Source organism: Dethiosulfatarculus sandiegensis, assembly GCF_000931935.2.
Lineage (GTDB): Bacteria > Desulfobacterota > Desulfarculia > Desulfarculales > Desulfarculaceae > Dethiosulfatarculus > Dethiosulfatarculus sandiegensis.
This window is the reverse complement of record NZ_AZAC01000020.1, coordinates 1-57,671: the sequence shown is the minus strand read 5'-3', so window position 1 is coordinate 57,671 and position 57,671 is coordinate 1. Positions and strand designations below refer to the sequence as shown.

General features: G+C 51.2%; 41 protein-coding genes and 4 riboswitches (1 of these 45 running past the window's edge). Of the genes, 15 read left to right on the top strand and 26 right to left on the bottom strand.

The genetic code is table 11. The features are described 5' to 3' along the window. The 7 genes from X474_RS14670 to X474_RS14640 all read right to left on the bottom strand — a co-directional run. Window positions 1-885 carry the 5' portion of a 4Fe-4S binding protein gene (locus X474_RS14670; RefSeq protein ID WP_044349945.1) on the bottom strand. Its footprint begins 687 nt before the window's first position, so the window shows 885 of its 1,572 coding nt (coding positions 1-885); its start codon is at window positions 883-885; its stop codon lies beyond the left edge, outside the window. A 4-nt stretch (window positions 886-889) separates the two neighbouring features. Then, window positions 890-1,810: a DUF362 domain-containing protein gene (locus tag X474_RS14665; protein ID WP_044349944.1), complete on the bottom strand. Its 921-nt coding sequence runs from the start codon at window positions 1,808-1,810 to the stop codon at window positions 890-892. 36 nt (window positions 1,811-1,846) lie between these two features. Further along, window positions 1,847-2,674 (bottom strand): DUF6599 family protein, encoded by an 828-nt coding sequence (locus X474_RS14660; RefSeq protein ID WP_044349943.1) that lies wholly within the window; start codon window positions 2,672-2,674, stop codon window positions 1,847-1,849. A gap of 195 nt (window positions 2,675-2,869) precedes the next feature. Next, window positions 2,870-3,217, bottom strand: coding sequence for a DUF362 domain-containing protein (locus X474_RS14655; RefSeq protein ID WP_044349942.1), 348 nt, complete (start codon window positions 3,215-3,217; stop codon window positions 2,870-2,872). Between the two features lie 33 nt (window positions 3,218-3,250). After that, window positions 3,251-3,466 (bottom strand): hypothetical protein, encoded by a 216-nt coding sequence (locus X474_RS14650; RefSeq protein WP_044349941.1) that lies wholly within the window; start codon window positions 3,464-3,466, stop codon window positions 3,251-3,253. Window positions 3,467-3,738: 272 nt separating this feature from the next. Next, window positions 3,739-4,584 carry a DUF169 domain-containing protein gene (locus X474_RS14645; RefSeq protein ID WP_044349940.1) on the bottom strand — a complete coding sequence of 282 codons (846 nt, stop codon included), beginning with the start codon at window positions 4,582-4,584 and terminating at the stop codon, window positions 3,739-3,741. Between the two features lie 445 nt (window positions 4,585-5,029). Next, window positions 5,030-5,488: a MarR family winged helix-turn-helix transcriptional regulator gene (locus tag X474_RS14640; RefSeq protein WP_044349939.1), complete on the bottom strand. Its 459-nt coding sequence runs from the start codon at window positions 5,486-5,488 to the stop codon at window positions 5,030-5,032. A gap of 191 nt (window positions 5,489-5,679) precedes the next feature. Here X474_RS14640 and X474_RS26850 point away from each other — a divergent pair, with 191 nt between their 5' ends. Next, on the top strand, window positions 5,680-5,859 hold the full coding sequence (locus X474_RS26850; protein WP_044349938.1) for a hypothetical protein: 180 nt from the start codon (window positions 5,680-5,682) through the stop codon (window positions 5,857-5,859). Window positions 5,860-5,966: 107 nt separating this feature from the next. After that, complete coding sequence (locus tag X474_RS14630; protein WP_044349937.1) at window positions 5,967-6,458, top strand: PPC domain-containing DNA-binding protein; 492 nt, start codon at window positions 5,967-5,969, stop codon at window positions 6,456-6,458. A 383-nt stretch (window positions 6,459-6,841) separates the two neighbouring features. Here the strand turns inward: X474_RS14630 and X474_RS26200 are convergent, their stop codons facing one another. From X474_RS26200 to X474_RS14575, 10 genes are all read right to left on the bottom strand, one after another. Next, a complete protein-coding gene (locus tag X474_RS26200) occupies window positions 6,842-7,033 on the bottom strand; it encodes a hypothetical protein (RefSeq protein WP_197282122.1) in 192 nt (63 codons plus the stop codon). Window positions 7,034-7,107: 74 nt separating this feature from the next. Then, complete coding sequence (locus X474_RS14620) at window positions 7,108-8,358, bottom strand: trimethylamine methyltransferase family protein (RefSeq protein ID WP_044349935.1); 1,251 nt, start codon at window positions 8,356-8,358, stop codon at window positions 7,108-7,110. Between the two features lie 17 nt (window positions 8,359-8,375). Next, window positions 8,376-9,977 carry a BCCT family transporter gene (locus X474_RS14615; RefSeq protein WP_197282121.1) on the bottom strand — a complete coding sequence of 534 codons (1,602 nt, stop codon included), beginning with the start codon at window positions 9,975-9,977 and terminating at the stop codon, window positions 8,376-8,378. A 53-nt stretch (window positions 9,978-10,030) separates the two neighbouring features. Next, on the bottom strand, window positions 10,031-10,960 hold the full coding sequence (locus tag X474_RS14610) for an NAD(P)/FAD-dependent oxidoreductase (protein ID WP_044349934.1): 930 nt from the start codon (window positions 10,958-10,960) through the stop codon (window positions 10,031-10,033). A 26-nt stretch (window positions 10,961-10,986) separates the two neighbouring features. Next, window positions 10,987-11,298 carry a thioredoxin family protein gene (locus tag X474_RS14605; RefSeq protein WP_044349933.1) on the bottom strand — a complete coding sequence of 104 codons (312 nt, stop codon included), beginning with the start codon at window positions 11,296-11,298 and terminating at the stop codon, window positions 10,987-10,989. Between the two features lie 84 nt (window positions 11,299-11,382). After that, complete coding sequence (locus X474_RS14600; protein ID WP_044349932.1) at window positions 11,383-12,948, bottom strand: sulfatase; 1,566 nt, start codon at window positions 12,946-12,948, stop codon at window positions 11,383-11,385. A gap of 365 nt (window positions 12,949-13,313) precedes the next feature. Then, window positions 13,314-14,681, bottom strand: a complete 1,368-nt coding sequence (locus tag X474_RS14595; protein WP_052515240.1) for a sigma-54 interaction domain-containing protein — start codon at window positions 14,679-14,681, stop codon at window positions 13,314-13,316. 521 nt (window positions 14,682-15,202) lie between these two features. Beyond that, window positions 15,203-15,862, bottom strand: coding sequence for an ANTAR domain-containing response regulator (locus tag X474_RS26845; protein ID WP_044349930.1), 660 nt, complete (start codon window positions 15,860-15,862; stop codon window positions 15,203-15,205). 22 nt (window positions 15,863-15,884) lie between these two features. After that, window positions 15,885-18,359, bottom strand: coding sequence for a PAS domain S-box protein (locus tag X474_RS14580; RefSeq protein WP_044349929.1), 2,475 nt, complete (start codon window positions 18,357-18,359; stop codon window positions 15,885-15,887). A gap of 620 nt (window positions 18,360-18,979) precedes the next feature. Continuing rightward, window positions 18,980-21,784 carry a PASTA domain-containing protein gene (locus X474_RS14575; protein ID WP_197282120.1) on the bottom strand — a complete coding sequence of 935 codons (2,805 nt, stop codon included), beginning with the start codon at window positions 21,782-21,784 and terminating at the stop codon, window positions 18,980-18,982. A gap of 883 nt (window positions 21,785-22,667) precedes the next feature. Between X474_RS14575 and X474_RS14570 the strand changes: the two genes are divergently transcribed. Next, entirely contained in the window at window positions 22,668-23,147 is a 480-nt protein-coding gene (locus X474_RS14570; RefSeq protein WP_044349927.1) for a hypothetical protein, read from the top strand. Between the two features lie 400 nt (window positions 23,148-23,547). Here the strand turns inward: X474_RS14570 and X474_RS14565 are convergent, their stop codons facing one another. After that, on the bottom strand, window positions 23,548-23,838 hold the full coding sequence (locus X474_RS14565; protein ID WP_044349926.1) for a hypothetical protein: 291 nt from the start codon (window positions 23,836-23,838) through the stop codon (window positions 23,548-23,550). A gap of 694 nt (window positions 23,839-24,532) precedes the next feature. On the opposite strand from X474_RS14565, the gene X474_RS14555 reads away from it, so the two are divergent. From X474_RS14555 to X474_RS14530, 6 genes are all read left to right on the top strand, one after another. Further along, window positions 24,533-27,577 (top strand): PAS domain S-box protein, encoded by a 3,045-nt coding sequence (locus X474_RS14555; RefSeq protein WP_156360777.1) that lies wholly within the window; start codon window positions 24,533-24,535, stop codon window positions 27,575-27,577. Continuing rightward, window positions 27,567-27,776 (top strand): hypothetical protein, encoded by a 210-nt coding sequence (locus X474_RS14550; RefSeq protein WP_044349924.1) that lies wholly within the window; start codon window positions 27,567-27,569, stop codon window positions 27,774-27,776. The genes X474_RS14555 and X474_RS14550 overlap by 11 nt, the downstream gene beginning before the upstream one ends. A 173-nt stretch (window positions 27,777-27,949) precedes the next feature. Then, a riboswitch (cobalamin riboswitch) is annotated at window positions 27,950-28,150 on the top strand. 160 nt (window positions 28,151-28,310) lie between these two features. Further along, on the top strand, window positions 28,311-32,033 hold the full coding sequence (cobN, locus tag X474_RS14545; RefSeq protein WP_044349923.1) for a cobaltochelatase subunit CobN: 3,723 nt from the start codon (window positions 28,311-28,313) through the stop codon (window positions 32,031-32,033). Window positions 32,034-32,081: 48 nt separating this feature from the next. Further along, a riboswitch (cobalamin riboswitch) is annotated at window positions 32,082-32,308 on the top strand. 291 nt (window positions 32,309-32,599) lie between these two features. Continuing rightward, complete coding sequence (locus X474_RS14540) at window positions 32,600-34,537, top strand: TonB-dependent receptor plug domain-containing protein (protein ID WP_044349922.1); 1,938 nt, start codon at window positions 32,600-32,602, stop codon at window positions 34,535-34,537. 186 nt (window positions 34,538-34,723) lie between these two features. Continuing rightward, entirely contained in the window at window positions 34,724-36,490 is a 1,767-nt protein-coding gene (locus X474_RS14535) for an ABC transporter ATP-binding protein (protein WP_082464384.1), read from the top strand. Continuing rightward, complete coding sequence (locus X474_RS14530; RefSeq protein WP_044349920.1) at window positions 36,490-38,628, top strand: ABC transporter ATP-binding protein; 2,139 nt, start codon at window positions 36,490-36,492, stop codon at window positions 38,626-38,628. The genes X474_RS14535 and X474_RS14530 overlap by 1 nt, the downstream gene beginning before the upstream one ends. An 86-nt stretch (window positions 38,629-38,714) precedes the next feature. Here the strand turns inward: X474_RS14530 and X474_RS14525 are convergent, their stop codons facing one another. The 5 genes from X474_RS14525 to X474_RS14500 all read right to left on the bottom strand — a co-directional run bounded on the left by X474_RS14525 (window position 38,715) and on the right by X474_RS14500 (window position 44,631). After that, window positions 38,715-39,488, bottom strand: coding sequence for an ABC transporter ATP-binding protein (locus tag X474_RS14525; protein ID WP_044349919.1), 774 nt, complete (start codon window positions 39,486-39,488; stop codon window positions 38,715-38,717). Continuing rightward, window positions 39,485-40,552 (bottom strand): FecCD family ABC transporter permease, encoded by a 1,068-nt coding sequence (locus X474_RS14520; protein ID WP_044349918.1) that lies wholly within the window; start codon window positions 40,550-40,552, stop codon window positions 39,485-39,487. Before X474_RS14520 ends, X474_RS14525 begins: the two co-directional genes overlap by 4 nt. Further along, a complete protein-coding gene (locus X474_RS14515; protein WP_197282119.1) occupies window positions 40,549-41,619 on the bottom strand; it encodes an ABC transporter substrate-binding protein in 1,071 nt (356 codons plus the stop codon). Before X474_RS14515 ends, X474_RS14520 begins: the two co-directional genes overlap by 4 nt. Window positions 41,620-41,761: 142 nt before the next feature. Continuing rightward, window positions 41,762-41,950, bottom strand: a riboswitch (cobalamin riboswitch). Window positions 41,951-42,022: 72 nt separating this feature from the next. Then, window positions 42,023-44,167, bottom strand: a complete 2,145-nt coding sequence (locus tag X474_RS14505) for a xanthine dehydrogenase family protein molybdopterin-binding subunit (protein WP_044349915.1) — start codon at window positions 44,165-44,167, stop codon at window positions 42,023-42,025. Further along, window positions 44,164-44,631 (bottom strand): (2Fe-2S)-binding protein, encoded by a 468-nt coding sequence (locus X474_RS14500; protein ID WP_044349914.1) that lies wholly within the window; start codon window positions 44,629-44,631, stop codon window positions 44,164-44,166. The genes X474_RS14505 and X474_RS14500 overlap by 4 nt, the downstream gene beginning before the upstream one ends. Window positions 44,632-45,277: 646 nt before the next feature. On the opposite strand from X474_RS14500, the gene X474_RS14495 reads away from it, so the two are divergent. Beyond that, window positions 45,278-47,332: a DUF4412 domain-containing protein gene (locus tag X474_RS14495; RefSeq protein WP_044349913.1), complete on the top strand. Its 2,055-nt coding sequence runs from the start codon at window positions 45,278-45,280 to the stop codon at window positions 47,330-47,332. Window positions 47,333-47,578: 246 nt separating this feature from the next. Here X474_RS14495 and X474_RS14490 read toward each other — a convergent pair whose 3' ends face one another. Continuing rightward, a complete protein-coding gene (locus X474_RS14490) occupies window positions 47,579-48,676 on the bottom strand; it encodes a flavin monoamine oxidase family protein (protein WP_044349912.1) in 1,098 nt (365 codons plus the stop codon). Between the two features lie 169 nt (window positions 48,677-48,845). Then, a complete protein-coding gene (locus X474_RS14485; RefSeq protein WP_044349911.1) occupies window positions 48,846-49,637 on the bottom strand; it encodes a hypothetical protein in 792 nt (263 codons plus the stop codon). A gap of 775 nt (window positions 49,638-50,412) precedes the next feature. Here X474_RS14485 and X474_RS14475 point away from each other — a divergent pair. Continuing rightward, on the top strand, window positions 50,413-50,763 hold the full coding sequence (locus tag X474_RS14475) for a DsrE family protein (protein ID WP_044349909.1): 351 nt from the start codon (window positions 50,413-50,415) through the stop codon (window positions 50,761-50,763). A gap of 151 nt (window positions 50,764-50,914) precedes the next feature. Here the strand turns inward: X474_RS14475 and X474_RS14470 are convergent, their stop codons facing one another. Then, window positions 50,915-51,700, bottom strand: coding sequence for a hypothetical protein (locus X474_RS14470; protein WP_197282118.1), 786 nt, complete (start codon window positions 51,698-51,700; stop codon window positions 50,915-50,917). 293 nt (window positions 51,701-51,993) lie between these two features. Continuing rightward, a riboswitch (cobalamin riboswitch) is annotated at window positions 51,994-52,181 on the top strand. 505 nt (window positions 52,182-52,686) lie between these two features. Here X474_RS14470 and X474_RS14465 point away from each other — a divergent pair. From X474_RS14465 to X474_RS14450, 4 genes are all read left to right on the top strand, one after another. After that, a complete protein-coding gene (locus X474_RS14465) occupies window positions 52,687-54,810 on the top strand; it encodes a TonB-dependent receptor (RefSeq protein ID WP_044349908.1) in 2,124 nt (707 codons plus the stop codon). Window positions 54,811-54,844: 34 nt separating this feature from the next. Beyond that, window positions 54,845-56,464, top strand: a complete 1,620-nt coding sequence (locus X474_RS14460; RefSeq protein WP_044349907.1) for an SAM-dependent methyltransferase — start codon at window positions 54,845-54,847, stop codon at window positions 56,462-56,464. A 63-nt stretch (window positions 56,465-56,527) separates the two neighbouring features. After that, window positions 56,528-57,373 (top strand): DUF4198 domain-containing protein, encoded by an 846-nt coding sequence (locus X474_RS14455; RefSeq protein ID WP_044349906.1) that lies wholly within the window; start codon window positions 56,528-56,530, stop codon window positions 57,371-57,373. 28 nt (window positions 57,374-57,401) lie between these two features. Continuing rightward, on the top strand, window positions 57,402-57,671 hold a 270-nt coding region (locus X474_RS14450; protein ID WP_044349905.1), incomplete at its 3' end, for an amino acid permease.

The following is a 57,671-nucleotide window of genomic DNA, read 5'->3' as shown; positions in this document are numbered from 1 at the left end:
ATAGTCCGGAAGTGGGGCGGGCTCTTTTTTTTGCCAGACCTTTTCAAAATGCAATCCGTTCATTTTGCATACTGTAAGGCAGTTAAAGCAGGAAACACAACGGCTTGCGTCTATGGTCTTATTTTCGACGTCAATACAGCCCGCCTTGCACACACCCGCACACAACTTGCATCCCTTGCAGGTATCGTGATTAATATCTAAGCGCAAAAGCGCCGTTTTGGAGACAAGGCCCAGCAGGGCTCCCACCGGACACAGGGTGTTGCAGTAAAGGCGGCCGTGCCGGGCGGCCAGCCAGATCAGGAGGATCAGGGTCGCCAAGGCGATCCCCAGTGATAAAGGCGCTATCGCTCCCCCCTGCACCAGGTGGAGGCTGTGGACCCCCATGGGCTCCAGGGCGGAGGTTGCCGTGTTGTTAAGCCCAATGGCAAGGGGGCGGAACAGATTGGTGAAGATGCGCCCAAAGCTGCTAAAGGGATCGAGCAGGTTCAGCAAAAGGCCGCTTCCTGTGATCAAAAGCGCCGCTGTCAGCCCCAGAATGGAATACCTCAGCCTATTGTGCGGCTTGGTTAGCTTGAAGCCGGGGCGTTTGCGCCATTTTCGGGCCACATGGCCGATCACATCCTGCAGTATCCCCAAGGGGCACAGGACCGAACAGTAGACCCGGCCAAAGAAAGCGGTGAGAAAAAGAATCACCATGAACCCTGCCGCGCCAATAGCCGCCGCATCAAGGAAATTCAGGAATGAGGGAACAAACTGAAGATACAAAACGCCTTGGGCCGTGGAAGGCGAAACGCTGCTCCACAGGTCCAAAAACAAAAAACCGATCAGAGCCAGATAGATAAGCGATACAGCCACACGCAGAGGCTTCAGGTGGTGAAGTTTCATCTCGTTACATCTTGATGCGGTTTATGGATAGTTTTTTCAGATCCATTTGGCCCAGATTCATCTCCGCGGCCAACTGAATGTGGCGGATGTCAGAGGGCCGCGTCCCAAAGATCATGGCCGCGGCCGCGTCTGCGGCCACAAAGTCCGTGGAGAGGATCTGGGTTTTCAAAGGCGCGACATCGCCCAAAGACACTCCGCGCGGCCCGTTCTGTTTCATGACCTTGTAGGCATCCACCACGGTGAGCGCAGGTTTTTTGTAGGATGCGAAATCGGCGATGCACTGGTGCAGATCATTGCGGTGCCAATACCAGCGGTCCCACACCACGCCCATGAGGTTTTTCATGCCGATGGTGAGCATGGTGGAGCTGTGGTGTTTCAAGATCGGGACATTGATGTAGGCGTCGGCATCCAAGAGAAGCTCGTGAACCTTGGCCTCGGTGAGGCGTTTGCCCTTTGGGACGGAAACGGTCTGATAATAGCCCTCACTGTCGCCTGAGACGATTCTGCCGCCCGCGTTTGTGACGGCTGTTTCAATGCCGCTGTTTTTGTAGCTGCGTGACCAGTTGTCGCAGGTGTGATCAAATACCGAGACCTCCTTGGCCCCGGCCTTGAGGCAATGTTCGATAATGCGGGCCACCAGCTTGGGATTGGTGTTGCCCGCCCGCTCCGGAGGCACGTCCCAGCCGATATTGGGCTTGACCAGGATTTTGCCGCCCTTGGGTATGAATTTTTCCATACCGCCCATGGAGGCTATGGCCTTGTCGAACATTGCCTCCGGCTCACCCCCCTTTACCGCCACCAGGTCGTAGGCCGACGGCGGGGTTTGGGTCTGTGCCAGCAGATTCGAGAAGGCGCCCGAGGCCATGGTGCACCCGGCCGCAATGCCGGTTCCGACGGCCTTTTTCAGGAATTCACGGCGATCCATGGAACGCTCCTTTATTACCTTTGTAATTCAAGCCGGTTATGCTGAGCCTTTGCTTACTGGCCGACTTTTACCCAGCTTCTCGGCCAAGCTGTCCCGGGTGGATTTTACCTTTCCCCGGTCCTGCCCGACTAAAACGGCGATATAGCTGCCAAGTTGGTTGATCAGGATCAGGTTGTCATCCCGATCCACCATGGCTGCCTGGTTTTCCCGTATATCCTGTCCGCTGAAGCGGTTATTGGTTTTGAGCCCGGCGGCGGCCTTCTGGTATGTGGTCAGGCTTTCAGCCTCGTCCCGGTATTTAAAAACCAGCACCTTGCAATCTTTGATTTCCCCAACCATGCCCTGGCGGACCTGGAAAATATTTTTGGTGTCAAAGATGTAGCTGCTCATCAGCCCCAGCGGGCCGCGCACATACCTGGCATTGGAAAGAGTTGTGGGCTCACTCAACACAAGTTCGGCCAATTCGGGTCTCGCCCCTGTCCGGGTAATCCGCTTATCAACCGCTTTTGCCTGTGCGGTGAGGCCCTCCATGGTCTGTTTATCCGAGTCCATCCCAACCAGGGTGACCAAGAGGTTGCCTTTCCAGAAGTTCAGGTAATACTCCTGCATAAGTGAGGCCCGGCCGATCTTGAGCGCCTTGCCGCCTTTACCGGCCTTGAAGGTGTACATTCCGTATGCGGCGGCCGGGGTTTGCATTTCATAGCTTTCCAGCTTGATTGTCCTGTCTTTTGGCCCGAAATACTCACCTCGCACCACCTGCTTGAAACCGTACTCGTGATATATGTCGGCCCCGCCGTTTATCATGCGAAAAAGGTTTTCGCCCTGATACTTCACCGGCTCACCCTCCAGGCTCCAGCCGTTCACCTCGCCGTTTGCGGGCAGGTAGTCCGAAAAATCAGCCGCAATGCCGACATTGCCCTAGAGCAGAAACAGGAGCGCCATAAAGCTGATGCCATGTTTGATCTTTACTCTCATAGCGACACCTCTTGAATCCGCAGCTTTTTAAGGTCCATCTCTCCCGGGCCGTGCTCATGCGCCAATTGTATGATTCGAACATCCTCACTTTTTACGCCGAGCAGGTTTGCGCCATGAACATCCATTGCAACCCGCTCCACTCCGGCAAATACGGCTTGCGGCTTGACCAGGGGAGAGAAACTCGATATCGTCGTAATACCCGCTTGCCCCGGTGGAAAAGTGAAAGAAATGGGTGGTGCTGCTGGCAAGCGATCCCATCATGTTTTTCATAGCGCCGGTGAAAAGCACTCCGTCGTGGTGCTTGGCGATGGGGATATCAATTAACACATCCCAATCCAACAAGGCTTTGGCAACCTCGGCTTCCTTTAATGATATGCCATGCTTAAGCGGCACAGATGTTAAATCTTCACTGTAGTCCCGCTGCCCTTCCACGTGGTTTTTAAATTCCTTGGCGGCGACTGTGTCCTAGAGCTGGAAAGTGGCTGTGCGTCCCTTGGAAGTGACCTTTATTTTTATATCCGATAATATAAGTCTGTTTTTTTCTTTTGGCACAGGTTTTTCATTGGCCGCCATAGCGGTTTTTGCTTGCAAGGCAATAGCCCCTGCCATGACGCAACTTATTAATCCAACGATAAAAAATGATATAATGGGTTTCTCGAAATTTCTCCCGGCAAAAATCATGGCTTAGACGCCTTTGTCTCCCACCAGTGCGAAAACCGTGCGGGTTTGCCTCCCAACACCACGAAAGGCTGATGACGTTACGGATTTCAGGGCAGGGCGCTTGGTCCTATGCTTAAGGGCAAAAAGCCGAAAACATGAAAAACAGGCTTAACGCCCCGCTTTTTTTGATTTAGCCGCCGTTAATCTGGTTCCGATAAACAGAGCCTCAAAGTTGAAAAGAGGTTGGCCTGAATAAGCCAACCTCTTTACTCCTTGGATTAAAAGGACTGTGTTTACTTGTCTTCTCCCCAGGTTTTGGCGCTGCGGGCCACCTTTTTGCTTACTTCCTTCCAGGCTCCGTCTACATTGAACATGGATTCCGGCAGGGCGGCCAACATTTTTTTATACATGGACCAGGGCGCCGTGAAGGTCAATTCATCGGTTTTCATGAATTTTCTGGCCGAAGGGTCAAAGCCGCCAAGCACCGCCTTTTCTATCCCTTTTTCCTTATAGTAAAGCGGCCAGGAGATCATGTTGGTGCATCCCGCTCCAAAGGGAGAGGCCACGCAATCCACATCGCCTGTGGTGAAAGCCGCGTGGGTTAAGAGGCCGCATAACACCTCGGGCCGTGCGAAAAAGATGACAAATTCCGGTCGCTCGTCTTCTGTAAACAATGACAAAGGCTTGAATATACAGTATTTTCCTGGGGCCTTACGAGGATTGACCTGATCCAGGAATTTTCTCATGGCCTCGGGAGAAGGTAAATACCGTTCACCATGTATGGGGGTGCCCTCAAAGCCCGTGGTTACATAGTGCTCAATGAACCTAAGGTTTGGCTTCATCATGGAACAGTAAAAAGCGCCTCCGACGCACCCATACTCTTCCGGGGAAATAAAGGCGGCGCGGTGTTTCTTCCTGGCCAGCCATACGTTGCCCATAACGCACGAAAACCGCTTGAAGACCTCCTGTATATCAACCTTGCCCTGTTCTTCCAGCTTTCGCGAGATGGGGGGGCCGGGTTTGGGGCCGAAAGCGTTATCCGGTTTAGTGTCATCGTAATGCACTCCGAACGGTTCTTCGCTCAAGCCCAGGTGCTCCAGAAATATTTTGGTTTCTTCAAGAACTGATTGCACTGACATGGCTTAACCTTCCTGATTTTTAGTTGCTTGTTTCGCAGGCAGATCCTATGCGGCAAAGGCTGCATTGGAGCGGGTCCGCAGCACGGTGCGGATCAAGACGCTCGTAATGCCTGGGAAAAAATAAATTGTTGTGTCATGGTTTTAAATTGCCTTTCCCCTTATTTTCTATTTCAATCCGGCATAACAGGGCGGAATATGGCCATCTGCCGATTTCCGGGATGCAAAATCCAGGATCATCCGGGCATGGTGCAGTGGAGTTTGATTCAAACGCGCCCGAAAGCTCCGGCATTTGGTAGTGGATGGAATCCGAAAGGCTGACCCGTTGGCGCTTCGTCCCCTGTGGAGTTGAAATATTGGGCCAATCACCCTGACTTCAAGCATTTGTCCGCCTCCAATGGTCATGCCCGGATTCTTGGGCATCCATCTCTTGGCGCGATCTGCTGCATCACGCCTTCAACGATTCCAGGTTGCCTGTTATGTGTCTGAGGATTCTTATGGATTCGGTAATTTCTTCGCGGGTTAACCCTATAAAGGCTCTTTCCAGGAAACCTGTAACAATGGGCACCAGTGTCCCCCTTATTTCCTTGCCGCTGTCGGTTAGGTAGACATTTAAGCGCCGTTTGTCTTCATTGGTTGGGACTCTTTTGATAAAGCCTTTTTTTTCCAGAAGATTCAGCATTCTGGTGATGGTGTGCCTGTCTTTGCCTATTTTCACCGCGATAGCGCTTTGATGAATTCCTTCTTTTTCCCAAAGGCAACTTAGAATAGCCCATTGTTCCGCTGTGATGTTTATCCCTTCAGCCTGGAAGGCCTTGTGAAGCCCCAACTTCAGGAGTAGATCCAGGTGGTGCATTATGAAGCCCGGAGAATTTTCAATGGGAAATACTTTGAAATTATTCGACATTTGTCAGGTTCCTTTTTAATTTTATTAATTGTTGTCATAACAACGTTGTTTTGTCAACATTTTTGTTTGAATTTTTACCTGACGGTGTTCGCATAGCGAAACCCACGGCAGCTCCAGAGGAGATCCCCGGCTGGGCAAAGCGAATTGGTTTTTTAAGTTCGCTTGTGATGAGCTTTTTGTGCGGATCAATCATGGAAAAAATTTTCGAGAAACAAGGTAATATTGAAAAGGGTGCCGATGCCTCGGAAACGGGTGACGGTTTTTTGGGGGGGGCGGATCTCTCTATTGAAAGCGATGTCAAACTCACCCTTTATCGGTTTGCTCGAATTGATGTTCCAGTAAACAGTGCTGGTGTCGTTGCAAATGTTTGACGTTAACGGCGGTCAAGAGCTCCTCGGTGTCAGCCGATCAGTCGGAGGACTACTAATGCCGCGTGGAACCAGTCAAATATTCTTTTTGAATTGAAGGGAGATCAATAATGGAAATTCCGGGAGTTAAATGCCATTTCGCCATGGGGCGTCCGGGGAGGCTGGTGGCCGCCCGTCTGTTGCCAGATCAAGATGTCTACCAAGGTGTTGTCGCACTGATCAAGGAATCCGGATTCAAGTCCGGTGAGGTGACTGCCATCGGCTCCCTTAAATCAGCCTCTGTCATGTGGGCCAAGACCGAGGAATTTACCGGGGACTTTGAAAATGAGGCCGTACTTTATGAGATGAAAGGGCCGGTGGAGCTGGGGGTGGCCAAGGGTTACTTTGGGGTTGATGAAAACGGGGAGTTGTTCATGCACCTTCATGGCCTGATCCTGGACAAGGAAGGCCAAATGCGTTGCGGCAATCTTCAGCCGGGTTCAGCTCCGGTTCTGGCCACTGTGGAACTGACCATCACCGAGTTTGCCGGCCTGGACATGAACTACACAATAGATCCCGTGTGGAATCATAAGTTCCCTCGTCCTGTGCCTTTGGATGAGTAATTTTTGAAAAATATTGACTTTAAGTCCATACATGGAATTTGTGGTGTTCTCCAGAGCTTGGCTCGTCTGCGTCCTTGATTAGGGCTGCCTGGAGCCCAAAATCCTTCTCTTGGATTTTGTCATATGCCGGTTGGCACAAACGTGGTTTTGCCAACCGGTCGAAATTTTTACCTTAGGAAAGCCTCTCGATTGGGCGGATTGTCGTTTGGGGCTCCGGAAAAATACGTTTTTGGGTGTGTTTTCATAGCCCCCTTTGTCTCTGAAATGAATTGTTATTGGCTTTACACGACAGAAATCCCAGCGTATTTCTGTTCCCTAAGCTCTCTTTTGGTATGGCCAACCGCCTTTGACATGCCTGTCTTTCAATCAACCCTTAATCAGTGTTATCCCTCTAAAAGCTCAGACAAGAGCTCGATCAATTGGGATGTTTCTATGGGGCGGGAGTGTTGCACGATTTTGCCGTCAACTAAAAGAACCGGCGTCTTGTCCAACAGCCCCTGACGGGTGATGGCCAGGTTGTCGGCGACCATGTTTATTCCGGCTCGAAGGTTTAAACGCCGGACAGCTGATTTCACTTTGCTCTCAGCTATCATCAGCCGTCCGGCATCCAGGTCCAATACCCTTATTTCGTGAATAAAAGGCATTGGTTTTAGTGGTTAAAGGATTTGCCGATGTTTTTGAGGGTGTGATCAAGCACCCTGAAATCCTGCCGGGCCAGGCCTTCTAAAATGGCCTCCAGACCCTGTTCGTCATACTTGGCCGGCTCCGGGATCTCAACCGGCGCCGGATTTTCCTCGATCTTACGGTACAACTCGATCTGTTTTTCCATATTGTCTATGCTGAAATCATTGATTTGGGCTGAAAATCCGAACATATGGCGCATGATGAAATAGTCGTACTGATTGACCAGACTGTAGATCTTGGAGCATTGTGCCATGGCCTCGTCATCCAATTGATCCCTGTGATGGCCGCAGGAGCTTTGACAACAGGGGATGCCCAGATGGAGGTTTAACTCGGCCAGCAGAATATTGACCATGGTGTTGGATACGCTGCCGAACATCATGGGCATATCTTTTTTGGTCATGTTGGCGATGGTGGGCATGGCTGAATTCAAGCACTTGATCCCCGGACAAATAAGCTGCCCCAAAACCATGCCGAAAAGCGCCTCGGCATGGGCCAGGGTTGCCAGGGAGCTCATGGTGTAGGGACCAGTCAAACCACCGATGGGCATTGAGTTCATGATAAACGGCAGGCCCCTGGTGGTGGTTTTTATAAACGGGTCCACCATTTCGTCACTTACGGTCATATAGGTGGCAATGATGCTCAAGGCCGCACCGGCCGGCCGTCCGGCCTCGTTGTGGCTCTTAAGCCGGTCATAGCCTTGATCTGTGTAAATGGTGGGCAAGATCAGTTTGCCGCCGGCGGCTAGAACCATGTGATCAATGGCCTGGCATTCCAGCTTGGCCCGTCCCTCGGTGTCCTTTCTTTTGAGTGTGTTTAAAACGTTGAAAGAGCTTTGCAGGCTGGTCAGAATATCAGTTTGGCCGTAAATATCGGCCAGCCGGTTCATATCTTCCAGCACCGGTGTTCTGGGGCCATCCTGATCCACAATATAGGCCGCCATGCCGCCGGTGCCGAATCCTTTGGGAAAGAAGTCCATACCCTGTTTTATAAGCTTAATTGAGGATTCGATTACATCCTGGGAAATGTAAATTCTCCCCAGTTCTTCACTGTAATTTATTTTTTCAAGCTGCCCAGGGGCCATGGCCTCCAAAAGTTTTTGGCTGGCTTGGGGGGAGACGGAAAACCCGTATGACTCTATGAGCATCATTGCGTCCTGGTGGATCTGCTCATACAGTTCCGGATTGCCGAATTTTTGCTTGGCTGTTTGAGTGGTCACTCTATTATTCCTTGTTGTTACTTACTTGGTTTTTTTTTGTTTGGTTGGATGACGGGATGTTCGGCTTTATAGGATCGCTTCAGCATTTTTATGAGCGATGCCGCCATCATAAAGGTCACAATGGCAAACGGCGTTCCTGCGATAATGGATACCTTTTGCAAGGCCTTTAATCCGCCGCTGGCCAGCAGCACAAAGGCCAGGGAGCCGATGAAAATGCCCCATATCAGTTTCATGGGCGTGCTGGGCTCGGTTTTGCCGCCGGACATCTGCATGGCAACAAAAAAGGAAGCCGAGTCCGCAGAGGTGATCAAGAATATGACCAGATTCAAGAAAACGATCGCCCCAACAAAATCACCCCAAGGGAAGGTTGATAATAGTACATAGATTCCGGAGCCCATGTCTGCCTTTAACGCTGCGGCAATGTCTGCTATGTGTGCGATCTGCACACTCTGGGCGGCTCCACCGACAATGGAAAACCATACAAGCGCCACCAGGGTGGGAACTACGCAGACTCCCAGGATGAATTCCCTGATGGTTCTGCCCTTGGAGATGCGGGCCACAAAGCCGCCGCAGAATGGTCCCCATGAAATCCACCAGATCCAGTAAAAAACAGTCCACCAGTCAAGCCACTGCCCCTTGACGTTGTTGGCATCGGTCCAAAAGGTGGCAAATACAAAGTTGTTGATGTAACTGCCTATGGTCTGCACCATCAGCTCCAGCAGTTCGCGGGTGGGTCCGGAAAAAAGGATAAAGGCGCCCCAGCAGAACGCGATGCCCACATTTATGGTAGAGAGGTTTTTGATGCCTTTTTTGATGCCGGAGACTGCGGAGAGAACATACAAGGCGATCAGGATCGCCAGGAAGGTCAATTGCCCAAAGGTGCCCAGTGGTTTTCCGTAAAGGTGTTCTATCCCCGCGTTGGTGCTTATAATACCCAGCCCCAGGGCCGTGCTGACCCCTGCGATGGTGGCAAAGGCCGCCAGGATTTCGATCACCTTGCCCAGGGCGTTTTGGGAAATCTTGTCGCCAAATAAGCCGTACAGCGATATGGATACATTCATGGGTTTTCCCAACCTATAGGCGGGGAAAGCGATGGCGAGTCCGACCAGGGCGAATATACCCCAGGCGTGAATTCCCCAGTGCATCACCCCGATCTGGATGGCAATGGGTCTGGCCGCCGGGGTGGCGGACTCGGCCAGATAAGGCGTGTTCATATAGTGCATGATGGGCTCGCCCACAGCCCAGAATGCGTAACCCACACCGACGCCGCATGAAAACAGCATGGCTATCCATGCGAAATAGCTGAATTCAGGTTTATCGGTTTCCTTACCGAGTTTCATGTTCCCGTATTTGCTAAATGCGATGTAGATAACCACACCCAGATAAATTGCGACGGAGATTATGAAGAACCAGCTGAATCTGGAAGTAATCCAAGATTGTATGGCAGACAGTAGGCCGTCAAAGTTAACAGGATCGACTATCCCGTAGATAACGGCCAGCAAAGTGACGGCCGCAGTTATGAAAAAGATGGTGGGATCGTATTTCCCGATTATTTTGCTTAGACCCGGGCCGTCGGCCTGGGCGGATGCATCCATGGTTTTGGTTTGTGCGTCAGACATCGTATGCTTAGCCATTTCTGAAAGGGTTTTTGTCTTGGCTTCCGGCATTCGTTTCAGATCTTGTGCTGTATTTTTCGGATGTAGTCTGCGGAGCTTAGGGCGGCGATTGTGCCGTCGTGCATGGCTGTGGTGATCTGGCGGTATTTTTTATGGACAATATCCCCGGCGGCAAACACTCCCGGGATATTAGTCTCCATATGTGCTCCGGCGTTTATGTATCCCTGTGGAGTCAGGGACACGGCTTCGCTGAAGAGCCCGTTCTGCGGGTCATGACCCATATATATAAAAATACCATCTATATTGAGTTTGGTAACAGTGTCTGTTTCGGTATTCTTTAGTTGAACTTGGGTCAGTTTGCCGTCTTTGGTCAGAATTGCCTCGACAAGGGTGTTAAGGTGTACATCCACCTTGTTGCCGTGACTCCTTAACTCTGCTTGGGACTGTTTGGAGGCAAAAAGCCGCCCCATCTGTTCAATGAGCGTTATATGGGCGACACCTGAGGAAAGAAGGTATTGGGACTCCTCCACCCCGCTGTTGCCGCCCCCCACCACCAGTACACGCTTGCCCTTGTAAGCGGAGCCGTCGCAAATGGCACAGTAATGGATCTGCTCACATTCCGCACCAATCGGTAAGGCCTTGGGCTTTCTACCTGTTGCCAGTATCATCACTGGCGCCGAGAAATTCCCTTCATCGGTTTGGGCGACCTTGAGGTCTCCTTTAAGTGAAATACTGTCCACCTCAATCACCTCGCGGATATCAACTCCCAGCGCCTCAACCTGGTCCCGGACCTGCTCCATCAGCTCCTGTCCACTGATCTCCGTTTTGGAAGGGAAATTGGTGACTTTAAAGGTTGTATTGACCAGGCCGCCACAGATGCTTTTTTCCAGAATCACGGTTTTCAAGTTGGCTTGGGCCGTGTAAATAGCCGCGGTCATGGAGGCTATTCCCCCCCCCAGAATTATTACGTCGTATTGATTGTCCATGGGACTCTCCAAGTGACGCCAAGAGGTTATGAAACCATTTTCTCCAGCTGTCGATAGGTGACATCACCGGTCTTCTCAGCGATTTTTTCGTTGTCTCTAAAAATGAACAGCGAGGGAATTCGGCTCACGCCTAACTCTTTCACGGTTTCCGGACAGGATTCACGGTTGAGCTGGAAATATTTGATCTGCTTGCCCTGGGCTGCGGGCATGCCAGCGAATTTGGTCAATATTTTTTTCATGGCATTACAGTAAGGACATTTATCCTTGTAAAACAATGCGATAACTAAACCGCCCTTTATACTTGCCTCGAATTCACGGTCTGTAATTTCGGTTATCATGATCAGTCCTCATTGATTTGATTGGGACTCACCGGTGCTGGATGGTCAACACCGGTTTGCCCCGAGAAATAGTCACATCTGACACTAAATGTCTGAATAAACAGATTCGGCCTTTAACTCCAGCATGTACTCACGCAGCTTGTCGTAGAGTTCCCTGGCGACCTCAGGATTTTTTTCAATTACGTTTTTGAGCTGGAAGGGATCATTGCTGCGACTGTATAAGCCGTCTTTTTCAGGCACTTCAGTGAGAGAACCGGGTACACAGGTCCACTGATTTTCCTGTTGTTTCCTGATGCGGTCGAACATGGTTTGGGTGTCCGCGACACCCTCGGAGACCTCTCCCTCCTGTATATCGAAGACCTCGAACATGGTTTTCCCGCCGGCTTCGGAGTTCTCCAGAGCCACCGGGTTCAGCCAGTGGATATAAGACCAGTCCTTGGTGATAAGGGACCATGACTGTCCAAAGAAACCGGTGATAAGGAAATCCCTGATATCCTCGACCTCACCCTTTAAAAGAGGCCAGAGGCTTTTGCCCTGCATATCCGCCCATGCCTCTTGGGGAATATTCATCCATTCCATCATGGTGGGGGTGATGTCGATGTTCTGCACCAGGGCGGATTTCCGGGTCCCGGCTTCCAGTCCCTCGGCCTTTACGATCATGGGGACGTGGACCAGCTCCTCATAGGGCCAGGGGCGGCATTTTCTTACAATGCCGTGGCCGTGCTCTTCGTTGCCCAGGGGCTCGCCATGGTCTGACATCAAAACCACCATGGTGTCCCGCTCCAGGCCCAAATCCCGGATTCTGTCCAGGACCTTGCCGAGCCATTTGTCCACGTTGGTGATTTTCTCCGCATAAAGGGCGCGGATATGCTCCATTTCCCGGTCGGTGTAAACATTGTCCGCATAGGTGGATACGGGGTTCCAGATCTCTTTGCCGTCGTAATCGGGATCATAGGGGCATTTCAGATCCGGATCATAGACAGAGGGAGCATCCCAGGGCTCGTGAGGATCAAAGCTGTCAATCCAGAGGAAAAAGGGTTTGTTGCGGTCGGCCTCCTCCAAAAAACGGATGGACTGTTTGGCGATTTGGGCCACGTTCTGGTCGGCGTCTGTCTTCCAGTACTGACGCTGGGCCAGGTAACCCTTCATCTCGTCTTTGGAAAATACAGACCACATTTCCTCCACCTTCTCACCGTTTTCATCTGTCCGATAAGAGGGCTTGTGGTAGTCCTCCATTTTCAGGTGATACAGGGGATCGTCGGCATAATAGTGGTTGTCATCGTCATGCCCCCGCAGGTTGAAAACGTAATCAAACCCCCGCTGATAGCCGTATTTGGGCAGGTGCATGACGGAAGTGTCGGTAATCAGGGCTGAATAGGTGCTGTAGCGCCAAAGGATGTCGGCAATGGTGGTGTCGTCCAGCTCAAGCGGTGACCATCCCCTGTAAGGCAGGGTGTAACGGCCGGTGAAAAGCGCGCGGCGAACGGGAATGGTGGGAAGCCCTTCTGAGTAAACGTTATCCAAGACAACACCTTCTCGGGCGAGTCGATCAAAGTTGGGGGTTTTGATCTTTCCTCCATAGCAGCCCAGATAGTGCCACTGCATACTGTCGCACATGATCATGACCACGTTTTTATTTCGCTTCTGCATTTAGGTTTCTCCTTTATTTATCCCCCATGTGTGAGTCCCGGAATTGTGGGAATCAGTCGTGGGTTGTGATCCGGATCATTAGTTGCCCGCACCACGATGCGTTGCCGTTATTTTTTTCACAAATACAGCGCAATAAATATGCCAGGCGAAGCCGTAAGTAGATTTTTTCATCTAAGTCTTTGATAATATAAGTAAATACTATTTGAGTCAGGCTTTTGGGCGAATGCTGGGGCATGGATTGAGATGCGACAAATGTGTCGTGTTGGTCGGGTGATAAACGGGAAAGTGTTTTGGTATGGAAAAGTTAGGCGGTAGGCGACAATTATGTAGAAAAAAACGACATTACTGTCGCCTAAATTATGTGGCTAGTGGATTTTGTATTTTTTTATCTTCCGTTGAAGCGTCCTCATGGTGATGCCCAATAACGAGGCTGTATCTCCTTTTCTCCAGTGACATTGCTCCAGAGCGGAGCGTATCAGCTTGCTTTCAAAGTTTTCAACGTTTTGGGCTAGTTCCAGGTTTTGCTGGGTCTCCGGGACGGAATCGGCATTGAAATTTTTGATGGGCATCACCTCCTCCAATTGGAGGCTGCCCAGGGTAAGGTAGCGGTCTATAACGTTTTTAAGTTGCCTGACGTTTCCCGGCCAGGAATAGGTTTCCATTCTCAGCCGCAAGGTGGTGGGCATATCCTTGATGGAAGTGGTTTTGTCCCGGCTTTCCTGCAAAAAATGGTCGATTAGTAAAGGGATGTCTCCAATTCGCTTTCTGAGAGGCGGCATTTTAACCGGCACCACATTGATGCGGTAGTAAAAATCTTCCCGCATTTTGCCCTGGCGAACTAATTGTTTTAAGTCCCGGTTGGTAGCGCAGATCAAACGGAAATCGGATTTTAAAAGTTTTTTCCCCCCAATGGGGGTGTAGCCGATGCCGTCCAGCCCCCTGAGAAGCTTGATCTGGAAATCCAATGAAATCTCTCCCACCTCGTCTAAAAACAGGGTTCCTTCATTGGCCAGTTGGAAGTAACCGGGAGTATCCGCAGTAGCACCGGAAAACGAGCCCTTGCAATGCCCGAAAAATTCCCTTTCCAGCAGGTTCTCTGGTATTGCACCGCAGTTTACCGGAATAAACGACTTTTGGCTCCGCTTGCTCAAGGAGTGGATGGCATGGGCTGCCAGCTCTTTTCCGGTGCCCGATTCCCCGGTGATTACAACAGACGATCCCTTTTCCGCCAGCTTAAGGATAAGGTCGTACAGATTCTGCATTTGTTCCGATTTCCCGATCAGTTGCTCAAGCTGGTAACGCTGCCCCAAGGATGACTTCAGACGGATGTTTTCCTGCTGTAGTTCAAGCTCTATAATTTTGTGATCTGTGATATCGGTAATCAGGCCTTCGACGTACTTCATCTCGCCGCTTTTGGAGAAAAGCGCGACGCCTTCTTCGCAGACCCATTTATTGCGACCATCTGCGGTTTTAACCCGATAGATCAGTCGGTATTTTGGAGACTGTATGGAAAGACGGTTAAGAACTTTGGAATTTCGGGCGAGGTCGTCTTTATGAACCATTTTCCGAAACGCCTTGGTTTCGATCAGCTCATGCGGTTCGTAGCCCAGAATCTCAACAGACCCTTTACTGGCATACTGAATGGTCAGTTCCTTATCATTAAGACACCGAAACGCCATTCCCGGCAGGTGATCTATAAGGGAATCCAGGTCAATACCTAAAGGGCTATGCATGATAATTCCAATATCCGTGAAAACTAAAATTTATCGATATTTACTTTTTAAAAATTTACCAGATTTATTCACGTAAGCCCGCTTTTCCCTCTACCGGTCATCCCCGGAAACTTAACCTACGTTAAGTTTTTGGATGAAAAGTATTTTGGGCCGGGGATCATGAGGAGGGGTCCGAGAAAGATCTTTGGCGAGGAAAGGAAAATTTGCTCCTGCTTTTAAAATACCCGTCATTAGTCGCAAAATAACCCATAGCAACCTGATCTGGCTAAAAAGGAGCGCTTGATTATAAGAGGGGTAAAACTGCTTTCCGGCCGATTGGGCAAGGTAGTTGGTTTGGCTCATTCCCATATTTGTTTTAATTTACATGTGGATAAATAATATATGGTCCGCTGATTGAAACGTGGCTGAATATTAAGGCGTCATTCATCTTTAAGGGCCAAACTTAAAACAGCAGGTTTTACATGGTTCGCCCGGATCACCAGGCAACCAGGATTTTAATTAGTGACAACTAAATTGATACATCAGCTCAGCTCTTCGTCTTTATCTAGCACCTCGTCTGCCATATCCGGATACAGTTCCTTTATGCATTCGGGGCATAAGCCGTGGCTGAATTCGGCCTGCGAATGTTCACTGATATAGGCTTCGATCTGGTTCCAATAACCTTTGTCATCCCTTATTTTTTTGCAATTGGCGCATATTGGCAATATCCCCCGCAGGGTCTTGATTTCAACAAGGGCCTGTTCAAGTTCCTTATTTCGCTGCTCCAGATTGTTGTACAGGTTGCGGCAAATCATGAGGTCGGCATGGCGGGCCATGGCGATGGTAATGGCTCGTTCGATCTCCGCAGGCTGGGGAGGTTTGGTCAGGTAGGCGCCCACTCCCATATCGCCGGCTTGTTGGACGGTTTCCAGGGATTCATAAGCGGTTAGGACCACCACCGGTGTGGGGCACTTTTCCTGGATGATATTCGAGGCCTTGAGCCCATCCATAACGGGCATTTGAATATCCATCAGGATCACATCCGGCTTGAGTTTACAGGCCATCTTTACAGCCTGCTCGCCGTTGGCGACCTCGGCTACCACCTGGTGGCCTATACCTTTCAACGACCTGGCGATATCCTTGCCAACCAAATAATCATCTTCAGCCACCAGGACTCGGATTATTTCTTTGGGAGCAAACATGTAATCCTCTTAATAAGAGTTGTCAGGGTTTGTTGACAAAGGTTATGGATGCCTGAGCCCCGCCGTTATTGGCAAAGGTTATATTTCCGCCAAGGCTTTTGGTGGTTATTCCCTTTATCAGTTCGAATCCGACACTATCAACCTCAGATGTCTGCCTGAAGATATGGTCCGGATAGCCGGGCCCGTCGTCTTTAAAGACCAACCTTAAGTTTTGTTCCTGTTGCTCAATAGCAATTTCAATGGCCGCTTCCCTGCGCTCCTTTAACGCGTATTTAATAGTGTTGGTGGTTAGCTCGTTTATGATCATGGTCAGGTGGTGCGCCTGATTGCTGTTGATCTTGATTTCGCTGGGGGTGATTTTCACCTTTACCTGCTTGTCGGTGGGAATCCCCTTGGAAGCGGCATTCACCACCTGGCGGCATAGCTCCGTCACCTTGAGCGGACGCCAGCCCGATGCGGAAAGTAAACTGTGTATGGTCAGCAGGCCATTAATACGTCCTTCTAATTCGGAAAGCACATGCTGAAAACCATTGTGGCCTTTCACCTCTTGAGAATCTTCTTTCATGTGCAGCATGCTGATAATCGCCGTAAGGTTGTTTTTAACCCGATGGTTGACTTCCCGGACCAAAACCTTCTGGGTTTGGGCATACTCCCTTAACTCTTCCTCCACTCGTCTGCGTTCGTTGATTTCTTTTTTCAACTGCGCATTGGCCTTCTGTAATTCGGATGTTCGCTCCTGCACCAGCTCTTCCAGATGCTCACGGTGGCGGCGAAGCTCTTCTTCCGCTTTTTTTTGCTCGGTAATGTCCCGGAGAAACTCCACCACGCCGGTGATGGCTCCGGATTCGGGATCGTGGATGGGATAACTAAAGAGTTCAATCCATTCCACAGGCGATCCTTCAGGCCCCGGCACCACATCGGATTCCTTTTGCCCGGATTTAAGGGCGCGCAGCGAGGGACAAGGTTTGAAAGGTTCAGTGGCGGATCTATAACAGATATGACACTTTTTCCCCTGCAAAGGCATCATATGGGCATACCATTGTTCCATGATAGGATTGGCCTTTATTATGGTCAACCCATGATCAAGAACGCTGACTCCGTCTTGAATGCTTGAAATAGTCGCGGAGAGAAATGATTCCGATTTTTTCAGGGCCTTTTCGGCCAGCTTGCGCTCTGTAATATCTCTTGCAATGGACTTGGCAGAGGCCATGTAGCCGTTTTCGTCAAACCGGAAGTTAATACTCCAAAGCATGTCTTTAACTTTACCGGATTGGCTTATTTGACGGTTTTCAAATGTGACATGTTTTTTCTTGTGCTTTAACCAGCCTCCGAACTGGGCCATGGTTTCTTCCCGGTCATCCGGGTGAATGAAATCAAACGCCAAACGGCCGATACACTCTTGCGGGCTCAGGCCGAACACATAACGGGAGGCTTCATTAACAAAAGTCAGCCTACCTTTCCTGTCGACTTCCGTTACCAGGTTCTTGGTTCCTTCTATGATTTCCCGATATCGCTCCTCGCTCATTTTTAAGGCTTCTTCTTGTTGCTTGCGCTCGGTAATATCCGTAACCATGCCTACAGCACCGTCGAAATTTCCCTTGTCATCCAAAAAGGGGCTTGCATTAACCTGGACCCAGACCGACTGACCGTCTTTACGCAGATAACGGCGTTCAAAGCTCCCACTTTTCCCCTGTCTGCGCATGAGCATGCTGTTTTCAAAATTGTCCAAATCTTCCGGAAGAATGAAATCGTAAAGGTTTTTTCCTATGAGTTCATCCGGCTCATAGCCTAAAAGCCGAGCTAGTTTCCGGTTGGCAAAGATGGTTGTCAGCGATTGGTCAACCTCCCACACACCTTCATTGGCCGTGTCCACAATACGGCGGTATCTTTCCTGGCTTTCCCGGAAGAGTTGTTCCGCTTTTACCTTGGACTCATTGTCTGAGATCAAAAAGCAAAGAAAGACCGTTGCCAAGGGGTAAATGAGCATGACCGGTATCGAGATGTTTTTCAGGGCTTTTTGGGCCACCGGCCAGGGAAGGGAAAGCATGCAGAGCAGCATGACCAGATGAACCAAAACACCGAAAAGGTAGAATTGAAGGGCCCTGTTTTTTACTTTTCTCTGCTTGCGATAATAATAAAAAAATACTCCTATACCAGCTGAGCAGAATACGACCAAGACACCGGTTAATGCGCCCACCCCTCCTAAGAACACTCTGAAGGCGTTTGCAATGAGAACCGAGATAACCGCCACGATTGGGCCGCCGAAAAAACCGCCTACACTTATCACCACGGACCGGGTGTCAAAAACAAGGCCGGGCAGCAGGTGAAACGGGCTCATCATGACACCAATGGATACGACCCCGAATAAACACCCTTTAAGTATTTGTCCGATAAGGATTTTGTTTTGCCAGCGCCTGACTATTTGGATGTATAGCAAACTCAAAACCAGAAGCAACGCCGCGTTGCTGGTCAATTGTTGCAGGACTTTTGGGTTCATCTGGCCTCTGTTTCTTTAAAAGCGGGCTTTTCATTTACTGTACCCTGGATAAAAGCTATAGAAATGACGCTTCGTTAAAGGTGTCGCCGGCTTAGCATTTTGGGGGGGGATCAGGGCATCTGGATTAAGAGAAGCGTAACTGTGAAAAAACCTGTTCTAGGGCGGGTGAAACTGATCTGCTCCCAATGTCACGAAAAAACATTGCGGAAGTAAAAACTTTAACCGGAGATATAATTTATCTCCCGTAAGCATCATCCGGGCAGGTCTTTGCGCCTGGCTTCATGCCCCATATAAATGGCACTTCCAATTAGGAATTATTGCTTGTAAAGAGGCGGCTTTTCCTCCCGGCCTTATTTTCTTCTACCATACTGGACATGGGGTGTGTCAACCATTGCAGACCGCTTGATTCCGTGCCGGAGCCGACTTTTTACCGGCATATTTTTTTTGTTGAGTTATGAGCCTTTAATATTCTTTAAGGAGAACACCCCGCTGTCGTTTGACTTATGTTGACCAAAGAAAATTTGCATAATTTATTCGGCAGTTTACTCCTCAAGGTGAAAGAGACCGAAAGTGGTCTCGGCTTGACGATATTCGAGAATTTCACCTTGCTTTAACGGTTTTTATTTACCCCCCAGATTGCCCCCCTTGGGCATTTGGGGAATGTTAACCTTTGGTACGTTTTTAACCTTCCAGGAGTCCTTATCAAATGCGCCGCCTTTGAAGATATTCCCTAAATTACCGTTTTTGGTTTGGTTTATTTTTAAATTCACCTGGGATTGGGCTTGGGCAACCCAGGCGCAACCGTTGATTTGTCCCTGGGTCAAGATCCCTTGGACAACATTTACCGAGTGCTGGTTGTTCGAATTCACATATCCAAATGCCTGGTCAAACTTTCTGGCCAAATCAAGACATTTTACATTGCGAGCCTCCTGAAAATACCAGTTGCAACTTTGTGCCTGGTTCAGGATATTCCAAAGCCCTGCCGTGGACCCGCTGCCTCCGGTGGATTTGAAGCCGTTGACCTCTTGCATGTAGGCCTGGGCAAGCCGGGAACAGTTGGAACCCCGGGCCTGATTGCGGTTCGCCTTGTTGCCTTGGCATTTCTTTGTTTGTGGATCCCATCTGCCGTTTCCAGGGCAGAAGCAGCGGAACTCTGCCATTTCCTTAACCCATTTTGCAGTGGTGCCGGGATAGTGCCGGGAGCAATAGGCCTGGGCGCTTTGGGCTGTCTGTACGCATGCTGTCCGATTTTTATTCCAGGTGTAGCCGTCCGGGCAAAAGCAAAGATAGTCATTATTCTTTTGGCTATACCGCGCCTCTGAACCCGGATATTTACGGCCGCAACTTTGCTGGGCTTCGGCCCTTGTTTGGCTGCAACATTTTTTTGGGGGCTGCCAGAACCGGCCTCCGGCACAAAAACATTCATAGCGGTCTTTTTCGGGAATATATCTGGCTTCCGTATTGGCGATTTTGCGTAAACAGACTTTATTTGCCTCGGCCTGGCTCAGGAGGCAGCGAGTCTTTTTTGGGTTCCAGCGCCGCCCGTTTGTGCATGTGCAGACATAAGAGGCGCTTTTCTTGTTCCAGACCGCCGACGAACCCGGGTATTTTTTTGCGCAGATTGCCTGATACCTGGCCTTGGCGGTAATACAGGCGCTGCCTTTTTCATTCCACTCCATGCCGTCCGGACAGAAACAACGGTATTCCCCATGCTTAGGACTATAGCGCGCCACTGAGCCGGGATATTGTCGGCGGCATTTTTCCACTGCCGCGGCCTTTGCAGCAATGCAGGCTGTTTTATCCCGGTTCCAGACGCCGGGCTTGGGGCAGCCACAGCCGAATTTGAGTTCTTTCTTGTTCCATAGGGCAGAAGCGCCCGGGTATTTTTTCGCGCAAAGCTTGTCTGCCTTGATCTTGGCCTTGGCCTGATTCCAGGAATCAAATACCCTTAATTTAACTACCTTATTCGCGCCCACGCTTTCTCCGGATTTGGGAGACTGTTCCAGGACGTGGCGGGCATTTTTCTGCTCAGTGGCTTGTCCGGCCGAAGAAACTGCATATCCAAGGCCTGCTTTTTGTAAAACTGAGACAGCCTCTTTTATGGGGAGTTTGGTTACATCCGGTATGGTGCGCTCGGGCCTCAGAGCGGCAAGGTTGGGGCATTTCTTAAGTCTAAGCAGGTTCAGGGCTGCCCGGGCCTTTTCCTTATTTCCATTTTTAAGGTGTTCCCGGTAACCCAGGATCATTTTTTTACAATAATTTTTGGGCAGGCAGGCGCTTTTGTCGGTGTTGAATATCCAGCCCTTTTTACAGCGGCATACGGGTTGCTCTGCGCTCGCCGGCCAAAACGGCTTCGCATGTTCAGGGCAATTGAGCCGGGCTATTATTGTGTCGCGCTTTTTACGGAGCGCCGCAAGGCAAGTCCGGGCTTTTTCGGCTTTGGCCATGGCTTTCTTAAGAGAATTGACCGCCGCCTGGTTGATGGAGTCCAGGAGCCTCAGAGTATTTAATATGTTTGTGGTTGTTTTAAGATCGTCCACGCTTTGCGGGGGCTGCCTGGTTGGCCAGTACTGATAATACTCTTTGAATATGTTTTTATCATCGTCAAAGTTTAAGGTGTAAAGTTTGCGGGCCTTTTTAAACAGGTCTTTGTTTTTAAAAATAAAAGCCCTGTATCTGGATTCCGCTTCAGATTTGGATGCCTTTCCGGCCTCAATGTCGTTCAGGATGTTTTCCAGGCTGATTGAGGAGCTGCTCACGCCTGCGGCCGCAATCTTATTGGCTCTGAATGCACTTTTCAGATAGAGCTCATTCAATTCAATGGCTTTTTGGTAAACTGGATCAAAATAATCCAGGGCCTTTTCACGATCTCCAAAAGTATTGGCAAATTCCTTTTGGTTTTTCAGCCAGTCGCGCCTGATTTCCCTGGCCTGGGTCTCAACTTCTTTTAGCCTTTTTTTTGAGAGCATGTAAGGTTCGGCGAGCTTGGCTCCTTGCCGCTTAAGCTCTGACACGCCTGCCACCAGGTAGGATATTTGATTTATAATTGCATCAGTCTGGGCTTCGGCCTTTTCCGCCTTGGTAGTATCTGCCGCACTGCAGGCTATACGTTTTTGTTCATCAAGCTTCTGATGCTGCTCAGCCAGGCTCTTGGCCTGTTTTTCTGCCTTGTTTTGTATTTGTGTTAAATTTTTGACTAGGTAGGCTTTGGCTGAATCAGTGAGAGGTGTGCCTTTGGGGAACAATTTTTTCTGCAACAGCAGGGCGGAGCTTTTCAGCCGCAGGTTGGTTTCGGCGAATTTTTCGGCAAGCAAAATTCTTTTTTGGAGGGTTGGCTTATCCAACAGGGAAATTATTTGCTTGGAGCTGTAAAGCAGGCTCCCCATGGCCTCTTCAAGTGCGGCCAGCCTTTCGCTGGAACTCATATTGGGGAAGCGGATCAGAAAATCTTGGTGGTCCGTATTTTTATTTTGTGCGTTTACAGGCGATATTAAACAGCAAACAAGAGCGAGCGGAAGCAGCCATTTAATCAAAAACAGGCCTTTCCCCTGCCCCGGCAAGGAATTTTTCCCAAAGGTGTTACCCCTTTTCCACTTGGGTGCCGTACAAGAAACGGTCATCCCTTTTCGGCTGATATTTTTATGTCTCAGATAGTGGAACATGCGGTCCTGAATCTTGGCTTTACAGTGGCTGCTTTTGTTAGACGACTTATAGGAACTGCTGTGATCGGGAAAATTGAATATCTATTTAACCATAGTTTTATAGGAAAATAAATTATTGTTTATTTCTCAGCTTCTTGGAGAGAAGGGAGTCTATGGGCATACGAAATTATGAGCAACACAAGCGAGCAATTTTAACCTGGCGGCAAATTTATACTTTCACTGCTGCACCGGCGCACCTCCCATGGCTCTCAATCTAGTAAAAATTCACTTGATTGTTGGCATATCGGCCCGTTAGCTTAGTAATAAAGTATGATTTTTTGTTAAGGAAGGAGATCGTCCGTAAAAAAAGAATAAACCTGCCTGGTGAGGCCTCGTACCTTCTGAAATAAGCACTCGCAGCCGTTTAATTTTCTCTGGATCTTTGTGAAATATTAAGTTCAGCTTTTGCCGTTTAAAAGGGATTCAAGCGGATCGCCATTACCAAATCCGTATAACCATGCCCCGGACAAGTATCGAACCAGCTTAGCAACTTTCTTTCCCATGGAAGTCTGCAAAAAAACCAATTGGTCCGTGCCGCACATTTCAGAAAAAAGAAATGAGGCATCATCAGCCTGTCCCGCAAAATTTCTCCAAAAGGGAGACTAAGATGAAAAGATATCTTTGCGTGATTTCAGCGCTTTTTTTGATGATGTTATTTGCCGGCTGCGGCAAGAACGTTTGGGAAATGGTCTCTCACTCCAAAGAGGGAGCTTACAAAGAAGTGCCGATAGAAGAAATCAGCGCTGATGAGTTGATAGGAAAACATAAGTACAGCTACCATGGCTCCGGCCAGGGGAGCGTCAAGATAGCTGCCAAAAACGGCAAGCCGAGGGTTGTCGGGCGGGGATGGAACAGCGATTACCTGGAAGATGTGGGGATGGAGCGTAACCGGGTGTGGAAGGACTACGGTAAATTGTACATTACGCATAACTTCCACGACCATGCATACACCTGGATACTGGAAAAGGCCTATTGCCTGGAAGATGGTTCCTTGGCTCTGGTGGGCAGGGCAACTTGGCCCGGAGGCGATTATGAATTGGTGATCACCCTCGCAGACAGCAAGCGTTGTAAGATTGAGATATATTAACAGGGGATCCTTAAAAGTTAATCTGACTGTTGGCCATACAAAAAGGCGGTCCAGGCGCGCATCCTTTGTGGGGAGTATACAAAGACCCATGGGGTGGTAAATAGGCCATGATCACCTGACAGATGCTCACCAGATTTAAAAAAAGGGCTGCCGGAGTTGGCAGCCCTTTTTCTCCCCTTTAAGGCCCTGAAAAATCGTAGGGCGAATAGGATCTCCATCCCCGATGGAGCGCAAACTAAGCGGCTAAAACGGTTGAGGTCGTTTAGTACTGATAGGTTATTTGTCTGCCGATGAAGGATGTTGAGCTGGGATTCCAATTGAAAATTCCAGGCTTAATACAATATCGCTACGCTGATTGTCCTTGGCTATGTTTATGAAAACCAGGGAGTACTCTTGATTATTACCGATCGTAAGTTCTGGAGAAAGGTAGGTTTTGCCGGAGTATTTTGGTGAAGAATTCCAACTCAATATCCATTTGTTTGAGGCAATGGTATTGAGATAATCCATTACCTTTTTTGTCCTTTTCAAAAGGGCGCGGTTGCCCTTGAAAGCTAACTCTTCGAACTGATGGTATATTCCCTGGGTATTTTACAATATAGCCGGCCACAAACATAAGGATCCTGTCCACCGCAAAGAAGAGCGGCAAGAGTAACATTTTGGTTTGGAGCGTTTGTTTTTTGGTGGTCGCCATAAGGATCCTCCTGAACCGGCTTGGCGAAGAGCCATGATGGGATTTTGGCCGACAGGCATTTGGTCAGCCTGATATCCAGGGTTTGCAGATTTGCCCAGGCTATTATGGAACAGAAGCTTGGTGTTTTCCTTCCTTGTTCCTCCCAACGCTCCAGACACACCTGGCTCGTCCATTGGGCGGCCTGCAAAGCCTCTCCAGCCGGTCTGGCAAAGCGGCTTTTTGAAGAGAACCCAGCAGTTACGGGTAGTTTCTTTGTATAATTCAGATTAGTATGCTTGGGTTTATTGGAGGAATACGGGCATCCTCAATCAGAGCCCCGGTGGAAGATAAAAAAGCACGAACTCACCTGCACCCACCGGCTCTGCCTTTGTAAAAGCCTCATTAACTGAGCTATGATCATATGGCTTATGATCCCTTGGCAGTCAAAGGCCTGGAAAGGCTTTGGGTTGTTAGCGATCTTGTTGACGTGACAGGTAAATTCAGAATATTCTGATTGATATAGTGCAGGAGTCCTTCCCACTACACTGAATGTGAGTGAGCAATAGTGAAAAGGCGTAACGCTTTATTTTTCAGGGAAATTCCCCGCCGTTTGCACCCTTTTTTTGTTCTGATTTTTTTAGGTTGCCTTATTTTTCTGGGCGCCGGATCCCGTCCCTGCAGAGCCGAAGAGCCTGCGAGTAATGAAAAGATAAAGGTGACTGTAGCGGTATTGGCCGAGTTTCCGCCCCTCTATATCCAGGGCCCCGGCCGAAAACCCACCGGTTTTGCCATAGATATCTTGCATCTGGTTTCCCAGAACACCAACCTGCAGATTAAATACCTGGTTGTGGAGAATTGGGCGCAGGCCCTGCAGGCCGTGCGATCGGGTAAAGCCGATCTGATTCCCGGATGCGGTATTACCAAGGCGCGCCAAGTCGAGTTTGCCTACACTGAATCGATTGAAACCGTCCCGATTTGCATCTTCGTGCGTTCGGAAGATTATACAGTCAAAGGCTTGCAGGATCTTTTGGGTAAGCGGGTGGCTGTGCTGCAAAAAACCGCTCCTCACACTTTTCTGTCAAGCAAAAAGGGCATAAAACTTGTCATAATCCCTAATATTGAGACAGCCTTGATGCAGTTGTTGGCTGGAGAGGTGGAAGCCTTTGTCTTCTCAAAGCCCGCGATAGAGATAATTGCCCGTAAGGTTGGACTTGCCGGCCGCATAAAAGTGGCAGGCGATCCCTTGTTTGAACTCAAGCGAGGCTACCTGGTTCGTCAAGATGAAAAGAAACTTCTCGCCTTGCTGAGCCCCGCCATAACAGCCCTCACCGAATCCAGTGATTATTTAACGGTCTATCGCAAGTGGTACGGCGAACCCGAACCGTTCTGGACTATAAGCAAGGTGGCTTGGAGCATGGGCTCGGGCGGCGTCCTGTTGTTTATTTTGATCATTGCCTGGCGCTACAAGTCATTGGCCATGCTGAGCGACAAATACCGCACCGTGGCTGACTTCACCTATGACTGGGAAATCTGGCGTGATGAAAACGGTGAACTTCGTTACACCTCCCCTTCCTGTGAAAGAATCACAGGATACGGCTTCGATGAGTTTACCAACGACCCCGAATTATTGTTTAAGATTGTTCATCCCGATGACAGCAAGGCGGTGTTGGATCATTACAAGGCCTGCAATGCGCATGAAACAGACGTAGCTGCCATGGAGTTTCGCATCAGGACCCGTGACGGCAAGGTGCGCTGGATTGGGCACACATGCCATACGGTCTATGATCGTGGCGGGAAAAGGCGTGGTAGAAGGATTTGCAATCGAGATATTACTGATCGCAAAATTGCCGAATCAACCTTACGGGAAAACGAAAAACTACTAAAAACCATAAATGCAAATCTCCCCGGTGTGACCTTTCAACTTATTCCATTATCAGACGGCAAAGATCAGCTTAGTTATGTAAGCCCCAAGTATAAAGAAATTTTGGGGTTTCATGTGTCGCTCGAAAAAATATTAGAAACCTTTATCAGCTGTTTACCAACCGAGGATGTCGCAGAATTTAAAAAAACGGCGAAAAAGGCCATAAAACAGAGGTCTGCCTGGAGCTACGAGGGTCGCTTCATAAAACCCGACAACCAAATTATCTGGATTGAATGCAGGGCAACCCCCTTGGAGATAGAGAATGAACTTACTTTTCACGGATTTTTGATCGACAGCACTGAAAAACACCGCATGATTGAGGAACTGCACAAGACCAAGTTTCTTTTCGATCGAGCGACTCTGGCCATCTACCTCATAGGAGAAACGGGTCGCATTTTTGAGGTGAATGATCAGGCGGTTTTACAGACTGGTTATTCCAAACAGGAATTGACCGGTATGAGCGTATCTGATCTTGATCCTTCCGTAACCGAGGATGTGTGGATAAATCTGTGGCAACAGCTCTCTCAAAAAGGCTCGGATGTTTCAGAGAGCACTCAACTTAGAAAAAACGGGACTGAGTTTCCGGTGCTGATATCAGCCCAATATCTCGAGTATGACGGCCAACAATATTCAGCGGTTTTTATCCAGGACATAACCAATCTAAAGCAGGCAGAGGAGGAAACCAAACATCTGGAATCCGTCCTGGCCCAGTCACAGAAGATGGAGGCCATCGGCACCCTTGCGGGAGGAATCGCCCACGATTTCAACAATATCCTTTTCGCGGTAACAGGCTATTCGGAATTGGCTCTTGGCGAGGTGGAGCCGGGTTCCCAGGTTCATACCCTTTTGGAACAGATTTTAACGGCAGGGATCCGCGCCACTGATTTGGTGAGCCGGATTTTGACCTTCAGCCGCCGGAACGAGACTGAATTGCGCCCCCTGCAAGCAGGTCCGCTGGTCAAGGAAGCCCTTAAACTCTTGCGTTCCTCTTTGCCCTCAACCATTGAATTTTTTACACAGATAGATTCAGGTCTGGAGAACATTCGGGCAGACCCCACCCAGATTCACCAGATCGTTATGAATTTATGCACCAACGCAGCCCATGCAATGGAAGACGGTGGGGGAACGCTTTCCGTCACCCTGACCCAGGTGACACTCACGGAAAGTGATATAAGACTGCACCCCGGTCTACGGGCCAGCGACTACCTAAAACTCGTTATCCAGGACACAGGCCGCGGTATTTCCAAGGAAGTGATTGAAAGGATATACGACCCTTATTTCACCACCAAACAGGAGGGGAAAGGCACCGGTTTGGGTTTGGCCGTGGTTCACGGAATCGTGACCGCTTACGGCGGCTCCATTTGTGCTTATAGCGAGCCGGGGAAGGGCGCCGCCTTTAATGTGTATTTACCTACCATCAAAGAAGAGGCGCTTGCCGAAAGGGAGGCGGCCATTTCATTACAAACCGGAACCGAGCACATACTTCTGGTGGACGACGAACCGGACTTGGTAGACATTGTCGAACGGATTCTCACCAGGCTGGGGTATAGGGTCACCACGGCAAGCGGCAGTCTTGAGGCTTTGGATATTTTTCAAAAGTCCTATGATGAAATTGATCTTGTGCTGACCGATTTGACCATGCCGAAGATGACCGGGGACAGGCTCGCCATGGAGTTGATGAAGATAAACCCCCTGATTCCAATTGTTATTACTACGGGGTGCGGTTTAAACCTCACAGACGAGAATATTGCCGCAATAGGCATTAAAGCCGTTATTCCAAAACCTGTGCCGGAAGCCGAATTGGCGGGAGCCATCAGAGGGATTTTAGATGCCGAATAGTTTCTTTACAGTTTGCCGCCCAAGTTCTCCTGGACTTAACCAGCTGCCGGTTGAAAAAAATAAGTTTATGCCAGGCGGCAGTTTAAAAAAGTCTTGCATCGGTTTTTATTTTATCGTTAAAGATGGATTTAACGGTTTGATAAGGCTTAAAATTAAAAATTATTTTGGGCCTGATCTTTACCGGTTTTCCCTTTCTTAATATTCGATCCAAAAGAACTATCCCTGAAAACTGATCCAATAATATAAAGATCCAGCCTTGTTAAATGAAGCGCTATCTATAACTTTCGGTAAACGGTAATAGTTGGCTATGACGGCGGCCTCAATAGGGGATGCAGGCGTCGTAGCCTTAAGCTTGACAACTATATTTTGGGGTAGTACCGTGGGTGCTCCGGTGCTTAGACGCCTAACAGGGAAGACGGTGCGATTCCGTCGCGGTCCCGCCGCTGTAACCGGGTACGAAAGCCGAGAGCCGCATTAAAAGCGGGGATAAGCCACTGGGCCTTGAGGCATGGGAAGGCGCGGCAAGTAGGTTGATCCGGGAGCCAGAAGACCTGCCGGAGAAAAAGGCCCCCTTGATGCCGTCGGGGATTGCGGTGTTCAGTATAGTCGGGTTTTTTAACCTATTGACAGGGCCACCTGGGACGAGCAAGTAAATCAGGGTTTACTCCCCCAGTTCGCAATATGCGGGCTGGGGTTTTTTTATTGGTCGAGCGGTATTGGAAGGCAGGAATAAATGAGCGCACCAAAGCTTGTTATTTACGGGGCCGGTGGAGGTCTGGCCAGCCTGGGCCGGGCTTTCGGGATGCTTCAGGAAGAGGCTCCTGGTTGTATGGAGATTATGGCCCGTAGTGGACAGGATCTGTTCGACCGCAAGCAGGTGAAGAACTTTATTAAAGAAGCAGCCGAGGCGGATCTGCTGATGGTGATTCTGCATGGCGGTAAAAGCTCTTGCCCCTTTTTTGACGAGCTTATGGGGGCTGTCAACGCTCCCCTGGTTTATGTGCATCCCGGTGATGAAGAAGAAACCGCCTTGGCCAAGCAGCACACCCGCGGTATGGACCATGACATATACAGCCGGACGGTTTTGTACCTGAAGCACGGCGGCCGGGAAAACTGGTTTAACCTGCTTAAATCCTTTTTGCCGCTTTTGGGGGTTCCTTCCCTTGAATTTGATCCGCCCCATCCCCAGCCCTGCCAGGCGCTGTACCATCCCAGCCTGGGCGTTTTTGAGAATCCGGATGAATATTGGGCGGCAAGAGGCTATGGCGATGAGGATCTGGCCAATGAAAAGCGGCCTATTATAGGGCTTTGGTTTGCCCAGTATGTGTATCTGGAGGAAAACACCGAGCCCATTGACGCGATTTTCAAGGAGGTCGAAAGCCAGGGCTGCCTGTGCGTTCCCATCCTTTGGCGGCGCTACAACGATCCCCTGCTTGATGTGAAGGACACGAAATGGGTGGTGGAAAATTATTGCCGCCACAAGGGGAGACCCTTGGTGAATGCGGTGATATCCACCATGAGTTTTTCCTTGAGCCTTTTGTGTCCAGGTGAACAGGAGTATCTGCGCGATCTGGATGTGCCGATCCTGCAAGCTCCCATGCTTATGGTCACCTATGAATTCTGGCGCGAGACGGTTGAAGCCGTGACCCCCATGGATGTCTCCATGTCGGTTTGCGCGTCAGAGACCGACGGCCATTTGATATCAGTGCCCAGCGCCACCAGGCAGGTTGCCGAGGCCGATCCCATGACCGGGGCCAGGCTGTTTCGTTATGAGCCTTTGCCTAAGCGGATAAGCAAGCTGGTTCGCTTGACCAAGAATTGGGCCAGGTTGAGGATAAAGTCCAATCACGAGAAAAAAGTAGCCATCATTTTTCATAATTATCCGCCCAGAAACGACCGCATCGGTTGTGCCGCGGGCCTGGATTCATTTGCCAGCGTGGCTCTTTTGGTGGACAGGCTCAAAGAGGAGGGCTACCGGGTGGAGCGCACCTGGGACGATCCCCAGGAACTGGCCCGGGAAATGGTCGGGGCGCTCTCTGTGGATCAGCGCTGGCTGACCCCGGATGCCATGGCCGAGCGGGCCGCCGGACTTGCCGGGCCTGAATTACACAAAGACTGGCTAAGGGAATTGCCCAAGGCCAACAGCGATAACATGGATAAAGACTGGGGCTCCAGTCCGGGTGAACTCTTTGTTCATGAGAATCAGGTCATGATCAATGGGGTGGTGAACGGCAACGTTTATATCGGCATTCAGCCGCCCAGGGGGTTCATCGAACAGCCTGAAAAAATACACGACCCCTACATGACGCCCAGTTGGCATTATCTGTATTACTATCGCTGGATCAGGGATGCCTTTAAGGCCGACGCAGTGATGCATATCGGCAAGCACGGCTCCCTGGAATGGCTGCCCGGCAAAAGCGTATGCCTTTCCGGCACCTGCTACCCGGATCTTGCCATCATGGAATTACCCAATATTTATCCCTATATAGTAAATGACCCGGGCGAGGGAACCCAAGCCAAGCGCCGTTCCTATTGCGCCTTGATCGACCATTTGATTCCAGTGATGACCAATGCCGATGTTTATGAAGAATTGGCCGAGGTGGATAACCGGATTACTGATTATCTGCAGATCAAGGATTTGAATCCCCAGCGGCTCAAGGTGGCGGCCGAGGAGATTTGGGAAGCGGTTGCCCGCGCCAACCTGGACAAGGATCTGGAGACAGACCGCGAGGAAGCCTTTCAGGACTTTGACGCTTTTCTGGAAAAGCTGCATTCCTATTTGAGTGAATGCCAGGACTCGGCCATTTCCGACGGGCTGCATATCATGGGGCAGGTTCCCGAGGGCGAGCGCCTGGTGGAGCTGGCCACCCAGATGCTGCGGGTCCGTATGGGCTCCACTCCCAGCCTGCGCGAGGCCATGGCCCATGAGATGGGTTATGATCTGGACCAGGTGCTGGCCAATCGGGGATCCCGCGACCCCAACGGCAAATACCTCACTTATGGAAAGGCCCTGGAGGCTATACATCAGCATTGCCTGGATGCGGTGGGCTCGGTTTGCCGGGAAGAGGCGCATCAATATGAAGATTCCGTGGCTGAGGCGCTTAAGTTTTTGGCCGAGATTCTTTTGCCGAATATAGAAGGCTGCCGTGGGGAGATAGACCAGGCCGTTTCCTGCCTTTCCGGTGGTTATGCACCTCCGGGCCCCACCGGATCCCCCACCAGGGGGCAGGTGGATTGCCTGCCCACCGGGCGCAACTTTTTCACTTTGGATCCCTTTAAAATGCCCACGCCTGCCGCCTGGCGGGTGGGGGTGTCCCTGGGCGACGATCTGGTGCAAAAGCACCGGGAAAAGACCGGAGAATACCCGGACAATGTGGGGCAGCTCATCTGGGCCACCAGCAACATGCGCACCCAGGGTGAAGAAATGGCCCAGGCCTTGTACCTCATGGGCTTGAAACCCGTATGGAACCGGACCTCCGGCAGGGTGGAGGGCCTGGAGGTGATCCCCCTTAATGAACTCAAGTTCCCCCGGGTGGATATCACTTTCCGCACCACCGGGTTGTTCCGGGACGCCCTGCCCAATCTGATGCAGCTTTTGGATAAGGCGGTGCGCATGGTGTCCGCCCTCAAGGAGCCGCCGGAGAGCAACTTCCTGCGCCGCAACGTGATCAGGGAAGTCGGCGAGCTGGAAAAGCAGGGAATGAGCCCGGAAGAGGCTTTGGAAGAAGCCAGCCTGCGGGTGTTTTCAGATCCGCCCGGCACCTATGGGGCCGGAGTGGCCGCGGCCATTGATGCCAAGGCCTGGGAAAAGGCCGATGATCTGGGCGAGGTCTGGGTTACCTGGGCCGGTTACGCCTACAATAAAAACCATTACGGAGCCAAAAAGCCGGAGACCTTGAAACGGCGGCTGAAGCATATCAAGGTGCTCTTTAAAAGCGACGACTCCCGCGAATACGACATTCTGGGCTCGGACGACTACAACGCCTATTTCGGCGGATTTGTCAACGCGGTGCGTATGGTGAGCGGCATTCAGCCGCTGGCCTATATCGGCGATGCCTCTGACCCGGACCGGGTAAAAAACCGCACCATTCAAGAAGAGGCCAAGCATATCTACCGCAGCCGCATCCTTAATCCCAAGTGGATGAAGGGGCTGATGCGCCACGGCTATAAGGGGGCCGGCGATCTTTCCCGCACGGTGGACAACTCCTTCCACTGGGACGCCACCACCGGGGTGATCGATGACTGGATGTACCAGGGCCTGGCCGAGAAATACGCCTTTGATCCTGAAATTCAGGAATGGTTCAAAGAGGTTAATCCTCATGCCCTGCATAACATAGCCGAAAGGCTCTTGGAGGCTATCAACCGGGGCATGTGGAATGCAGATCCGGAAACCAAAAAGAAGTTGGAGGAAGTTTATCTGGAAATGGAAGGAGAGGTGGAAGAAACAACGGTCTGATCAGTATTTGGGGTGTTTTATAGATCTTTAATATTTTGTTGTAATTGTAAATAAAAACATTGGGTTGGTGCCCTGGCAGGCAGTTTTGAACCGGCTTGTCAGAGCCTAATAGAGAAGCCGGTGTGAATCCGGCGCGGTCCCGCCGCTGTAACCGGGGACGAAAACCGCAGGCGTTTTTTTAAAGGACGCAAGTCACTGTGCCGGACAGGCATGGGAAGGCGCGGTTATTAGATTGATCCGGGAGCCAGAAGAACTGCCAACCCAGGGAACCGGTATACGGCCGACGATTTATCGGCCGCGGTGTGGAATCCATCTTCAGGCCTTTTGCCCGGATGGTTCTTCAGGATGAAGCAACAGGGTGCAATCCTCCCCCCAAGGTTATGACAACCTTGGGTTTTTTGTGGCCTCTTAAAGTTTAAAGGGACAACAAAAACAAGAAAGGAAGTTGGTAGATGCGCCTACGTTTATTATGTTGTGTACTGGCATTATTGTTGTGCAGTGTGTCCCCGACCTGGGCGGCGGGAAAAACTCAGAAAGCGAAGTCAGATAATAAAAAATCGAGCAAAATGGCTGCGACAACCGTTACGGCCGGCAGGATAGACCAGCAGATTCTGGATGTGACCGTGCCGGTGCAGACCATCTCTTCCGAAGAGATCCGGGCCTCTGGTTTTGATAACTTGGGCGACGTTATCTCCATGTACGTCACCGGCCACATCACCAAATACAACGGCGTGCTCACTTCTGTCGGCATCCGCGGTTTCCGTATGGAGGCCCATGGAGACGATATCAAGGGGTATGTGCTGATGCTGGTGGACGGTCACAGGGTGGGCAGCGGCAACGCGGCCAAAATCGACATGGACCGTATCGAGCGCATTGAAGTCCTGAAAGGCCCCTATTCCTCCCTTTACGGCTCGGCAGCCATGGGCGGCGTCATTAACCTCATCACCAAAAAGGGCGACGGCCCCTTGGGTGGTAAAATACGGGCCGAATTCGGCAGCTTCGACTATCTTAAAACCGGCCTCTCAGGCGGCGGCGAGGTGGACGACAAATTCAAGTTTTATCTCAATACAAGCTACCTGAGTCAGGGTGATTTTGAGGTTCCCGAGTATGGGACAGTCCACAACACGGCTTACAGATTTGCGAATTTCGGTTGGAACGGAACCTATGATTTCACTCCCAAGCAAAATCTGCGCTGGGGCGGAAACTACTCCGATATTAACGGCGGTTCTTCCGGGTGGGCCAATGGAACCTATTCACATTACTATGACTCCGGCCAGAGCTACGTCAAGAGCCACGGCTACAGCGACCTGGAATACAACGGCAGTTTTAAGGACGATTTCTTAAATGTCCGCACCATGGTTTATTACCTTTGGGATCGCAACCACTGGCGTTACGGCGACCCTGACCCGGATGCAACCACAGTTAAATACACAGATAAAACCATTGGCCTGGACCAGCAGTTTAACCTGAATTTCGGCTCCTGGAGCAATCTGGTGGCCGGTTTCACCATTGAGAAGCTGGAAAAGGAATCATCCGGCACCAATAACTATCAGCCTGCCGCTCCCTATACTCCGGGCATGGAGTATGACACCTATGGCTTGTTCGCCCAGGACAACATCAGCCTTTTGGATAATAAGCTGAATTTCGTCCTGGCCATGCGCTATGACTACTTTGACCTCCAGACCAAGAAGCCCGATACCGGCGATTACAATGAATTTATACAAAAGTCGGCGACTTTTGACCATTTCTCGCCCAAAGCCGGCGCGGCCTATAAATTACTGGATGATCTTTTCAGGGTGCGCACCAATGTGGGCACGGGCTTTAAAACCCCGAGTCCGGACCAGCTCACGGCTCAATACCGCGATACCAATGACAGGGGCTACCTGGGCAATCCTGATCTGAATCCGGAAAAAAGCCTCACCTGGGACCTCGGTTTTGATGTGTTCCACGACTACGCCGATCTGGAAGTCACCTATTGGCACACCGACTATGAAGACAAAATAGTGCAGGCCAGTAAACAGGTGGAACATGCCGGCCAGCTGTGGACCACCTATGTAAACCTGGGCGAGGCCGAGATCGCCGGAGTGGATGTCAACGCCAATATCAGGCTTTCCAATATTTTTGATTGGACGCCCAACCTCAGCCTGCACAGCCGGATGACCTTTAATACCAAGTATACGGACAAAGAAACCGGCGATGACCTGAATTACGTCTCCGAGTATGAGGTTAAATCCTGGTTGAGCTTCGCCCATGAGGGATTTGCCGCCAATATTTTCTACGTGGTGGTGGGACCGCAGAAAATTCAGAATTATGATGTTTATCCAACCGCCATCATGGAAAAAGAAACCTTTGATTTCTGGAATTTTTCGGCCTCATACAGTTTTTTTGACAATTGGAAGGTGGCTTTCAACATCTATAACCTTACCGATGACACCTATGAGTGGAACCGCGGCTATCCTCAGGCCGAACGTTCCTACCATCTCAGTTTGACTTTCGAGTTCTAGCTACTATTCAAGCCGGACGGATTCCCGTCCGGCTTGATACATAAACCGCATCCGGCGCTAACCACCGGAAGCGCGCGCGATACCTCCATGGTCAGGTTGAAGAGTACGTGCATCTTTTCCATGGCGGAATTCAACCCGTATTCCATATCCCGGGGGGCTCGTTTGAAATGAAAAGAGTGGTGGAGTATGCCACGATCTGAGCGGCCCGTTAAACGTGGAGTCTGGCAAGAGGTTTTAGACAGTATTCGCCGCCGATGGCATTTGGTGGCCGGGGGGCTGTTTTCCATTGTTTTAATGGATGTCCTCCATTTATATTCGCCCCAACTTATAAAACAGGCGGTGGATGAGCTGGCCCTGGACAATGCCGATAGCGCAAGCCTCCTCCATATAGCCGGAGCCCTGGCCGGGTTGGCGCTTTTAGTGACCGTTCTACGCATGCTGGGAAGGCCCCTGTTCATGGCTCTGGGACGCCGGGTTGAGCGCGACCTGCGCGACAGTCTGGGGATGCGTCTTCTGGCCCAATCCCAATCTTTTTTCGATGGCCAGACCGCAGGCCAGATCATGGCCCGGGCCACCTATGATTTGAACAACCTGCGTCTGGCTGCGGGTTATGGAGTGCAGGCGGCCTGGGACTCGATTCTCACCCTGGCCCTGGCTGTTTTATATATGCTTTGGCTCAGCCCATGCCTCACCCTGCTGGCCGCCTTGCCGGTTCTCTCCATCCCCTGGCTTACCAGAAGACAAAGCATTCTGTTCCACAACTGCCACCAGAGGGTGCAGTCTTCGTTTTCAGACCTCAGTGAAGAGGCCCATGACTGCATGGGGGCCATACGTTTGGTCAAGGTGCACAATCTGGCCCGGGCCAAGCGGCAGGGGTTTGCCGAACTCTCAAGGGAGCATAAGCGCCGGAATCTTGAACTGGCTGAGGTGTCGGCCCTCTACCTGCCGGTGATGAACCTGGTAACCCATTTGAGCCAGGGCGTGGTGTGGGGGGCCGGCGGCGCACTCGCGGTATTGGGCTACATATCGCCGGGAGATATTGTGGCCTTTTCCGCCTATGTGGTCATGATGAAAACCCCGCTGGTCTATTCGGGCTACCTCATAAACCTGTACCAGCGGGCGAGATCTTCCGGCAGCCGCTTACAGGAAATATATCAAGGCCCGGATCTTGCGGAGCCTTGCCAGACAAGCCGCAACGGCCTCACACCCAAGGTGTCGGCCAGAGGGCTTTGCTTCAGCTATCCCGGCGAGGAGAGGCCGGTTCTTTGCGGGCTGGATCTGGATTTGAACCCCGGGGGCATAACCGCCCTGGCCGGCCTGGTGGGCAGCGGCAAGTCCAGCCTGCTGAAACTTTTGGCAGGGCTGTATCCCGCCCCGCCTAAGAGCATATTTTTAGGTGGGCGCGATTTGACAGAGATCCCTTTGCCTGAATTGCATGGGCTGGTGGGGCTGGTGAACCAGGAACCGTTCGTCTTCTCGGCCACGGTAAGGGAAAACCTGCGCATGGCAGCGCCTCAGGCCGGTCCGGAGGAGCTTTGGCAGGTGCTTAGGCTGGTGGGCCTGGCCGATGAAATCCGGGCCCTGCCGCAAGGCCTGGAGACTGAATTGGGCGAGCATGGGCACACCTTGAGCGGGGGGCAAAAGGCTCGCCTGGCCATTGCCCGGGCCCTTTTGCCCGGACTGCCGGTGTTACTTTTGGATGATGCTCTGTCTGCCGTGGACCCTTTGGCAGAGTCCGAAATCCTGCAAAGGATTATTGGGCACCGGCAAGGCAAGATCACCCTTATCGTGAGCCATCGCCCCAGTTCCTTGGGTGTTGCCCGAGAAGTTATGCTGCTGGACCAGGGCCGACTGGCAGGGCGCGGCACACATGAAGAATTGCTCTCCTTTAGTTCGCTTTACCGCAGACTGACGCAGAGGCAAAAGTTATTGAGCAAGCTGGGGGAGAACTGATGGGGGAATACGATTACGGCTATCTTGAGGGGGACAGGCTCGGCAGTCCCAGAGATTTAGGCATCCTTAAGCGTCTTTATAAATATTTGCGTCCCCACCTGAGGCTGGTTTTGTTGGCCTCGCTATTGATTGTGATTCTTATCGGGCTGGAATTGGCCATGCCCTATGTCACCCGGCTGGCCATAGATCGTCACCTGGTGCCCTATTACCAGCGCTTTGAAGTCTCCCTTTTGGGCCCGGAATTGGAAAAAGAGGTGGCCAGGGCCATTCCGCTTGCAGAGAGAAAGGCCGGGGCAGGGGGGTGGTGGATATCCAAAAGCCTTTGGCGGGAGTTGGACCCGGCCCTGATTTCCCGGGTCCGCCAAAGCGGCGCAGCAGGCCGGGAGGACTGGTATAGAGCGCCTGCCAGCCCGGAAGCCCACGCCCTGGCCAGGCAACACCCCGCATGGTTCACCAGGGCGGGAGATGATCTGTTCATAACGGTTGAACAGCTTGGCCGACTTAACCCTAAGCAACTGGATATTTTGCGCGGAGAGGATCTGCGCTGGCTGATTATATGGGCGCTTATCTTCACGGGCTTGGGCTTTAGCCTTCTCACTGCGAGCTATTTTCAAACCATGGCCCTGGAAAAGGCCGGGCAAGGCATGGTTTATGATCTCAGGATGGCGCTTTACGCAAACCTTCTGGCCCGTCCCCTGACCTTTTTTCATGCCAATCCCCTGGGTAAGTTGGTCACCCGGACCAACAATGATGTACAGAACCTGGTGGAACTTTTCCGGGGGCTTTTAGTGGGGCTTTTTCGGGGGCTTTTCATGTTGGTCGGGGTGTCGGCAATGATGCTTTACCTGGACTGGAAACTGGCTTTGATCTGTATGGCCCTGGGGCCTTTGGTCGCTTTGTCGGCCTGGCGGCTTTCTTTTCTGACCCGGGAGATTTTTCGTCGGACCCAAGGCCTGGTGGGCCGCATCAACACCCTTTTGGGCGAGACGATAACCGGCATCAGTCAGGTGAAGCTCTTGGGCGCGGAATGGGCGGTTCTGGGCAGGCTGAAGCGATTAAACCACGACCATTTCAAGGCAGGCATGGCCCAGGTAAAGCTCTTTGCCGTATTTCTGCCCCTGGTTGAACTGCTGGGCAGCCTGGCTGTGGTCCTGATCATCTGGCAGGGCGGAGGCTGGGTCATGGAGGATCGGCTCAGCCTGGGAACCCTGGTGGCCTTTATCGCCTATTTTCAGTTGTTCATGCTCCCCTTGCGCGAATTGGCGGAACAATACCATTTACTGCAGGGCGCTTTAGCCAGTTCCGAGCGGATACTTACACTTATGTCGAGCCATGAGCCCGAAATTCAACGCTCCCCGGCATCGGCTGTCTTTTCTTTGCAGGACGGGGCTTTGGAGTTTAAGGGAGTGGAGTTCGGTTACCGCGCCCACACGCCTGTGTTTAAGGACTTGGATTTATACATACCCCGGGGCCAATCCCTGGCCCTGGTGGGACCCAGCGGCAGCGGCAAAAGCACCCTGGTCAACCTGGCTCTGCGCCTTTATAAGCCCGGGGCCGGGCGGATTATGCTTGGCGACCGGGAGTTGGCTGATCTGGCTCCCGAGGAACTAAGCCGCTCCATGGCCCTGGTCAGCCAGGAGAGCCTCCTTATCCGCGGCAGCCTGGCCGAAAACGTCAGCCTGGGACGCCCCGAAGTAAACCAAAAGCGTCTGGGCGAGGCCCTGGAAATCAGCGGAGTGAGTCAATGGCTGGACGAACTGCCCCAGGGGTCGGAGACCGTAATAGGCCAGGGTGGGCGGCTTCTGAGCCAGGGGCAGCGCCAAATGGTGGCCCTGGCCAGGGCCCTGGCCGGAGATCCCAGGGTGCTGATCCTGGACGAGGCCTTCAGCCAGGTGGATCCGGCCAGCGAGGAGGCGGTGCACCAGGCCCTGCCCAGGATCATGGCCGGGCGCACCACGATTCTGGTGGCCCACCGTTTCTCCACCGCCCGCCATGCCGAGCGCATAATCGTCATGCAAGACGGCAAGCTGCTGGAGGACGGCGACCATAAAACCCTTATGAAGGCGGGAGGGCTTTATGCAGACATGGCGGGCCTGGATGAAATTGAGCAGGCCGACCGGCGGCACTCCCTTATTTGATCCCCCCAAGCGCTTTCTGTTTCACCCCATTGCCCCGGCCAGGCAGTCACCGAACCTTGCACCCTGCACGGGTCTCGGTAAGCCTGCTAGGCCGCCGGTCTGAGGGGCTTCACTGCCGGGCGGCCGTCTTCTTCCATATAAACCCGGGCCTCCACCCCATATACCACCCGGATGTTCTCCCGGTTCAGGACCTCGGCCGCAGACCCCTGGGCAAAGATTCCACCCTGGTGGAGCATCACCACATGGTCGGCATAGCGGGCCGCCAGGTTGAGGTCGTGAAGCGCCAAAACCAGGATCAGGTTATGCTCCTTTTTGAGACGGGTCAGCAGCTCGGCCACCTCCAGTTGATAGCGCAGGTCCAGGTTGCTGGTGGGTTCGTCCAAGAGCAGGATCTGGCTGCCCTGGGCCAGGGCGCGGGCGATCAGAACCTTTTGCCTCTCACCGCCGCTCAATTCGTCATAAAAGCGATCCGCCATTTCCTTAAGGTTCATCATGGCCAAGACCCGGTGCACCTCCCGGCGGTCATCTTCCTTGACCCGGAAGTCCAAAAAGGGCTTCCTGCCCATCATCACCGCTTCAAAAACAGTGAAGTGCAAGTTTTGTGATGCGCTTTGAGGTACATAGGCCACCCGGCGAGCCTGCTCGCGCGGGGCAAGGCTTTTAATGTCCTGATTATCGATCAGCACCTGCCCTTGTTTGGGGCGCAGAATGCGGTCCAGACATCGCAACAAAGTGCTTTTGCCCGATCCGTTGGGGCCGGCCAGGCAGACCATGCGCCCGGGGGAGAGCTCCATCTCTATTTGAGAGAGCACCTGCTTCCCGCCATAGGAGAAGCCCAAATTATGTGTGACTAGAGTCATGACCACCAATCCCTTTTTCGTTTCCAGAGCAGGTATATGAAAAACGGCCCTCCCACCAGGGAGGTCATTATGCCCACCGGAATCTCCACCGGCCAGACCAGGGTGCGGGCCAGGGTGTCTGCCACCACCAGCATCAAAGCGCCCAGGAGACCGGCCGTGGGCAAGAGCCAACGGTGATCGGTGCCCACCAGGACCCGCGCCATGTGGGGAGCCATCAGCCCCACAAAGCCTATGATCCCGCAGAATGAAACCGCCGCCGCAGTGGTTAGGGCGCTGATCAAAAGCGCTGTCAGGCGCACCCCCTTGACCCTGACCCCCAGGCTTTGGGCCACTTCCTGGCCCGCGCTGAGCACGTTTAAATCCCAGGAGAGCCGCATCAGAACTAAAAAGGCGATAAAGGCTATGATGCCTATGATCACAACCGACTGGTAGCTGGCCTCCCACAGGCTGCCCATTAGCCAGAAAACCAGGGCCTGCAAGGTGTCCTCGCGGGAGATGTATTCCAATATGGAGACCAGGGCCGAAAAGATGTAGCCCACCGCCACGCCGGCCAGGATGATGGTCTCCTTGGAAGACCTTTTCACCATGGAGATTCCGTAGGACAGAAACATGGCCAAGGTGGCCATGAAAAAGGCGTTTGCCACCACCAGAAACCTGCCCCCGTCATCTCCGAGCCCCACCCCCAGCACCAGGGCCAGGGCCGCACCCAGGGCCGCTCCCGGAGCAACCCCCAGCACAAAGGGGCTGACCAGGGGGTTCATCAGAACCCCTTGGGCCGCCGCTCCGCTAAGCGCCAGGGAAAAGCCCACCACCAGGGCCAGAAGCACCCTGGGCAGCCTGAGGTCAAAGACCACGATATCCGCACCGCCCGGTGGAGCGGACTGGGGCCAGATAAGGCTCAAAAGGCTTTGCCCCACCTCGACCATGCCCACCGAGGCAATTCCCAGGGAGGCGGCCAGACATCCGGCCAGCAAAATGCAGATCAGGATAACCAGTAGAATCACTGCGTTGCGGCCAAAGGCCGGTTTGTCGGTCTCAGATGAAACCTGGGCGGACGAGGTCATGGGTAGAGGTAGCTCCCTTCCAGTTTGAGGCCATAGAATTTTTCCAGAAAGCGGGCATGGATCTGCTTTGGATCCAGGTCGGGGAACAAATCCGGATGAAAGATTTTGGCCATATAAATTGCGCCTATAAAGGAGCGCAGGCCATAGCCAAGGCGCGCGTTGAGTAAATACAGATGATTGTCTCGGGTAATGCGCATGCTGCGAATCCCCGGCCTGTTTGCAGCGTGTTCCCATAGGGAGCTCATTGCCTTTCGTTCAGGCACTTCATAGCTGTATTTGGCCAGGTTGGGGCTTAAGACCATGTAGTCCGGGTCTTCACACACCAGCCACTCCGGGGAGACCTGCTGCCAGTAAAAAGGCAGGCTGTCGGCGATATTGATCGCCCCAGCCTCGTCTATCACCCTGCGTCCGTATTTGGAGGATGAGGTGAAATAGAGCTGTCGGCCGGAGCCGTGAAAGACCCGCGGCTTTTCTTGCGGCTTGAGGCCCTGTAAAGGTTTTTTGACGGCATTCATGTATTTTTGCACAAAGGCCCTCAACTCTTGGGCCCGTTTGGGCTTGTTTAAAAGCCTGCCCATTCTTTCAACCAGTACGCCGATGTCTTCCACATGAACCGCGCTTAGAAAAACCACCGGCACGCCCATGCGCTCCATAAAAGGCGCACTTTTCCTGAAATGCATATCCGCAACTATTACATCGGGCTTAAGCTCCCAGATCAGCTCCTGGTTGGGGCGTATGATGGAACCCAGAGAGGGGAGTTTTTTCATTTGCGGCGGCCAGGTGGCCCACTCAGAGCGGGCCACGATCAAGTCTCCCTTGCCCATGGCCCAGGTCACCTCAACCGCGGGGCCACTCAATACAACCAGCCGTTTTATTTGTTTCGGTATTTTGCGGGTGCGCTTTAAGTCGTCTGTAAACAGGCGCATGCCCCTGTTTTCCGGTCCTCTGCCGGTTTGCTCCGGGGTGGCCGCGGCACTACAGACCGGCCCGGCCGCCAGGATCAATCCCAAAAGGGCCGTAAATAACCCAAAACAACCCCGCTTATTTCGCCTTCCCAGGAGGGGCATCAAGTCTCCTTTAGACATAAAAAAACCCCCGGTCCCTGATAAGGACCGGGGGGTTGCACCCAGTTTAGCTTGGCCTCCCAAATAATATGCGCCCGCCCTTTTTAGTTCGAAAAGGGCAAAAGGCATCACTCCCCTTCTGACGGGGGGAGTTACACGGCCGGTAGTTCTTCTGGCTCCCGGATCATCCTACTTGCCGCGCCTTCCCAAGGGAGTTGTTTCCTTCAGTGGCTTTTTTGCGGCTTCTGTCCCCGGATACAGCGGCGGGACCGCGCCGGAATTTCACCGGCTTCTCTTTTAAGCCCTTGCGGGCGCCTGACCGTTATTCAGCCTATAAAATCCACCAATACCTCCGGGTTGTCAAGGTTTGTCTGGCAGTGGGCGCCGGATTGACCGTCATTAATGTTTAGCTTTTTTTCAGCTTTTGGGTGTCAAAAGGCAGCTCCCTCAACCTCACTCCGCTTGCTGCGAATATGGCGTTGGCCACAGCCGGGGCCACAGTGGGTATGGGAGGTTCGCCCACGCCTCCGGCCTTGCCGCCGCTTCCCACAAGATGCGCTTCGATTTCCGGTACATCGGCCATGGTCAAAAGGGGGTAGTCGTCAAAGTTGGCGGTGGCCACCCCGCCCTTGGCAAAGGATACGCGCTCCTTAAAGGCTATGCTGAGCGCCATCACCGCCCCGCCTTCAATCTGGGCCTTTACCGCGTCGGGAAACACCGCAGTGCCGCAATCCAGGGCGGCCACCAGCTTGTGCACCTTCACTTGGCCGGTTTTTAAGTCCACCGATACTTCGGCCACATGTCCCACAGTGGATTCATAGCAGGTGCTCACCGCCAGGCCAAGGCCCCTGCCTTTGGGCAGTTTTTTGCCCCAACCCGCTTTTTGGCCCAGCAGGTTCAGAATCCGCCTTTCTCTGGAGCCTTTTTTCAGATAGGCCAGGCGGAATTCCAGAGGGTCCTTGCCCGCCTCCGCGGCCAGTTCATCCATAAAACTTTCAACCGTGAAGATGTTATAGGTGTGGCCCACTGAGCGTAAAAAGCCAACCGGGATCGGCAGGTCCAGCAGGATGAATTCCACCAGCCGATTCGGCAGGTTGTAAATCATGTTGCCTGCTCCCTCCACCCCGGTTGGGTCCAGCCCGTTTTTCACTGCCCGGGGAAACAGGCGTTGCATGATGGAGGAGGCGGCGTTTTTCTGAAACCAGGAGGTGATGCGGCCCCGGGAGTCCAGGCCGCCTTCCACATAGGTGTGGCAGGCCGGGCGGTAGAAGTCGTGCTTGAAATCGTCTTCCCTGGTCCAGATAACCTTTACCGGGCGTTTCATGGCCTGGGAAAGAAGAACGGCATCGGTCAATACGGCCCATTCTATGCGCCTGCCGAATCCGCCTCCCACATAGGGGGTTATGACCTCGATCTTTTCCGGCGGCAGCTTGGTTATCCCGGCCGCCACTTTCTGGGCTATGGTCTGGCCCTGGGTGGGCGCCCAGAGACGGCAGCGGTCTTTTTCCACTTGGGCCGTGCAGTTCATGGGCTCCAGGGGGACATGGGAAAGGTAGGGGAATTTGTAATTTGCCTTTAGCCTGGTATTGGCCCGGGCCAGGGCAGCCTTGGCGTCACCCACCGGCCAGGCCGGAGCCCCGGACTTGGCCAATGCCTCTTGATATATTTTGTTCAGTTTGGCGTCGTCCAAGTCCGGATGAGAGCCTTTGGTCCATTTTATGGCCAGGGCCTCCCTGCCTTTAAGCGCGGCATAGGTGTTTTCCGCGCAGACCGCCACCCTGTCCTTAAGCGGCACCACGGAGATAACCCCCTTGACGGTCATGGCCGCCCTTTGGTCAAAGGATTCAGGCTTGGCTCCATAGGCCGGGGCTCGGGCCACCACAGCCACACACATGCCCGGCGCCTTGAAATCAAAGCCAAAGACTGTCTTGCCCGCCACCTTTTCCGGTATATCCACCCGCATGGGGCTGGTGCCTATCAGGTTGTAATCCTTAGCCTGCTTCAGCTCGGGTTTTTTCGGCACAGGCAGGGCGGCTGCCTTTTGGCTCAATTGCCCAAAGCTTATGCTCCTGCCGTTTGGATGCAGCACCTTGCCCTTGTGGGCCTTGCATTGGGAGGGGGCAACCCCCCATTCATTGGCCGCTGCCTGGATAAGCATCTCCCTCGCCGCTGCGCCGACTTGGCGCAACATGTCCCAGCGGTGCCTTATGCTGGTGCTGCCTCCGGTGACCTGCATATGGTTTACCGGATCTTTAAAGGCCTCACCGGCCCCGGCCATTTTTATCTTTATTTTTTGCCAGTCTGCGCCCAGTTCTTCGGCTATCACCATGGGAAGCCCGGTGTGGGTTCCCTGGCCCATTTCCGTCTGCCCCACCCAGATGATCACGGTTTCATTTGGGGCGATCTCCAAAAAGGCGTGAGGCTTGAAATTTTTACCCTCGGCGCGGGCAACGGCGGGATTGAACAGACGAATCCCCGTAGGGCTGGCCGCCACAGCCAGCACCAGACCGGTGCTTTTTAAAAACAGACGGCGCGTTATGCCTGCTTTCATGTCGCACCTCCCTTGTCGCCCATTTTGCCGGCTGCAATGGACATGGCCTTAAGCACCCTGGCATGGGTCCCGCATCGGCACATAACATCATCCATGGCTTGTGCCATCTCCCGTTTGGAGGCCTTGGGATTGCTCTTTATGACATCAACCGCCTGCAGAATCATGCCTGGCTGACAATAGCCGCACTGGGGCACCTGCTCGGCTATCCAGGCCCGCTTGACCGGATGATCCTCGGGCAGGCCCTCGATGGTGGTTATCTCCAGGCCCTGGGCGCTTTCGGCAGTAATGCTGCATGACCTTTCCGCCTTACCGTTTATGAGCACTGTGCAGGAGCCGCATTCGCCGATTCCACACCCGTATTTAACGCTGGTGAATCCCAAATCATCCCGCAAAACCCACAAAAGCGGGGTCTCCGGAGATGAGTCGACCTGGTGAACCTTTCCGTTTACTTTTAGCTTAAACATTTGGTCCCCCTTTGGTTTTGTCAGGTAAAACCCTGCGCAATACTTCTATTTTTTTATCATCCCGGTTTCCGGTCGAAAAAGAAATCACCATTTGCGTCAATTTGGATACATTTCGCGCCGAGGTGAGAAAATGGAACTGCCGAGGTACTGATTTTTTATTCGAGTCTTTCCCTTTTTCGAAACCTGTAAGTAAAGGAAAAGTCAATATAATATACCTGATTGAATAATTTTTATGTTTAAATAATTTTGTAATATATTGAAGCGGATTTTAATTATGCTGTGTTGGGGGGGCTGTTTATTGGGTTTTTGATTACTGAAGGCATGTATTTAAATATTTGATATTATAATATATTTTTAATAATAGCTTAAGACCGAGGTTCTGTTGGATACTTGTGAAGTGCCCGCATAGTTTCAACTTGTTGGCAAATAGGCGTAGGTTAAACTTTTGTTTGGAATAAATGCCTAAATATTGACGGTGTATTTTTAAAAACCTAAAATGCAAATAAAAACCTTGTGTGGATAAGTTTCACATTACTTTTTTACTACGTGTCTGAATTGTTTGAAATTTGACTTTCATCATAACCGTAACTGTCTGATGCCACATACCCCAAAGTATTTTAGTAGTGGAAAAGGATTCGGTGAAAAAATGAAAATCAAAAATACTCGATGCTTACAAGCCCTTATTTCTTTTGTTCTGTGTTTTTTGTTTTTATGCGGAGCGCACAAGGCCTGGGCAGTTGAATTTACCGCCGATATTTCAGAAGAAATTACCAACAGCAAGGCTGTGGGCACAATACTGGTGCATCCCAGGGGATATCGGATGGACTTAAGCGTTACCCAAAAAAAGGGCAAATCAGGTAAGGCCATTATTATGGTGGATAAAAAAAGCGGTAAAACCCGGCTTTTTAATCCGCAAACAAAGACTTACAAGGAAGTTAAGAGCTTTAGTTTCCTTGCCTTTATGCTTGACCCTTTCCAGGGGATTGAGCAGTTGAAAAAGGTTGCCACTTCCAAAAAGGTGGGTTCGGAAAAGGTCTCCGGATTCCTCTGTGACCATTACGCCTACTATGACCAAGATTTTAAACTTGCCGACGTATGGTATGCCCTTGAGCTTGATTCCTTTCCCATCAAAGCCCATATGGTGAGCGGGCGCAATGACCGCCGGGTAAAGATAAAGATCAATACCGGTGACACCCGCTTTTTGCTGAGCAATATTAAGCCGGGATCGGTGGATACCGCCTCTTTGAATATTCCCGCCGGGTTCAGCAAGGCCCCTGACCCTCGGGAGGCAAGAAAAAAGGCCCTTGCCGCTTTGCCTGCTGTGAAACAAACCGTTCAAGGCAAGGCCCCCTGGGGCAGGCGCATCGGTGAAGGCGGTGAGATCAGGGTCAAGGTGGACCCAATGAGGCCGGTTGTTATTGAGTTGCGCAATTTCTATTCATCATCAACCGGTTCTTATAAAGTTATTCCCCAAAATGCGGCACAGGCTGATATTAAACCCCAACCTTTTGATTTCACTAAAAACTGGCAGAGAAAAAAAGTTGAGGTCAGCAAGAAAAAGAAAACCGAATGGGTTTACATCCGGGTTGAAAAGGGCTTGATCTATGCAACGGTTGTAAACGCCAAGGATCCTTTTAAGTTTTCCCGAGACAGTAAACTCGAGGAAGGTTACCTCCATTCAGCCGGAGGCAGGGGAGCTTTTGTTTATTCAGATCGAAAATTAATGGTCAGAGTAACCGGTGACAGCCAGGATGCCAAGGATTCCGAGCTTGTTTTTTCCGGGTGCAAGGGCAGTTGCAAGGACAAATTGTTTGAAAAAAGAATAACCATTACAAACGGCCAAACCAAGACTTGGGAATTCCCCCCTGGTCACAAAATCACCATCTGTGATTTCAGGATCAATAAAACGGGCGCAGTCAAGTTCAGGATTGAGCAACCCGCCAGGGAGAGTGCAAAGAGGAGCATTTCCAAGGCAAAGACCGGCTCAACAGCCAGTGGCCCAAAGGTGGTTCGGACCACGCCGATAAAAACCTACGGCAGATCCACTAAAAAAAGCCCCGGCAAATCCGGCAACCGCCTGAATAAAGCGGATTCAAGGGTGATCATCAAGGCGCTTAACCACGGCGATGTGAAAACCGTGAAGGCATATCTGGATAAGGGAATGGATGCCAATATATATGTTTACGGCGCTCCGTTATTGCAAAAGGCGGCTAATTTAAGCACAGCCGAAATGGTTAAACTCGTCATAGAGCGCGGCGGTGACCTCTCTTATCAAAACCGTTCCGGGGATAATGCCCTTGCCCAGGCTCAAAGCAACTTCAAGCACTGGCGAGAGGTTATCCCTGTGCTTGTGAAAGCCGGTGTGCCGGTTGATAAGCAAACGGCCATCTGGAAAATCGCCTTTAAGACCAAGGGCGGAAAATTCAAACCCGGGGCCAAGGAAATGCTTGAATATCTGCTTGATAAGGGGGCCGATATCAATGCCCCCATCTCTAAAGCAGGCACAACCCTTTTGATGAACGCCGCCAAAATGGCCTGGCTTGAGCCGGTCGAGTTTTACCTTGCCCACGGCGCTGACACCAAACTTCGCGATAAAGATAATAAAACCGCCCTGGATTGGGCAAGGACGCCGCGAAGCAGGGAAAAACTTTACCAAAAGCAGCAAAGGCAAAAGGTGATTAAGCTTTTGGAATCCAAGTGAGGGGGTATCGCTAAAATGCACCAGTAGACGGTTTGGGCTAGTCAGATAAGCCTTGCTGTGATGTTAACTTGCAGCCTGCCCGCAAAGTCTTGTGTGACTTTATTCGAGCCGGTCGGCAATAATCTGGTTTTGGCCGACCGGCTTGTTTTATCAAGCAAACTCACCCGGGGGAATGGCAGACATACAAAAGCCGTGCACTTGGGGGTGAGGTGTAATTTAAAAGCCCTAATCCAGTTTCAAGGGCATTCACCCGGCCTGGGCAAGGGCAAAAGCCTGGTGGACCGCCTTTTCCGCACTGTCCAGAGCGCCTTCAATATAGCCGCCCATTTCTTGCGAGGTCTCGGTGCCCATGAATACCACCATGCCGCCCCACATATAGTTTCTGCCCCTTGGCGGCATGTATAGGGGGTGCTCGTGAGCAGCCCTTTGATCTATCTCTGTGGCGGTGAAGTTCTCATAGGCCCAGTCTTTATAAAACACCTTGGCAGGCTTGCCCGCGCCTTCTCCATACAGGAGTTCCAGCTGCTCCAGGATCGCTTCAATTACTTTTTCCTTGTCTTTTCTGTAAAAGGCCGGAACCCCCACAAAGCCGGTCAGCCCGAAAATGGTTTCCGTGCTGTTGGCGGCATCGTGCAATTCGCTCATGGGGCCGCGTTCGCTAAAGGCCTGGCCGGAAAGGCCCGCCTTGCGCCAATCGGCCTGTTCATAAACCGCAAAGAATTTGGCGTGCCCGGCCATCCAGGTGTTGGTCCTGAGCATGGCCTGGGTCAGCTGGTGCGACAGGTCGGGAGTGAAAAGTATGGTCGAGGCTGCCAGCCGCGGGGGCAGGGCAAGGAAAATTCTGGAAGCCTTGAATTGGCAGCGGGGTTCTTCACCCAGCACCCCCACGCTGATAAGCGCGTGGTCTTCTTTTTTTTCAATCTCACAGACCGGGTGGTTGAGCAGGATTTTTTCCTGGGGGACCTTTTGCTCCAAGCCCTTAACCAGGGAGATCATTCCCCCGTTTACCCGCCAACTCTGAGGTTCGGTGGGAAAACCGGAAACAGTCTTGACTATCCCGGTTGAGGTCTGGTAGCGCCCGTAGCCGGTGTCATACTGGCGGTATCCGGTGAGCCCCAGATCATGGATAAGCCTGGTGACCCTGGGGTTGATCTCCGGCCAGTACCAGGAAGGGCCCAGGTCTGTGCAATAACCCTCATAATCCGGGCTCAAAATCCTGCCGCCAACCCGGTCCCGGGCCTCCAGCACATAATAGGATTCACCCTTTTCTTCCAAAAGAGAGGCCGCATAAATCCCGCTTATGCCCGCCCCGATGATAACCGTATCTATAATCTTGTCATGCATAGTTAAAGTGCTTTTTAGGTTTGGATTTCTTAACTTCAAGTTCAGCCAAACAGGTTATCCGCCCAATGCCGCTAAAAATCAATACTTTTATCCGGGGATTGGGGGAAAAGGGGATTGTGCAGAGAAGGCCTATGAAGTAATGACTTTATTTTGAGTAAAAATAAACAAATTAATCGGCTAAATACATATCGGTGTGTTCGCGAATCTTAATAGCTATATCAGGCCTTACTTCAGAGAGAGGGTGGTCGAAGATTTCTTGGATAAATGGCGCAACCCAGTATTGTGAGTCTGGGTCTGGTGTTACACCGCAATCTAATGAATCAAGGTAATCACTTGACATCATGTAATGCCCGTTTATGAAAAACAGGTAGGCAATATGCATAATGAAGATATTCCGGAAATCAGTTAAAAAGAGATCGAAGTGCTTTTTTCGTTCTGGTAGATAAATATCGCAATCGTTTAGTAGTATGTATTTGTAAAAATTGTAATGTGTGTGATCGTTACAGCGATCTCTTATCTCTTTATAGCGAGTGTCTTTATGAATCAATTTTGTTATAGTTTTAACAATATTTGAGGAATAGATGTATTGAGACATTTTGCGATATGGGGGCAGTTTTTCCTTACCTTGTATCCATCGATTGATTTGTTCAACGATTAAATTTTTCATACTAAATTTGGCTTGAATGTAAAGATTTGTATAAATATTTATCACTACTGAGTCGAAATATTTACGCAAAAGTGCATAGGCATCATTGATTCTTCCTTGTTCTAATACTATTTTTATTGATGTTACGGTGCCTTGAACTGAAGAGAAAACATAAGAATCTATATTACAAAAGGCATGCGTGCCTTGCGTAATAAATCGAAATGTTCCATAAGCTAATTGGTCGTAGAAATTTATGTAGCGCGGAAGCTCATTGAATACTTCGTGAGATAAATCGGTTTTGTTTTTTTCCTGCATAGTGTTTTAAATTTTTCAAGTTATATTACCGACAAATTAATATGCTTTTTAAAGTTCTTTAAGGTGAAAGATAAAAGAATATTTGTCAGGTTTTAGTTATATATTGGAGGTAATTAATATTATGCTATTTCCTCCGAATTAAGTTGCATAGTTTTTATTTCCTGGTGTCGGTAGGGTTTAAATATGACTATATAAAAATTTTTGACAAAAATTATAACAATTATGTAAATAAATTTTATTGCTTTCCAAGCTTGATTCAGTTCTATGTATTCAGTTTTGATTTAATTTTTTATATAGGTACCCCAAACTTTTATGTAATTTTAAAGAATATTTTTATAAATAGCAAATATTTTCTTAATTTTATGCTTTGCATAATTGAAATTTATCTGATTGTAGAGTGTTTAACCTGTAGATATGTTTTTATAAAAGGTGTAATAAAAAAATAAGGGAATATCTAAATTGGATGTATAGGTGTGTAAGGTCTTGATTTGACACTGAAAAATTTTGCAACCTTTGTTTGCTAAAATGAGTAACTTATCTTTAATTAGAGCTGACTTTATGGGTTCCTTACCCTCTTGCTCAAAAGGAACTTCAGAGTTACTTCTAGCTTGTTAAACTACGCTATGTAATCTCATAAAAAAGTAGGCGAAAATGTTCTCCTAACCTTTTCTTCATAAATTTTCCCTTAATATCCTGTTGGTAACAGGGTATAGTGTGAAGCGGTTGCCTTTTGGGACAGGTAATCTTTTATTCACGTCAAAAATGGATGAGGACCATGGCCAATTTTCTTTTTGTATTGAGTAAGGATGACAACGAGGCCGCCACCCGGTGCTTTCAGTTTGCCAAGATCGCCTTTGACAAGGGGCATCATGTGGACATGTTTTTTATTGACAGCGGGGTGAACTGGGCGGACAAGGAGAGGGATCTTTCCATCAAGACCATCACAGGCGACTGCCCCCAGGACTATCTGCCGTTTTTGGTGGAAAAGGAAGTCAAGACGGGCATTTGCACACCCTGCGCCAAGAACCGCAACATGGACGAGGCGAAGTTTTTCTCGAACATGCAGTTGGACGGCGGGCCGCACCTTATCGACATGGCTGCCGAGGCCAAGGTGTTTAACTTCTAGCCGGCAAAGCGGTGCTGATTCAATCCGAGCGTCAGTAACAGGGCTTTGGCAGACCTCGGTCTGCCAAAGCCCTTGCACATCACTGGATTCACGCAATATCCAAATCATTTAAGATGAATTTTTTTAGGGTGCCGCGGCGGACTGGTTTTCCTCATTCGGGGAACTGGTCAGGTTTGGGGGTGGAAAAACGCCCCAACCACAAAGTGACAGCCAGGCAGGGGATAAGCATGAACCAGGTGCCGAAAGGCGCTAATATCAACCCGGCCCAGGGCGCAGGCATTATAAGCCCCAAAACCAAGGTGAATACCAATGCTCCCAGGGGTGAAACCAGCACAAACCAGCGGGGAAAAGAGGTCCGGCCGCTTATAATCGCCCCAGCATGCCAGATGGAGCCCATATAAAAAGCCGCCAATGCGGTCAGGTCTCCTAACATAAAGTGCTCTAAAATAAAGGTCTCCGCTGTGTTGTAAAAGGCTTGGTCAGTGCATCCGGTCACAACTTTTGCCTGGGACAGGACACTTAAAAAGGCCCATCCGCAATGTTGGATGCCTCCGATCATCAAAATGGCATAGGCCAAAAGGCCGCAGGGCAGGCCGGAGAGCCAAAGTCCGGCGGGGCGCATGCCGACCCACCAAAGGTAATAGGCCAGGGCATAGAAGGGATATAGCCAGCCCGCTGTTTGAGCCAGCATCACAGTTGCATGGGAGCGTCCGCCCGCAGTGCGGACCGTCTCCCATATCTTCAGTGAAAAATAGTCGCTTCCGCCGAGATCAGGGGAATAACCGTAGATCAGGTCACAGACTCCGTTCCACAAGATTAAAAGGCAAATAAAAAAGCCGAGCAGACGCAGCTTGGTCAAACGGCGCAGCAGATCCTCTTTGGAGGACGGGGCATTTATACCGGGGTTGGGAAATTGTTCAACACCAGGGTGACCCACGCTAGCGCCTCCTTACAAAAAAATATTTGTTACAGGTGTGAATAATATTCCTGCTCTTGCTAGTAGGCTTTTTTGCCTGGAATGCTGCTTCAGCTTTCGATGAATCAATATTTGAAGTAAATAGCCTTTTTAAAACGGGTAGGTCCAGCTTAAATCACATCGGGCTTTTTATTTGCCCAGCCGACCGGTTTGTTGGAAAAAATGTCGACCTGCTGGGTAAATAATAAAACCCGACTTTATTTTTTATTAAATTTAAATGACGTTGACACTATTTAATTATTTTAATAAGGTCAGACAACATAATTTCGGTGGATGCCCCAAGGGCTTAATAGGGAAGTCGGTGAAAATCCGACGTGGTCCCGCCGCTGTAATCGGTAGCGAAAACCGCAGCATAGCCACTGTCTCCCCAAAGGGCGGCGGGAAGGCGCGGCAACTAGGACGAACCGAAAGCCAGAAGACCTGTCCAACGAGAAATTCCGATGCGTACGGGGATATACGTATGAGGATGCAGATGGAGCAGAAGACGCCCTTTTCGAAAAAGGATAACTGTCCTATTTCAGGGCGTTTATTTAATGTTTGCCTATGAAGAAAAAGGGGTGCGCCTTTTTTATAAGGAGAAGGGCAAAAAGGCGGCATAATTAGTTCTGGGCGATTTCCGTTTTTTATGTCTTTGCTCTGGTCATTGTGACAGGTCTTCATTTTGAGCTGCGGTTTTAACTAACCGGCAGGACAAGTAAAAAAGGCCGTGGCGGCCGTCAAAAAATATTACGAAAAATGGTGCTTAGTCGAAACTTCGCACAATGATCTGACCGCCGCGGAGCCAATCCCTGAAAAACTAAGCCATAAGGGTGGCAGCCTACCAATACCAACGGCCATGAAGGTCTTTTCCCTTTAAAAGGGGAGAAATCTTTGTGGCCGTTTTTTCGTTGAGTTAACTAGCTGTTTTTATTCACGTTGAATTCATTTGTGTGTATTGGGGGAAGATAATGAAGCGAAAAGGCGGAGCGAAAATCTTCAATTCCATTTTATTGGCCGTCAGCATGACTTTGCTCTTGACTCTACCCGCCTGGGCAATCAAAGCCAATTCCCAGGAAAAAGCAAAAAAAGAGACTCAAAAGCTTGGCCAGATGATAGTAACAGCCAAGGAGGAAGGGGCTCAAGTCAACCTGAAACCAACTATGCAGGAGATCGACCTCGATAAGTATCAGACCATAGACATGCCCCAAAACGTCGGTGATTATCTGAAAAACCTGATCCTGTTCGATTACCGTGACACCACCAACTTGGTGCCGGGGTCAGACAGCTTTAACATGGGCGCGTTTTCCATGAGCCGTTTTACCATGGCCGTCAACGGCTTGGACCTGCGTAAAACCGGTGGCCGCAACAGTTCTCACATCGTGGATTTCGCCTATCTGCCGCCGATGCTGGTGAAGAAGATAGAGGTGTTGCCCGGTCCGCACTGGGCGCTGTATCCGGCCAAAAGTCTGGGCGGTGTGGTGAACGTGGTTAGCCGCGCGCCCAAGCTGCAAAAGAGTGTGGTGCCTGAACTGAAGGTCTCCGGCTCTTACAAATCATACAACACCCAAAATTACACCCTGCTCGCACGGGGCAGCGCAGGCCAGATCACCTATGACGCTGGTTATCAGCTTTACAAAACAGACGGCTATCTGCGCAACACCGAGGCAGAGGTCAACACGGTTTTGGGGCGCATGGGTTATGTAATCCCCACAGGCGGCCATGTGGCTGTGACCGGTTCCTATTCCAGCAATAAGCGTAACGACCCGGTTGTCAATGACCCCAGCAGGTCTGATTATGACGGCGACTATCCCGATGTACTCGGAGCCAGTCGCACCATAGACCAGGACCCCAGTTGGAACGGCCAATGTAACCGCGTCCGCCTGGATTACCAGCAGCCTCTAAATATTGGTGATGTCTCGGCCCAGGCCTACTATGGCGAGGAATACAAAAATCGCGGCTACATAAAGAAAGGCGTCTGGACAGACTGGTACACACGCTGGTATCAGGGCGGGGCCAAGATTCAGGACACATTCAAACTGGCCGAGAACCATGTGACAACCATTGAATTGGACGGTCAGCAGGCCTCAGACGGTGGCGAGGACCGGGACGACAAGCATAAACGCTACCAGATCTACGGCTCCGGCCTGCAGCATGAATGGACCATTATCCCGCGCCTCAAGTTGACCCTGGGCTTACGCTACGAGCATGTCAATATCTGGGTCAGCAACAACTATATCACCACCGAAGGCCCCTGGATCGAACGCAACTGGGACGGCATTATTCCCAAAAGCTTTTTGACCTATGAAATGGACGATGTGGCTCCCTGGTTGCGTGATACGTCGTTGAGCCTGGGTGTAAGCCGTATCTGGCACGCGCCGGATGCTCACGGCATTTACAATCCCCAGGGCCGTCCCACCGGAGCCTATCTTGACCCGGAACATGGAGTGGGTATAGACGCCATTTTACAGCGCAGGCTGTTCAGCAGCGTTCAGATGAGGCTTAACTACTCCTACTACGTCATCAACGACTACATTGCCTACAACCGCTCCTATGCCAAATACACGCCCAGCAGATCCCACCAGGTGGCGCCCGGCATGGAATGCAAAGACTACATGATCAACCTGGACCAGATGATAACCCAAGGCGTCAATCTGGAGTTCAGCGGCAATATCACAGGCGATCTCTCCTTTTATCTGGGATACGCCTATCTCGACATGGAGAACCAGGGTGACGAGCTGGCCGGTATCGACACCGCCTCGGACAGGGCAAAATACCGGGTCAAGGCCGGGTTGCGTTATCTGCTCTTTGAAAACACCAGCCTGCTTTTGGACTACCAGTACCAGGATAAGCAGGTGAGTGAATACTCCGAGGAGATCGCCGAGGACGAATGGGTGGTAAGGCGGGTTGCCATAGACGCCCACAGCCTGGTGAATTTCGGTGTCCAACAAAGGTTGTTCGAGAAGTGGGGCGCTTTGCAAAACGGTTCGCTTAAGTTTTTTGTGAACAATCTTTTTGATGAAACCTATGAAGACGCCCGCGGCTACCCCTCCACAGATCGGACCTTCGGGGTGGCTCTTTCCTTTGCGATGTAAGGCGGCAAAATAAGCAAATTGAAAGGATAACAAAATGAAAAAACTAAAAATTCTGGTATTGGCCTTGCTGTGCCTGGTGTTGGGAGTGGCCCCCGTGGCCATGGCCCAGGCGCAAAAGGGGTCTTACCAGCTGGTGGGACTGGGCCCGGCAGGACTGGACCTGACAACCCCGCGCAGCCTCAAGGCCATTCAAGAAGCGGATATAGTTTTTACAAGCTCCAGAACCCGCAAAATGCTGGAGCCGAAAATCGACTTCAAAGGCAAGGAAGTCATTGAAGGTTTTGGACTGGTTTTCCCTTATTACGGTAAAAAATGCCCCGAGGGGTCAAAGGCCGTGAAAAAGCGCTGGGGTAAAACCTGCGATGAGTTTCATCAAAAACAGGCCGAGTTTGCCGCCAAGGTTCGTTCCGCCGTTAGCCAGGGCAAGAAAGTGGTCATGACCACCTCCGGTGATCCCACCATATACGGCCCCGGCATTTGGACCGTGCTTGAATTGAGCGATATCAACGCCAAGGTGGTGCCGGGCTTAAGCTCCTTTAACGCTGCCAATGCCGCCCAGAAATGCGGCCTGGGCGAGGTCGTTATCACAGCGCCTTTCATGAAAAAGGGAGGGAAAGACAGCCTCGAAGCCCTGGTTGATTACGATCGGGGCACCATGGCTATTTTCATGCCCCGAAAGATGGAAAAGCTGTGGAACCGCCTGGCCGGGATTTATCCCAAAGACATGCCTGTAAGCGTGGTGGCCAACGCTGGTTATCCGGATAAGCAGACCGTGGTGTTGGGCACCATCGGCAACATCAAGGAGAAGCTTAAAGGCAAGGATGTCCGGCACTCTTTGGTTTATGTGGGGCGGACCCTGGCCAGGGCTCAATACGCCTCACCCCAGCCCGAGAGCAAGGGCAAGTTCTATCTGGTGGGTATTGGCCCGGGAGATGCCGATTTGGCCACCCTGCGGGCGTTAAAGGTCATCAAAGAGGCGGATGTCATTTTTGCCCACAAGCGCATTCAAGAGCTTTTCAAAGAGGAGCTTAAAGGCAAAAAGGTGGTTTCAGGCTATCATAGGCTGTTCCCCTTTTACGGCCAGCCATGCCCGAAAAAAGTCAATAAAAAACCCCGCCGCGAGCGCATGACCTGCGAACAATACCACCAGAAACAGGCCGAATTGGGTGCCATGGTGCGCCTGGCAGTGGCCAAGGGCAAGAAAGTGGCCCTGCTTGACAGCGGCGACCCCATGGTTTACGGCCCTTGCAACTGGGTTCTGACCGAGTTCAGGGATATCCCCACCGAGGTGGTTCCGGGCATAAGCTGCTTTAACGCGGCCAACGCGGCCTTGGCCGCCGCCGTGACCGAAGGCAAAAAAACCCATTCAGTGATGCTGGCCTCGGGCTGGAGCGTCGAGAAAATGGCCCGCCATCAGGCCACCATGGTTTTGTTCACCATGCGCACCAATTTAAAGAAATTCACAGACGCCATACAGAAACACTATCCAGCCGACACCCCTGCCGCTTTGGTCTTTCATGCAGGCTATGCGGCAAAGGAAAGGGTTTTGCGCGGCACAGTCGCCGACATCCTGCAAAAGGCTGGGGATAAGCGGCTTCCGTTCCAGCACATGCTTTATGTGGGTGATGCCCTTACCAACAAACAACCCTATTGATTTAGATCGAGACCGGGCCCTCTTAATGAGGGCCCATTACCAACTTGACGACAGGAGTTCAAAGTGAAACTTAAAATTTGGTTGGCCGCCCTGGCCTTGGTATTGTGTGCTGTCCCCGCCCTGGCCCATAACCTGTGGTTGGTGCCTATGGATTATAACCCTGAAGTGGGCCAGGAACTTAAGGTGATGATCGGGTTCGGTCATTCCTACCCGGCCAGCAGAATCGATGAGCAGGTCAAAGAGGGCATGCTTCAGGAAGTAAGTGCGGTAGGTCCGGACGGCAAGGTCTTTCCGTTAGTTAAAAAAGACGAAGGTCTTTACACCCTGACCCCCAAAGCTCCCGGAGCCTATCTGGTCAGAACCTTGATGAAACCGGGTTTTTTCTGCCGAACCAAAAAAGGCTTTAAACGCGGCAATAAAAAACAGGTGCAGAACGTAACCTCATGCATGCATTTTCAAATGATCGCCAATGCCCCTATTTTGGTCGGCAGTGCGGCCAAAGCCCAAACCCCTCCGAAAGATCAGGAGTTGCAGCTTCTTCCCTTAGTCGACATCTCAGGTCTTAAGAGCGGAGACAGCCTGCCTGTGCAGGTGCTTTTTAAGGGAGCTCCCCTGGCGGGCGCCAAGTTGACAGCTACTTACGCCGGTTACCAGCCGCCCAAGGATCTTCCCAAAGCCAAGATAGATCCCAAGCTTTCGCCCAAGGAGAAGGCCCGCTTGAAAATGAAGCACAAAATGGCCTCCTCTTATCCGGTGCGGTTAAAGACCGATGCAAAGGGTAAGGCTGAGATCAAACTTTCAGCGCCTGGCTGGTGGCTGGTTATTTTGAATCATTCCACTCCGTATGAGGATCTGAAAGTCTGCGACACAAACTTATTCAAGACCACATACACCTTTGAAGTGCGCTAAAGAATTACTCTGGAAACGGTGAAACGCTATGTCTGAAGCGGGCAACGGCTTAAGTAAGGTGCTGCGTCCGGTGGACGCGATAATGATCGTGATCGGCAACGTGGTGGGGGTGGGTATCTTCACCACTACCGGATTCATAGCAGCGGAGATAGCCGATGCCTGGCTGATTCTCTCTGTCTGGCTCTTGGGAGGGGTGTTGACCCTTATGGGTTCGCTGACCTATGGCGAGCTTGGGGCCGCCTTTCCCAGAGCCGGTGGAGATTACGTATACCTGCGTGAGGCCTATGGCCCCTTGGCC

Bases quoted from the DNA above. Each gene is read 5' to 3' on its own strand.
- X474_RS26845 (WP_044349930.1), bottom strand. From the start codon at position 15,862: ATGTTTGCTCCCAAAGAAATAATCCGAGTCCTGGTGGCTGAAGATGAT.
- X474_RS14665 (WP_044349944.1), bottom strand. From the start codon at position 1,810: ATGGATCGCCGTGAATTCCTGAAAAAGGCCGTCGGAACCGGCATTGCG.
- X474_RS14565 (WP_044349926.1), bottom strand. From the start codon at position 23,838: ATGGCGACCACCAAAAAACAAACGCTCCAAACCAAAATGTTACTCTTG.
- X474_RS14600 (WP_044349932.1), bottom strand. From the start codon at position 12,948: ATGCAGAAGCGAAATAAAAACGTGGTCATGATCATGTGCGACAGTATG.
- X474_RS14595 (WP_052515240.1), bottom strand. From the start codon at position 14,681: ATGCATAGCCCTTTAGGTATTGACCTGGATTCCCTTATAGATCACCTG.
- X474_RS14540 (WP_044349922.1), top strand. From the start codon at position 32,600: ATGGCTGCGACAACCGTTACGGCCGGCAGGATAGACCAGCAGATTCTG.
- X474_RS14535 (WP_082464384.1), top strand. From the start codon at position 34,724: ATGCCACGATCTGAGCGGCCCGTTAAACGTGGAGTCTGGCAAGAGGTT.
- X474_RS14580 (WP_044349929.1), bottom strand. From the start codon at position 18,359: ATGAACCCAAAAGTCCTGCAACAATTGACCAGCAACGCGGCGTTGCTT.
- cobN (WP_044349923.1), top strand. From the start codon at position 28,311: ATGAGCGCACCAAAGCTTGTTATTTACGGGGCCGGTGGAGGTCTGGCC.
- X474_RS14500 (WP_044349914.1), bottom strand. From the start codon at position 44,631: ATGTTTAAGCTAAAAGTAAACGGAAAGGTTCACCAGGTCGACTCATCT.
- X474_RS14610 (WP_044349934.1), bottom strand. From the start codon at position 10,960: ATGGACAATCAATACGACGTAATAATTCTGGGGGGGGGAATAGCCTCC.
- X474_RS14605 (WP_044349933.1), bottom strand. From the start codon at position 11,298: ATGATAACCGAAATTACAGACCGTGAATTCGAGGCAAGTATAAAGGGC.
- X474_RS14550 (WP_044349924.1), top strand. From the start codon at position 27,567: ATGCCGAATAGTTTCTTTACAGTTTGCCGCCCAAGTTCTCCTGGACTT.
- X474_RS14495 (WP_044349913.1), top strand. From the start codon at position 45,278: ATGAAAATCAAAAATACTCGATGCTTACAAGCCCTTATTTCTTTTGTT.
- X474_RS14515 (WP_197282119.1), bottom strand. From the start codon at position 41,619: ATGCCCCTCCTGGGAAGGCGAAATAAGCGGGGTTGTTTTGGGTTATTT.
- X474_RS14645 (WP_044349940.1), bottom strand. From the start codon at position 4,584: ATGTCAGTGCAATCAGTTCTTGAAGAAACCAAAATATTTCTGGAGCAC.
- X474_RS14570 (WP_044349927.1), top strand. From the start codon at position 22,668: ATGAAAAGATATCTTTGCGTGATTTCAGCGCTTTTTTTGATGATGTTA.
- X474_RS14530 (WP_044349920.1), top strand. From the start codon at position 36,490: ATGGGGGAATACGATTACGGCTATCTTGAGGGGGACAGGCTCGGCAGT.
- X474_RS14575 (WP_197282120.1), bottom strand. From the start codon at position 21,784: ATGAGTTCCAGCGAAAGGCTGGCCGCACTTGAAGAGGCCATGGGGAGC.
- X474_RS14615 (WP_197282121.1), bottom strand. From the start codon at position 9,977: ATGTCTGACGCACAAACCAAAACCATGGATGCATCCGCCCAGGCCGAC.
- X474_RS14475 (WP_044349909.1), top strand. From the start codon at position 50,413: ATGGCCAATTTTCTTTTTGTATTGAGTAAGGATGACAACGAGGCCGCC.
- X474_RS14490 (WP_044349912.1), bottom strand. From the start codon at position 48,676: ATGCATGACAAGATTATAGATACGGTTATCATCGGGGCGGGCATAAGC.
- X474_RS14525 (WP_044349919.1), bottom strand. From the start codon at position 39,488: ATGACTCTAGTCACACATAATTTGGGCTTCTCCTATGGCGGGAAGCAG.
- X474_RS14640 (WP_044349939.1), bottom strand. From the start codon at position 5,488: ATGTCGAATAATTTCAAAGTATTTCCCATTGAAAATTCTCCGGGCTTC.
- X474_RS14465 (WP_044349908.1), top strand. From the start codon at position 52,687: ATGAAGCGAAAAGGCGGAGCGAAAATCTTCAATTCCATTTTATTGGCC.
- X474_RS14485 (WP_044349911.1), bottom strand. From the start codon at position 49,637: ATGCAGGAAAAAAACAAAACCGATTTATCTCACGAAGTATTCAATGAG.
- X474_RS26850 (WP_044349938.1), top strand. From the start codon at position 5,680: ATGGAAAAAATTTTCGAGAAACAAGGTAATATTGAAAAGGGTGCCGAT.
- X474_RS14650 (WP_044349941.1), bottom strand. From the start codon at position 3,466: ATGATTTTTGCCGGGAGAAATTTCGAGAAACCCATTATATCATTTTTT.
- X474_RS14460 (WP_044349907.1), top strand. From the start codon at position 54,845: ATGAAAAAACTAAAAATTCTGGTATTGGCCTTGCTGTGCCTGGTGTTG.
- X474_RS14520 (WP_044349918.1), bottom strand. From the start codon at position 40,552: ATGACCTCGTCCGCCCAGGTTTCATCTGAGACCGACAAACCGGCCTTT.
- X474_RS14505 (WP_044349915.1), bottom strand. From the start codon at position 44,167: ATGAAAGCAGGCATAACGCGCCGTCTGTTTTTAAAAAGCACCGGTCTG.
- X474_RS14630 (WP_044349937.1), top strand. From the start codon at position 5,967: ATGGAAATTCCGGGAGTTAAATGCCATTTCGCCATGGGGCGTCCGGGG.